Genomic DNA, 57,671 nt, shown 5'->3' with positions numbered 1-57,671 from the left:
AAGGGTGGGTCTCCGTAATCTGACGGCTCGGGGGTAGTATGACGGCATGCGGGGAGGGCAGACCCCGCCTCCGACTCGGGTCACGCATTCTATGTCATTTTTCGTCGGGTGAAAGCCCTGGATCTCACTTTTGATCGCGACGCGAGCGGCCATGAACCCAGCCCGTTCGACAGGCGTATAGGGAGGGCTCTCCTTGGGACAGGCGTGGCAGACGGCACGGGCTTTATGTGACCTGAGGCGGGGGCCTCCGGTGCGGACCGGAGGCGCGGGGCATCCTGTTAGCTGCGGCCCGTCCCGTCATCGCTCTCGCTGGCGGCACCGCCGAGTTTGGGCGATTTGCCTTCCGGCCCGTTGGCCGATAGCGAGCGGGCGCGCTTTTCGATCGCACTGGGGATGCGCGGCGGTTGCGGCGTTGCAGGGCCGGCTTCGGCTTTTGGCAATGTCGCATTAGCGGCTCTGGCGGGCGCGGTCGGCGCAGGCGCAGAGGGCGCTGGTGCAGGGGCAGGCGCCGCATATGTAGCGGCCGGTTCTGCCCGAAGCGGGGCCTTCGGCACCGGTGCCGGATGGTCCTCGGCAACAGGACGCGGGGCAAGCGCGGATTTCGGGCGGCGGAAGACCAGAAGATTGTGATAGGTGGTGGTCTTGCTGCGCAAGCCGCTGCGCTCTTCGGCAGGGAGGGTCTCGGCGCGCAGATAGTGCCAGCCATCTACGGCCATAGCGTTCAGCGTGGCCGTAAGAGTATTGGCAAAACGGTCCTCGGCGGTTTTCAGGCCGCGATCGCGTTCGCCACGCACGGGGGCGGGAATGACTTTATACTCATACTCTTGCATCGGAAGCCTCGCGCGTTCTGGTTCGGGCGGAACTTGTCGGTCATGTGAGGCCCGGGGTCAAGTGACGGATGGGTGAACGCTCTGCAAAGCGGGCATGGAAAAGGGGCGCCAAAGCGCCCCTTCGCAATCTGTTCCGAGCGTTTCAGGACCGGCCGCGTTCAGGATCGGCCGCGTTCAGGACTGGCCGCGTTACTGCCCGAGCTTCTTGACCACCAGCTCGTTGACCGCTGCCGGATTGGCCTTGCCACCCGTCGATTTCATCACCTGGCCCACAAACCAGCCCGCCAGTTTCGGGTTGGCCTTGGCCTTTTCGACCTGCGCGGGGTTGGCGGCGATCACCTCGTCCACGGCGGCCTCGATGGCGCCCATATCGGTGACCTGCTTCATACCGCGCTCTTCGACCAGAACCTCGGGGTCGCCGCCTTCGCTATAGACGATCTCGAAGAGATCCTTACCGATCTTGCCCGAGATATCGCCCGATTTGATCAGCTTGACGATCTTGCCCAGCTGTTCGGGCGACACGGGCGAGGTGGTCACATCATGGTCGTCTTTCTTCAGACGACCGAAGAGTTCGTTGATCACCCAGTTGGCCGAAAGCTTGCCATCGCCGCCGACGGCCAGAACGGCCTCGAAGTAATCGGCATTCTCGACCTCGGCGGTCAGCACCGAGGCGTCATATTCCGACAGGCCGAGTTCTTTCACGAAACGCGCTTTCTTGGCGTCGGGAAGTTCGGGCATGGAGGCTGCGATGTCATCGACCCAAGCCTGTTCGATTTCCAGCGGCAGCAGGTCGGGGCAGGGGAAATAACGGTAGTCATGCGCTTCTTCTTTCGAGCGCATGGAACGGGTCTCGTTCTTGTCGGGATCATAGAGGCGGGTTTCCTGCACCACCTCGCCGCCATCCTCGACGATGGCGATCTGGCGGCGGGCCTCATATTCGATGGCTGCCTGAATGAAGCGCATGGAGTTCATGTTCTTGATCTCGCAGCGCGTGCCCAAGACCGAGAAATCGCCGGTTTCGCGGAATTTCTCGTAATCGCCCGGTTTGCAGATCGAGACGTTCACATCGGCGCGCAGGTTGCCGTTTTGCATATTGCCGTCACAGGTGCCCAAGTAGCGCAGGATCTGGCGCAGCTTGCCAACATAGGCGGCCGCCTCTTCGGGGCCACGGATATCGGGGCGCGAGACGATTTCCATCAGCGCCACGCCCGTGCGGTTGAGGTCGACGAAGGACATGTTCGGGTCCATGTCGTGGATCGATTTGCCCGCATCCTGTTCGAGGTGGATCCGCTCGATACGGACCATGCGCCCGACGCCCGGCCCCATATCGACAAGCATTTCGCCTTCCCCCACGATGGGGTGGTAGAGCTGGCTGATCTGATAGCCCTGCGGCAGGTCGGGGTAGAAGTAGTTCTTGCGGTCAAAAGCCGAGAAGAGGTTGATGTCGGCTTTCAGCCCCAGCCCCGTGCGCACGGCCTGTGCCACGCAATATTCATTGATGACCGGCAGCATGCCCGGCATGGCGGCGTCCACGAAGGCGACATTCGAGTTGGGCTCGGCGCCGAAAGTGGTGGAAGCGCCCGAGAACAGCTTGGCATTGGAATGGACTTGCGCGTGGACCTCGAGACCGATCACCAGTTCCCAATCCGATTTGGCCCCGGCGATGACTTTCGGTTTGGGCGCTTCATAAGCGAGATGGTCGAGCATATCCGCATTCCTCGTGTCTTTGGCAGGCCTCTGGCCCCAACGTGCTTGAGTGTCTTCTAGGACAGGGGCAGATCGGGGGCAAGAGGGGGAATGGGCAGAGGGGGCTCTGCCCCCGCGCCCTTGCGGGCGCCCCCCGGGATATTTGGGGCAGCTGGAACGGGGGCGGCGGATCTTTATTGACGGGGGCTGGCCGGATTTGGGGGATAGGGGGCTGCGTGTGCGTGAACGGGAAAGGCCCGCGCGGGGCGGGCCTTTGGGGTTATCCGAGCAGGCGTTGCGACATTTCGCTAAGGTCGCGCGAGAGGCCGCGGGTTTGGGTGATGCGGGTCAGTTCCTCGCGGATCATCTGCTGGCGGGGTGCGTCATAGCGGCGCCATGTCTCGAAGCTGGTGGACATGCGGGCGGCTGTTTGCGGGTTCATCGGGTCCAGCTTGATCAGCCAGTCGGCCAGGAAGGCATAGCCAGAGCCGTCCTTCGCGTGGAAGCCCGCGTGATTGGCGGTGAGCCCGCCCACCAGCGCGCGGAAGCGGTTGGGGTTTTTCCAGTCGAAGGCGGAGTCTTGCGCCAGTTCGCGCGCGCGGGACACGGCACTTTCGGGCGGGCAGGCGGCGACTTCGACCATGAACCATTTGTCCATCACGAGGCGGTTGTCCTGCCAGCGGTTGCGGAAGGCCTGTGAGGCCTCTTGGCCTATTCCTGCGCGGATCAGGATTGAAAGCGCGCCGAAGCTTTCGGTCATATTATTCGCCTGATCGAAGAGGGCTTTGGCGCGGGTGCCGCCGTCGAGTTTGGTCAGGAGGCTCAGGCAGGCAAGGCGCAGGCCCCTTTTGCCTGCGGGCTCGGCATCGGGGGAATAGGGGCCTTTGACCTCCAGCGCGTCGTAAAGCGCCGCGAGACGGGCCTCATGCGTGGTGGCGATGGCTTTCGACAGCGTATTGCGGGCCCTATGGATCGCATCGGGGTCGGGCGTGCCACCTGCGGCGAAGATCGCCTGTGCCAATTCGTCCTCGCCCGGAAGCGCGAGACAATGGGCGATGAAGGCGGGCTCCAGCGTGTCGTCGGCCAGCAGGTTGCCGATGGCCTCCAGATAGGCGGGGGCCGGTTCCGCGCCCTTGGTCATGTCGATCAGCGTGCGTTGGGCAAGGCTGCGACCAGCTTCCCAGCGGTTGAACCCATCGGTGTCATGGGCCAGCAGGAAGGCCTGTTCTTCGGGGCTCTGCTCGCGCTGCAGCACGACGGGTGCCGAGAAATCGCGCAGGATCGAGGGCACGGGTTTTTCGGCCACATCGAAGCTGAAGCTCTGTTCTTCTTCGGTCATTTCCAGAAGCTGGGTGGACAGGACCTCGCGGCCTTGCAGGTCCAGCAGTCCCACGGCAATCGGGATATGGCGCGGGGCTTTCTCGGCCTCGCCCGGGGTGGGGGGCGTGGACTGGCGGAAGGTCAGCGTGTAGCGGCCATCGGCATAGGTGTCGGTGACCTTCAGATGCGGCGTGCCCGCCGAGGTATACCACAGCGCGAATTGCGACAGATCGCGCCCCGTCACATCCTCGAAGACCTTCAGCCAGTCCTCGATCGTGCAGGCCTGCCCGTCATGGCGGTCGAAGTAGAGATCAAGCGCACGGCGATAGCCCTCATCGCCCGCAAGCCGTTTGAGCATGCCGACGATCTCGGCGCCTTTTTCATAGACGGTGACGGTGTAGAAGTTGTTGATCTCGCGGTAGTGGTTGGGGCGCGGGGGGTGCGCCAGCGGGCCTTGGTCTTCGCGGAACTGGCGGGTGCGCAGCGTGGCGGCATCCTCGATCCGCTTGACCGGACCAAGGCGCACGTCGCGGGTAAAGCTCTGGTCGCGGAAGACGGTCAGGCCTTCCTTCAGGCACAGCTGGAACCAGTCGCGGCAGGTGATGCGGTCGCCTGTCCAATTGTGGAAATACTCATGCCCGATGACGGCCTCGATACGCATATAATCGGTATCGGTTGCGGTTTCGGGAGAGGCCAGAACCAGTTTGGAGTTGAAGATATTCAGCCCCTTATTCTCCATCGCCCCCATGTTGAAATCATCAACCGCCACAAGATTGAAAACCGAGAGGTCATATTCGCGCCCATAAGCCTCTTCATCCCAAACCATCGAGCGCACAAGGCTTTCGAGGGCGAAATCGCAGCGGTCCTCATCGCCCGGACGGACCCAGATGTTCAGATCGACCTCGAGGCCGGATTTCGTGGTGAATTTGCCCGAAGTCGCCACCAGATCGCCCGCCACCAGCGCGAAAAGATAGGCGGGTTTGGGCCAAGGGTCATCCCATTCGGCCCAACCCTGACCGGAGGCGCCCGCATTGCCATTCGACAGAAGCACCGGCAGGTCGCCTTCGATGCGCACATGGAAGCGCGCCATCACATCGGGACGGTCGGGGTAGAAGGTGATCTTGCGGAAGCCCTCGGCCTCGCATTGGGTGCAATACATGCCGTTCGACATATAAAGCCCCTCTAGCGCGGTATTGGCATTGGGCGCGATCTCGACCTCGGTCTCCAGCGTAAAGGCGCCTTCGGGCAGGGCGGCGGCATGCACCGTCAGACCCGTCTCGGTCATCAGGTAATCGGCAGGTTGCAAGGCGGTGCCGTCAATGCCCAGCGAGATCAGCTTGAGGTCTTCGCCATCCAGATGCAGCGAGGCGCCCTCGCCCTTGGGGGTCAGATGCAGCCGCGCAAGCACGCGGGTGGCGGAAGGGGCCAGCCGGAAGGTCAGATGTACCTGATCCAGATCGAACGGGTAGGGCGTATAGTCTGACAGGTAGATCGTGCCGTCCATCGGGGTGGCTCCTTTGCTTCGTCTTGTGACGTCTTTATAGGCGGCTCAGGGTAGGCCTGCGCGCGGGGAGGTTCAAGACGGGGTCATGTCTTTGTGTCACTGGACACTCCGGTGATCTCGGGTCAGGTTGTAAGCCAAATCACGAATGACGGGAGGGTGCGATGGTTGATCGGGTCGAGCGCGCAGGATTACAGGTCGCGGCAGAGCTTGCCGCCTTTATCGAAGAGCAGGCGCTTGCGGGCACGGATGTGACGCCCAAGCGGTTCTGGGCAGGTCTTGCGGTGCTGATGAGCGATTTCGCTCCGAAAAACCGCGACCTGCTGGAGGTGCGCGAGAAGATGCAGGCGCAGATCGACGCATGGCATCTGGAGCGGCGCGGCCAGCCGCATGATGGCGCGTCCTATAAGGCCTTCCTGCAAGAGATCGGCTATCTGCTGCCCGAGGGCGCGGATTTCACCGTCGAGACCCCCGCGACAGATCCGGAATTCGCGCAGATCTGCGGGCCGCAGCTGGTGGTGCCAATTATGAACGCGCGCTATGCCCTGAATGCCGCCAATGCGCGTTGGGGATCTTTGTATGATGCGTTTTACGGCACCGATGCTTTGGGCGATCTGCCCGAGGGCAAGGGTTTTGATGCTGCCCGCGGGGCGAAGGTAGTCGCCGCCGCCAAGGCGTTTCTGGATAGGACCTTCCCGCTTGTGTCGGGCAAATGGGCGGATGTCAGCAGCCTGCGGGTTGATCATGGCGGGCTGTTTGTCACCACCGATGATCTGACCGGCCTGATGAATCCTGCGCAATTTGCGGGCTATCAGGGCGCGGCAGAGGCGCCCTCGGCCATTGTGCTGAAGAATAACGGGCTGCATGTGATCGTGAAGATCGATGCCTCCCATCCCATCGGCAAAACCGATCCGGCGCATATCAGCGATGTGGTGATGGAGGCGGCTGTTTCCGCGATCATGGATTGCGAGGATTCGGTCGCCGCTGTGGATGCCGAGGATAAGGTGCTGGCCTATTCCAACTGGCTGGGGCTGATGCGCGGTGATCTGACCGAAAGCGTCGAGAAGGGGGGCAAGGCCTTCACCCGCGCGCTGAACCCCGATCTGGCCATCACCCTGCCTGAAGGGGGCGAGGCGCAGCTGAAGGGCCGCTCGATGATGCTGGTGCGCAATGTCGGCCATCTGATGACCAACCCTGCGGTGCTGGATGCTGAGGGCCGCGAGATCCCCGAGGGGCTGATGGATGCGCTGGTCACGACGCTTTGCGCCATGCCCGATCTGGCCAAGACGGAGGGGCCGCGTAACTCCGAGACGGGCTCGGTCTATGTGGTCAAGCCGAAGATGCATGGGCCTGCCGAGGTCGCTTTTGCCTGTGCGGTCTTTGACTATGTCGAAGAGGTGCTGGGCCTGCCGCGCTATACGGTGAAACTGGGGATCATGGATGAGGAACGCCGCACCTCGGTGAACCTCAAGGAATGTATCCGCGCGGCCAAACATCGCGTGGCCTTTATCAACACGGGCTTCCTTGACCGGACGGGCGACGAGATCCACACTTCGATGGAGGCCGGCCCCCTGCTGCCCAAGGGCGAGATGAAATCCCAGCCGTGGATTGCCGCCTATGAGGACCGCAATGTGGATATCGGCCTGCGCTGCGGGCTGTCGGGGCGGGCGCAGATTGGCAAGGGCATGTGGGCGATGCCCGATCTGATGGCAGCGATGCTTGAGCAGAAGGTGGGCCACCCCAAGGCGGGGGCGAATTGTGCATGGGTGCCATCGCCCACGGCGGCCACTTTGCATGCGATGCATTACCATGCGGTGGATGTTCTGGCCCGTCAGCGCGAGATTGCGGCGGAGGGGCGCCCCGAGCGGCTGGACGATCTGCTGTCGATCCCTCTGGCTGCGGGGCGCAATTTCTCGGAAGAGGAAACCACCCGCGAGATCCGTAATAACGCTCAGGGCATTCTGGGCTATGTGGTGCGCTGGGTCGATCAGGGGGTGGGCTGTTCCAAAGTGCCCGATATCCATGACGTGGGGCTGATGGAAGACCGCGCGACCTGCCGGATTTCGGCGCAGGCGCTGGCCAACTGGCTGCATCACGGGGTGGTTTCGGAAGAGGCCGTGATGCATGGGCTGCGCGAGATGGCTGTGGTGGTGGATCGCCAGAACGCCGGCGATCCGGCCTATCAGCCGATGGCGCCCGATTATAATGGCGTGGCCTTTCAGGCGGCCTGCGATCTGGTGTTTCAGGGGCGCAACCAGCCTTCGGGCTATACCGAGCCGGTCCTGCATCACCGTCGCCTGCAATATAAGGCGACCCGCTAGGTAACCGAACCGGATCTGCTTGCGGTGCGGGCAGATCCGCTTTGTCGCGCTGCATTCGCGGGCAGAATGTTACGCGACGGGCAGGCTGTGCGTATCTTTGGCAGGCTCTTCGCCGTGGCGCACATTTGTTGCGCATATGAAGCCTTTTCTTGCGAAACCTTCCCGCTTAGCTTGACCGCAAAGGAGAGCAGGCATGACCAGACCCATCGTAGGCATTATCGGCAACACCGCGCTGATCAATGATCGTTTTCCGGTGCACGAGACCGGCACCATGGTGTCCGAGGCGATTGCGGAAGTGTCTGGCTGTATCCCGATGATCATTCCGCCCGACCCTGGCTGGATGACGGTGGCCGAACTGATGGAAAGCTGTGACGGTTTCCTTCTGCCCGGCGGGCGCCCGAATGTGCACCCGTCCGAATATGGCGATGAGGAAACCGAGGCGCATGGCACTTTTGACCGCAAGCGCGATGCCATTGCACTGGAGCTTGTGCGGGCCTGTGTGGCGACGGGGCAGCCGATTTTCGGGATCTGCCGCGGCTTTCAGGAAATCGCCGTGGCGATGGGGTCCACCCTGCATCCCGAGATCCGCGAATTGCCGGGGCGGCGCAACCACCGGATGCCTGTGGATGTGTCGCTGGAGGAAGGGTTTTCCAACCGGCACAAGGTCTCGCTTGCTGCGGGGGGGCGATTTGCGCGGCTCTTCGGGGCGGAAGAGGTGGAAACCAATTCGCTGCACGGTCAGGGCATTCTGGAAGCGGGCCCGCGCATCGTGATCGAGGGGCGGGCCGATGATGGCACTGCCGAGGCGATCTATGTGAAAGACGCGCCCGGGTTTACCATGTCGGTGCAATGGCACCCCGAGCATCGGGCGGCGCAGGACCCAGTGTCGCGGCCCCTGTTCGAGGCCTTTGGTCATTCGGTGAGGTCATGGGCGATTGCGCGGCGTGGTGCGGTGAAAGTGGCCTGATCTTGGTGGCAGATGTGGAAAAGGGGGCGATCTCGCCCCCTTCTTTCATATTCGGGGAATATGAAATTCATCCCCCGAGGATATTTTCGGCAGCTGGACTCAGAGGCCGTTCTGGGCTTCGCGGCGCAGGGTGCGCGGCAGATGTTCCTGTGTGGCAAGGAAATGTTCGACGCGGGCGCGTTCGAATTTTGCCAGATCTGCCAGCCAGCGGCCGATGGCGCGCGACAGATCGACCGGCGCGCCCGGTGCCAGACGTGCGGCCAGTGTCAGCAGGTGGTCTTGTACGCGGTGGTCTTCGGGTTTGGGGTTGCGCAGCTTGGTATAGGGGCGCGTCATCAGGAAGATGGCGAGCTTCGGGCCGATCGGGCCTTGGGGCTGTTCGACCGCTTCGTCGAGGTCTTCGGAGAGGGGCTGGCCCTCATTCGCCCATGCGTCAAGCTGGCTGAGGCGCGCGAGATTGGCCTGCAGGCGTTTGGCCGCCGGCTTGCTGAGCGCGTCGATCAGGGCGAAGCAATCGGCCTCTTCGATCCAGCGGGTCAGCAGTTGCCACGCCATATCGTCGGGGCGCATGCGGGCTTGGGTCAGCAGCTTGGTGGCGGCGATGCGGGCCTCATAGATGCCCGATTGCCAAAGCTCATTGGCGAGGCTGACACGGCCTTCATTGTCCAGCGCCTCGCGCCACATGGCGGCCATATCGGTGAGGCCGGTGGCGGTTACGCCGATGACGCGGCAGCTGGTGCCGGTTTGCGCTTGCAGTTGGGCGGCGCGTTCCGCATCGGCCCATGCCTCGAGGGCATAGAGCGCATCTTCGATGCTGGGCGGTGCGAGGGTGTCTTCCGGCTCGGCCTCTTCCTCGAAGAACTCGTAATCGGCATCCGAGGCGGCATAGGCTTCGGCCTCGGCGCTGAGTTTTGCGGTTTCTTCGGGCGAGAGGCGGGTACCATCGTCCTGCAGGATTTCGGGTTTGGGGCCTTTGCGGCCCCCACGTTTGCGGCTCATTCGACGGTCACCGATTTAGCTAGGTTGCGGGGCTGGTCCACATCGGTGCCTTTAGCGATGGCGGTGTGATAGGCCAGAAGTTGCGCGGGCAGCGCATAGAGGATCGGGGCCCAGGGTTCAAGCACTTCCGGCAGCTGCAGCGTGGCCCATGTGCCCTCGGAGGCCTCGGAGAGGCCTTGGGCATCGGAGACCAGAAGCACCTTGCCGTGGCGGGCCATGACCTCTTGCATATTGGAGACGGTCTTGTCGAAAAGCCCGTCATGGGGGGCGAAGACGATCACCGGCACCGTGCGTTCGATCAGCGCGATGGGGCCGTGTTTCAGCTCGCCGCTGGCATAGCCTTCGGCGTGGATATAGCTGATTTCCTTCAGCTTCAGCGCGCCTTCCATGGCCAGCGGATACAGCGGGCCGCGCCCGAGGAAGAGGATATCCTGCGCCTCGGCCAGCTGGCCCGACAGCTCGGCAATCTTCTCGCCGATGCCGAGGCCTGCATTCATCAGGCCGGGCAGGGCGCGCAGGGCCTGCATATGGTTTCGGGCGTCTTCGGGGCTGAGATGGCCACGATCCAGACCCGCCTTCAGTGCCAGAATGCCGAGTGTCAGCAGCTGGCAGGTGAAGGCTTTGGTCGAGGCCACGCCCACTTCGACGCCCGCATGGATCGGCAGGGCGATGCCCGCCTCGCGCGCCATAGTGGAGGTGGGGACATTGACCACGGCGATGGTTTTATCGACCTTCTCGTTGCAATAGCGCAGCGCGGCCAGCGTATCGGCGGTTTCGCCCGACTGGCTGACAAACAGCGCCGTGGAGCGCGCGGGCATCGGCGGCTCGCGGTAGCGGAACTCGGAGGCGACATCAATCTCGCAGGGGATGCCCGCGAGCTTTTCAAACCAGTATTTTGCGGTCTGGCAGGCATAGAAGGCCGTGCCACAGGCCACCAGCGTCAGCCGCTCGGTGCCGGAAAAATCCACGCTTTCCGGCAGGTTGAGGCTGTCGCCCCGCAGATAATGGGCCAGCGCATCGGCCAGAACCACCGGCTGCTCGGCGATTTCCTTGGCCATGAAATGCTTGTATCCGCCCTTTTCGACGCGGGTCTGGCCCAGATCGATACGGGCCTCATCGCGATTGGCGCGGCGGCCCGCGTGGTCGAAGATCTCCGCGCCCTGACGAGTGATGAAGGCATAATCGCCCTCTTCCAGATAGGTGATGCGGTCGGTCATCGGCGACAGCGCGATGGCATCCGAGCCCACGAACATCTCGCCCTCGCCATGCCCGATCGCCAGAGGCGAGCCTTTACGCGCGGCGATCATCAGATCGTCCTCGCCGTCAAACAGCCACAGAAGGGCGAAGGCGCCCTCAAGCTTGGCCAGCGTGGCCACGGCTGCCTCGCGCGGGGGCATGCCGCGGTCCATCATCAGGCGGGTCAGCTGGGCCACGGTTTCGGTGTCGGTCTCGGTTTCGGGGGTGATGCCGGCTTGGGCCAGCTCGGCGCGCAGCTCGCGGAAATTCTCGATGATGCCGTTATGGACCACCGCCACCGGCCCCGAGCGATGGGGGTGCGCATTGGTCACCGTCGCCGCGCCGTGGGTCGCCCAGCGGGTATGGCCGATGCCGGCTTTGCCCGGCAGCGGTTCATGCACCAGAAGATCCGAGAGGTTGACCAGCTTGCCCACCGCGCGGCGGCGGTCAAGGCGGCCTTCGTTGATGGTGGCGATGCCCGCGCTGTCATAGCCGCGATATTCCAGCCGCTTGAGGCTTTCGACCAGAAGGGGGGAGACTTCATGCGTGCCAAGCACGCCGATGATTCCGCACATGGGCTCAGCCTTTCTTTTCGGATTTCACGGCGGCGCGGCGGGCTTTTTCCTCGCGCAGCATGGTCATCAGTTTGCGGGCCAGACCGGGTTTGTTGACCTGTTGGCCGCGCGCCACGGAAAGGGCGTCATCGGGCACATTCTTGGTGATCACCGACCCCGATCCGGTGAGCGCGCGCGCGCCGATGGTCACGGGGGCCACCAGCATGGTCGAGGAGCCGATAAACGCGTCTTCCCCGATCACCGTGCGATGTTTGAAGACGCCATCATAGTTGCAGGTGATGGTGCCCGCGCCGATATTGGTGCGCGCGCCGATCTCGGCATCGCCCAGATAGGTCAGATGGCCGACCTTCACCCCCTCGGCCAGCGTCGCATTCTTGACCTCGACGAAATTGCCCACATGGACATCCTCGGCCAGTTCCGCGCCGGGGCGCAGGCGGGCAAAGGGCCCGATAGTGGCCCCGCGCGAGATATGGCAGCCTTCAAGATGGCAGAAGGCTTCGATAGAGGCGCCGGATTCAACGGTGACCCCCGTGCCGAACACCACATTCGGGCCCACGGTCACATCGCGGCCCAGATAGGTGTCGAGTGCGAAATAGACGCTGTCGGGATCGGCCATGCTGACGCCGTTTTCCAGAGCGTCGTTGCGCTGGCGGGTCTGGAACAGGGCCTCGGCACGGGCCAGTTCGGCGCGGGTGTTGATGCCCAGCGTCTCGGCCTCGTCGCAGGTGACCACTTCGGCGCTCAGGCCGCGGGCACGCGCCGCGCCCACGATATCGGTCAGGTAATATTCGCCCGCCGCATTATCATTGCCCAAACCCTGCACCAGCTCGGTCAGCAGCACCGCATCACAGGCGATGACGCCGGAATTGCACAGCCGGATCGCCCGCTCGCTTTCGGAGGCGTCCTTGTATTCCACGATCCGCTCCAGCGCGGGACCCTGCGCGATCAGGCGTCCGTAACGGCCCGGATCGGCGGCCACAAAGCCCAGCACCGCAACCGCCGCATCCGAGGCGGCAAGCGCGTCCAGCGTTTCGGGGCGGATGAAGGGTGTGTCGCCATAGAGCACGATCACGCGCCCGTCGAAGCCCTCCAGCAGCGGCAGCGCCTGTGCCACAGCATGGCCGGTGCCAAGCTGCTCGGCCTGCCGGACATATTGTGCATCGGGTGCCCATTGGGCGACCGCCTTCTCCACCAGATCGGCCCCGTGGCCGGTTACGGCGATAATCCGCTCGGGCTCCAGCGCGCGTCCTGCGGCCAAAGCATGCGCGACCAGAGGCGCGCGGCCCACCTGATGCAGCACCTTCGGCAGGTCGGAATTCATGCGGGTGCCTTGCCCGGCAGCAAGGATAATCAGCGCGTTTGCCATAGCTCTGCCTTTTCTTCTGGCCTTTTCTTCTGCTCATCCCCGTTTTACCCATAGTGCAACGGGCCGCAAGGTGCCTGATCATCACGTCGTCTTTCGGCGTGTTTCAACATCGCCCCGGCTTCGGGGCAGGAAGGACTGCATGCAGACGGTTGTCTTCGATCTGGACGGCACATTGGCCGATACCTCGGCGGATCTTATCGCGGCGGCCAATGCCTGTTTCGTGGCGCGCGGCTATGCGCCGGTGCTGCATCCGCTGGACGATGCGGTGATCGCTTTTCATGGCGGGCGGGCGATGCTGCGCGAGGGGTTCGGGCGGCTGGGCCATGAGGATGTGGAGGCGGCCATCGATGCCGATTTCGACCGCCTTCTGGCCCATTACGACGCCCATATCTGCGTCCACACCACGCTGTATCCCGGTGTGGTGGCGGCGATAGAGGCGCTGCGCGAGGCGGGGTACAAAACCGCCATCTGCACCAATAAGCCCGAAGGCCTTGCTGTGAAGCTGGTGGATCAGCTTGGCATTGCGCCTCTGTTCGATGCGCTGATCGGGGCCGATACCCTGCCCACCCGCAAACCCGACCCCGCCCCCTATCTTGCGGCAGTCGAGCGGGCAGGGGGGGCTGTGGCGCAATCGGTCCTGATCGGTGATACCGAAACGGACCGGAAGACCGCTGCCGCCGTGGGGGTGCCTTGTGTGCTGGTCACTTTCGGACCCGAGGGCGAGGCTATCTTGCGTCTGGAACCCGAGGCGGCGATGGCCAGCTATACGATCCTGCCCGCCTTGGTCGCGCAGCTTCTGCCCGCGCGGCCACAGGGCTGAGGGGCGGGGCGGCGGCTGCGCGTTGTGCCGCCCGCCGATTGGTGCCGATTTTCCGCCGAACTCTGGAGCATGGCCGATGCCTGACGAGATCTTTACCAAGCCCTTCACCCAGCAGGAGCCTCTCCCCGAGGCGGCCATCGCCCGCGCCGTCGAGGTGATGCGCCACGGGCGGCTGCATCGCTATAACACCCTTCCGGGCGAATATGGCGAAGTGGCCGATCTCGAGATCGAGTTTGCCGATTTCACCGGCGCGCGCTTTGCGCTGGCGGTGGCATCGGGGGGCTATGCTCTGGGCTGCGCTTTGCGGGCGATTGGTGTGCGGCAGGGCGAGCACGTGCTGACCAATGCTTTTACGCTGGCGCCTGTGCCCGGCGCGATTGCGGCGGTGGGGGGCGTGCCGGTGCTGGTCGAGGTGACGGAAGATCTGGTGATCGATCTGGACGATCTGGAGACCAAGGCCGATCGGGCGCGGGTGCTGCTGCTGAGCCATATGCGCGGCCATATCTGCGACATGGACCGACTGATGGAGATTGCCCGCCGCCATGACCTGACGGTGATCGAGGATTGCGCCCATACGATGGGGGCGGCGTGGAAGGGGGTGCCTTCGGGGCGGCATGGGGTGATCGGCTGCTATTCGACCCAGACCTACAAGCATATGAATTCGGGCGAGGGCGGATTGCTGGTCAGTGACGATCCGCAGGTGATGGCGCGGGCGATCCTGCTGTCGGGCAGCTATATGCTTTATCCGCGCCACCGCGCTGCCCCCGCCAGCGATTATTTCGAGCAGTCGAAATATGACACGCCCAATGTCTCGGGGCGGATGGATAACCTGCGCGCGGCGATCCTGCGCCCGCAACTGGCCGATCTGCCGCAGCAGATCGCACGATGGAATCGCCTTTACCAGAGATTGGAAGCCGAGCTTGCAGGCGGGCAGGGGCTGGCCTTGGTGTCGCGTGCCGAGGGCGAATCCTATGTGGGATCGTCATTCCAGTTCCGCCTGCCCGCCTTTAGCGCCCCTATGGTTGTGGATTTTGTGACGCGCTGTCTGGCGCGCGGGGTCGAGCTGAAATGGTTCGGCGCGAAGGAGCCGATGGGTTTTACGTCACGTCATGAGAGCTGGCACTATGTTCCGCCCCAATCCCTGCCACGTAGCAATGCCATTCTGGCCGGATTGCTCGATCTGCGGCTGCCTTTGAGCTTCGATCTGGACGATGTCGCGCTGATCGCCCGTATTCTGCGCGAAGAGCTGCAAAAAACACGGGCGATATAAACCGCAAGTTGTGCATCCTTTGCCGTCTCGGGGCGGGTGATCCGGAAATGAAACACCTGCGACAAAGAATTTCGCGGGATTTCAACATGGAATTTTCCCTGTGAAACAAGCCATTTGCGGAAAATAGGGTTAATAAATGCATATTTTAGAGGAAAACATTTCGCCGTAAACGGTCGATTCACGCTTGCTCGTTAGCTCTCATGCCATATCCTGAGCGGTGAGTTGGACTGATCGGTTTGCTTCGGATCTTATTGTCGATATTCGCTTTTTCAGGGTTTCTTATCTAAAATGACTGCCCTGAAATATACGAAATAGACCCGACATCTGTTGACCCCGGAGCGACACGAGTCTATTGCTCACCGCAGCTTGAACCGGCGCGACGAAACGTCGCGAGTCTAGGGAGCCAGACAGTGCACGAATACCTGCGCGAATATCTTCCCATCCTCATCTTTCTGTGCGTTGCCATTGCCTTGGCACTATTGCTTCTGGGGGCAGCCGCGATCATTGCGATCCGCAATCCTGACCCGGAAAAGGTCTCGGCCTATGAATGTGGTTTCAACGCATTCGATGACGCGCGGATGAAATTCGACGTGCGCTTCTATCTCGTGTCGATCCTTTTCATCATCTTCGACCTCGAAGTGGCCTTCCTGTTCCCGTGGGCGGTGGCGTTCCAGGATATCTCTATGACCAGTTTCTGGGCCATGATGGTGTTCCTTGGCGTGCTGACCGTGGGCTTTGCCTATGAATGGAAGAAAGGGGCGTTGGAATGGGCGTGATGACCTCTGCCAATACCGCTGCTGTGGACAAAGAGTTCGCGACGCAGGCCATCAACAAAGAGTTGCAGGACAAAGGCTTCCTGCTGACCTCGACCGAGGATGTGATCAACTGGGCGCGCAATGGCTCGCTGCACTGGATGACCTTCGGTCTTGCCTGCTGCGCCGTGGAGATGATGCAGGCTTCCATGCCGCGCTATGACGTCGAACGGTTCGGCATGGCGCCGCGGGCCTCGCCGCGCCAGTCGGACCTGATGATCGTGGCCGGCACGCTGACCAACAAGATGGCCCCCGCGCTGCGCAAGGTCTATGACCAGATGCCCGAGCCGCGCTATGTGATTTCGATGGGGTCCTGCGCCAATGGCGGTGGCTATTACCACTACAGCTATTCGGTTGTGCGTGGCTGCGACCGCATCGTTCCGGTCGATATCTATGTGCCGGGCTGCCCGCCCACCGCAGAGGCGCTGCTTTACGGTCTGCTGCAGCTGCAACGCAAAATCCGCCGTACCGGCACGCTGGTTCGCTAAGGAGGGCAGGCTATGACCGATGATCTGCAAACCGACGCCCGTCAGGACGCCCGCCTTGATGCGCTGGCCGAGCTGGCCGCCCATATCGAGGCCCGTCGCCCCGATGACGTGATTTCCACCGAGATCGCCTTTGGCGAGCTGACGGTGAACGTGACCCTTTCGGGGATCGAGGATTTCGTGGCCTTCCTCAAGGAAGACCCGAACTGCATGTTCTCCTCGCTGACCGATATCACGGCGGTCGACCACCCCGAGCGCGCGAAGCGCTTCGATATGGTCTGGCAATTCCTGTCGATGTATCGCAACCAGCGCATCCGCGTGAAGGCCGAGGTCCGCATCGACGAGATGGTGCCCTCGATCACCGAGGTGCATAAATGCGCCAACTGGTTCGAGCGCGAGGTCTTCGACATGTTCGGCGTGCTGTTCTCGGGCCATCCCGACCTGCGCCGTCTGCTGACCGATTACGGCTTCCGTGGCCACCCGCTGCGCAAGGACTTCCCGACCACCGGCTATGTCGAGGTGCGTTGGGACGAGGTGCAGAAACGCGTGGTCTACGAGCCCGTCAAACTGGTGCAGGAATTCCGCCAGTTCGACTTCCTCAGCCCGTGGGAAGGGGCGAAATACATCCTTCCGGGCGACGAGAAGGCGGGGGCGAAGTGATGCACATCAAGACTTTTGCGATGGAGATGGGCGCATGATGGACGGCGATATCCGGCAGAACCATTATGACGACGGCACGCAGGACGCCCTGACCGGCGAACAGCGCATCCGCAACTTCAACCTCAACTTCGGGCCCCAGCACCCCGCAGCGCACGGCGTTTTGCGGATGGTGGTCGAGCTTGACGGCGAGATCGTGGAACGCGTTGACCCGCATATCGGCCTCTTGCATCGCGGCACCGAGAAGCTGATGGAAAGCCGCACCTATCTGCAGAACCTGCCCTATTTCGACCGGCTCGATTATGTCGCGCCGATGAATCAGGAACACGCATGGTGTCTGGCGATCGAAAAACTGACGGGGACCGAGGTGCCGCGTCGCGCCTCGCTGATCCGCGTTTTGTTCTGCGAGATCGGGCGTGTGCTGAACCACCTGCTGAACGTGACGACCCAAGCTATGGACGTGGGCGCGCTGACGCCGCCGCTCTGGGGCTTCGAGGAACGCGAGAAGCTGATGATCTTCTACGAGCGGGCCTGTGGCGCGCGTCTGCACTCGGCCTATTTCCGTCCGGGTGGGGTGCATCAGGACCTGCCGCCCGAGCTGATCGAGGATATCGACATCTGGGCCAAGGAATTTCCGGCCAAGCTCGACGATATCGACACGCTGATCACCGAAAACCGCGTGTTCAAGCAGCGTAACGTGGATATCGCCATCATCACCGAACAGGACATCCTCGACTGGAGCTATTCCGGCGTGATGGTCCGTGGCTCGGGGCTTGCATGGGATCTGCGTCGCAGCCAGCCCTATGAATGCTATGACGAATTCGATTTCGACGTGGCCGTGGGCAAGAATGGCGACTGCTATGACCGCTATCTGGTTCGTATGGCCGAGATGCGCGAATCGGTGAAGATCATCCGTCAGGCGCTGGACAAACTGCGCGTGGAAAAGGGTGATGTTCTGGCCCGTGGCAAGATCACGCCCCCCAAACGCGGCGATATGAAAACCTCGATGGAGAGCCTGATCCACCATTTCAAGCTTTACACCGAAGGGTTCAAGGTTCCGGCAGGCGAGGTCTATGCCGCCGTCGAGGCGCCCAAGGGCGAATTCGGCGTGTTCCTCAAATCCGATGGCACCAATAAACCCTACCGCGCTAAGATCCGCGCGCCGGGGTATCTGCACCTGCAATCCATGGACTATGTCGGCAAGGGCCATATGCTCGCCGATCTGGCCGCAATCATCGGCACGATGGATATCGTGTTCGGGGAGGTCGACCGCTAATGCTTCGCCGTCTACATCACGAACAGCCCGAGAGCTTCGAGTTCACGCCCGCCAACCATGAATGGGCGCTGGCGCAGATGACCAAATATCCGGTCGGGCGTCAGGCCTCGGCCATTATTCCGCTTCTGTTCCGCGCGCAGGAACAGGAGGGCTGGCTGAGCCGTCCGGCGATCGAATATGTCGCGGATATGCTGGAAATGCCCTATATGCGGGCGCTTGAGGTTGCGACCTTCTACTTCATGTTCCATCTGGCCCCTGTTGGGTCGGTGGCGCATATCCAGATCTGTGGCACCACGTCCTGCATGATCTGCGGGTCGGAAGACCTGATGAAGGTCTGCAAGGAAAAGATCGCGCCCAACCCGCATGAGCTGTCGGCAGATGGCACCCTATCTTGGGAAGAGGTCGAATGCCTTGGTGCTTGTGCCAATGCGCCGATGGCCCAGATTGGCCGCGACTACTATGAAGACCTCTCGGAAGAGAGCATGTCGACCCTGATCGACCAGCTGAAAGCGGGCGAGCGTCCGGCTCCGGGGTCGCGCATCGGGCGCTTCTCGTCGGAACCGAAGACCGGCCCAAATGCCTGTGTCGATGTGCCGGGCGATAAGGAAGCCCATAACGCGACCACTTCGATCGCGCTGCAATATGGCACCTATATCAAGAAAATCGATGGCACCGAAGTGCCGCTGACCGCGCCGTGGCAGGCGACGGGCCAGATTGGCCCTGTGGGCCTGATGGGCACCCAGCCGCGTCCGAAAACCGCCGCTCAGCAGGCGGCTGCCCGTGCTCCGCGCCCCGCACAGGGCGTGCCTGCAAGCACCCACGGCATCACCGAGCAGGACGCCGAGGCCGATTCCAAAGGGAAGCCGACCGAAGAGTCCAAGCCGCTTTAATTCACGCCCCGTGCCCCGTTAGGGGCATGGACCTCTCCGCAGCCCGAAAGGCCTGACCCGCATGATGAACGAAATGAAGAGCCAAGCGCAGAAAACAGTGACCCTCTGGGGTGCTGTTCTGGGTGTTATCGTCTTCTTGTTCACTCTTAGCTCGGGTTTTCTTGCGGCACTGTTTTTGGGGATCGTGGCAGGGGCGCTGTTTCGCGGGGTTCTGAAATGGGCCTTCATGGACGGGACACTGGATCTGCAGGAGGCCGAAATCGAGGTGGGCAAAGCGGCGCGTGCCGTCCCGCCGATGCATTCGGTCAATCATGACGCTGTGGTGGCCTATACGCATAAAAGCGAGCCTGCCGCCGAGTTGAGCGAAAAGCTGGCCGACGGTCTGGACGCGGCAGAATCGCAGGCCAAGGTGCATATGGACAAGGTCGATATCATCGCGGCCACGGCGGAAAGCCGGATCCGTCACCAGAAGGACCAGCCCGGCTGGGTCGATCCGGACGAGGAGGATGCCGAAGAGGCGGATCCCGCCGAGGGGGCCGCAGATCCGGGCGAGGCGCCGCAAGGGATTGCCGCACCGCGGAACGGGCAGGGCGACGACCTCAAACTGATCGAGGGGATCGGCCCGAAACTGGAAGAGCGCTTGAACAGCTGGGGTATCTGGCATTACGACCAGATCGCGGCTTGGGGGCCTGCACAGGTGGCTTATGCCGATGCCAATGTGCCGCGCTTCAAGGGACGCTGCACGCGGGATAAATGGGTCGCACAGGCTAAGCTGATTGTGGAGGAAGGCAAAGAGGCCTTTCTTGCACGCGCGAAGACGAATGATTACTGAGCGTTAGCTCGATTACAATACCGCGCTGGTCGGAACGGCGCATCTGCCGCCGGAACTCCGGTAACAGCCGGCCAAAGGGCCAGGGAAGTGAGGAAAGTGACATGCTGAAAGATCAGGATCGGATCTTTACCAACCTCTACGGGATGTATGACCAGTCGCTGGCTGGCGCGATGAAACGCGGGCATTGGGATAATACCGCCGGTCTTCTGGCCAATGGGCGCGACTGGATCGTGGACCAGATCAAGGCGTCGGGGCTGCGTGGCCGTGGCGGTGCAGGTTTCCCGACCGGTCTGAAATGGTCCTTCATGCCGAAGGAAACCGATGGCCGTCCGTCCTTCCTTGTGATCAATGCCGATGAATCCGAGCCCGCGACCTGTAAGGACCGCGAGATCATGCGCCACGACCCGCATTGTCTGGTCGAAGGGGCGCTGGTTGCCGGTTATGCGATGGGCGCGCGCGCGGCCTATATCTACCAGCGCGGCGAATATACCCGCGAGAAAGAGGCGCTGCAGCGCGCGATCGACGAGGCCTATGACGCGGGCTTCCTTGGCCCGAATGCCTGCGGCTCGGGCTATCAGTTCGATGTCTTCCTGCATCACGGGGCCGGTGCCTATATCTGCGGCGAGGAAACCGCGCTTCTGGAAAGCCTCGAAGGCAAGAAGGGCATGCCCCGCATGAAGCCGCCATTCCCCGCAGGCGCGGGCCTTTATGGCTGCCCGACCACGGTGAATAACGTTGAATCCATCTCGGTGACGCCCACGATCCTGCGTCGCGGGCCGGAGTGGTTTGCAAGCTTTGGCCGCCCCAACAACGTGGGCGTGAAGCTGTTCGGCTTCTCGGGCCATGTGAACACGCCCTGCGTTGTCGAAGAGACGTTGGGCCTGTCGATGCGCGAGATGATCGAGAAACATGGCGGCGGTGTCCGTGGTGGCTGGAAAAACCTCAAAGCGGTTATTCCGGGCGGCGCATCCTGCCCGATCCTGCCCGCCTCGATGTGCGAAGACGCGATCATGGATTTTGACGGGATGCGCGACAAGAAATCGGTCTTCGGCACGGGCTGCATGATCGTGATGGACCAGAACACCGATGTCATCAAAGCGGTGGCGCGCCTGTCGAAATTCTTCCATCACGAAAGCTGCGGCCAATGCACGCCCTGCCGTGAAGGCACGGGCTGGATGAGCCGCCTGATGGACCGTCTGGTGACCGGCGATGCCGAGATCGAAGAGATCGACATGCTGCAATCGGTCACCAAACAGGTCGAAGGCCACACCATCTGCGCCCTTGGCGACGCGGCGGCTTGGCCGATCCAGGGCCTAATCCGTAACTTCCGTGAAGAGATCGAAGACCGGATCAAGGCCCGTAAGACCGGTCGCATGGGGGCGTTTGCGGCAGAATGACCCTGAGCTTCCCTCATATCGCCCGCGGGGCTGTCCTTGCCGGTGCGCTTCTGGCGCTTGCGGCATGTGGCGACAAGCCTCTTGACGGTCCGGATGCACTGGTGGATGGCGCGGCGCGTGCGGTGCCTGCGGGGTACCAGATCGCGCAATCGCCTTCGGGGCTGATCGTCATGCGCGACGGGACGCCCTTCGCCGCCGATGAGGGGGCCGAGGCCAAGAAAGTCCTCAGCCGCTGGTGTGGCGCGCAGGGGGTCAATTCGGGGCTGGATGACAGTTTCAGCAACGGAACCTGGGTCTTTCCGGGGGGCTGTAAATGATGGCCCTTCGCACAGATATCACCGCGCGGATTGCCGCGCCCGAGCATACTGACGGATTGTGACATGGCAGACCTCAGAAAAATCAATATTGATGGCACCGATTACGAGGTGGATGGCAGCCTGACGCTTCTGCAGGCCTGCGAGGAAGCCGGTATCGAGGTTCCGCGTTTCTGCTATCACGAGCGTCTGTCGATTGCGGGCAACTGCCGGATGTGTCTGGTGGAAGTCGTGGGCGGCCCGCCCAAACCCACGGCCTCCTGCGCGATGCAGGTCAAGGATCTGCGCCCCGGGCCGGAAGGCCAGCCGCCGGTCATGAAGACCAAATCGCCGATGGTGAAGAAGGCGCGCGAGGGTGTGATGGAGTTCCTCCTGATCAACCACCCGCTCGACTGCCCGATCTGTGACCAGGGCGGCGAATGCGACCTTCAGGATCAGGCTGTGGCTTACGGCGTCGATTTCTCGCGCTATCGCGAGCCCAAGCGTTCGGCCACCGAGCTGAACCTCGGCCCGCTGGTCGAAACCCATATGACGCGCTGCATCTCCTGCACCCGCTGCGTGCGCTTCACGACGGAAGTCGCGGGCATCACCCAGATGGGGCAGACCGGACGCGGTGAGGATAGCGAGATTTCCTCCTATCTGGACCAGACGCTCGACAGCAATCTTCAGGGCAATATCGTCGATCTTTGCCCCGTTGGCGCGCTGGTGTCGAAGCCCTATGCCTTTACCGCCCGCCCGTGGGAGCTGACCAAGACCGAATCCATCGACGTGATGGATGCGCTTGGGTCGAACATCCGCGTGGATACCAAAGGCCGTCAGGTCATGCGGATCCTGCCGCGCAATAATGACGCGGTGAACGAGGAGTGGCTGGGCGACAAGTCGCGCTATATCTGGGACGGGCTGAAACGCCAGCGTCTGGACAAGCCCTATATCCGCAAGGATGGCAAGCTGACCCCCGTCAGCTGGCCCGAGGCTCTGGAAGCGGCCGCAGCGGCGATCAAGGGCAAGAAGGTTGCGGGCCTCGTTGGCGATCTGGCCTCGACCGAAGCGGCCTTCGCGTTGAAACAGTTGATCGAGGCGCAGGGTGGTAAGGTGGAATGCCGCACCGATGGCGCGCGTCTGCCGGTTGGCAATCGCTCGGCCTATGTGGGCAATGCGACCATCGCCGATATCGACAATGCCAAGATGATCCAGCTGATCGGGACCAATCCGCGCGTCGAAGCGCCGGTGCTGAATGCGCGTCTGCGCAAGGCATGGCTGAATGGGGCGAAGATCGGTCTGGTCGGTGAGGCTGTCGATCTGACCTATGACTATGCCCATGTCGGCACCGATCGCGCGGCGCTGGAAAGCCTGTCCTCGCGCGAGATCTCGGACGAGACCAAAGAGAAACCCAGCCTTGTGATCGTGGGGCAGGGGGCGCTTTCCGAGGCGGATGGCGAGGCAGTTCTGGCCCATGCGATGAAGCTTGCGGAAAACAGCAATTCGAAGCTTCTGGTTCTGCATACGGCGGCTGGCCGTGTGGGGGCGATGGATGTGGGCGCTGTCACTATGGGCGGTCTGCCGGTGGCGATCGAGGGTGCAGAGGTGATCTATAACCTCGGTGCCGATGAGGTCGAGATCGCGCCGCGTTCTGAAGGTGGCCCGCTGGTCATCTATCAGGGCAGCCACGGCGATCGCGGTGCGAACCGCGCCGATATCATCCTGCCAAGCGCCTGCTACACCGAGGAAAACGGTCTGTTCGTCAATACCGAGGGCCGTCCGCAGCTTGCCTTCCGCGCCGCTTACCCGCCGGGTGAGGCGAAGGAAAACTGGGCGATCCTGCGTGCGCTTTCCGCCGAGCTGGGCGCGAAACAGGGCTGGGATACGCTGGCCGGTCTGCGCCGTGCGATGGTGGCTGCCGTGCCGCATCTCGCACGCGTGGACGAGGTTGTCGAAAGCGACTGGACACCGGTCGAGATCCGCGACATGGGCAAGGCGACCTTCCGTGCCCCCTTCCGCGACTATTATCTGACCAACCCCATTGCACGGGCTTCGGTGCTGATGGCGGAGCTTTCCGCCGGTGCCAAGGAACGTGCGAAATCCCAACTGGCCGCTGAATAAGGACCCCGCCCGATGCGCCCCAGCCTTTGCCAGATCGCGCTTGCCACAACCGGCCTTTTGGTCGGTCTGTCGGCCTGTGCCTCGGCAAAAGGGACGTATCGGGACGTGACCTACCAGCCGGTTGAAACCCGCCTGCTACAGGATGATCTGGTCGAATTCAGGGCATCCGTGGGCGGTAAGGGGGCAACCGCCGAGGCGGCAACCGATTTCGCGGCCTGCGCTGCGGCACAATATTCCCTGATCAGGGGCTTCGGGTTCGCGCGGCATATCCGCACGACCCTTGACGACAAGGACGGTCTCTGGCGGGCAGATGCCGTTTACACAATTTCACCCGCATTGCCGCGGGGTCTGCGCACCATCGATGCCGAAGTGACGGTATCCGATTGCGCTGATCGTGGCATCCCGACGGTTTAAGAGAAGGCGATCTGAGGAACATCATGGCCGAGTTTATCGCTACACCCTTTGGCACATTCGTGATCATCCTCCTGCAGGCGGTCGCATTGATTGCCTTCGTGATGGTTGCATTGATCTTTCTGGTCTATGGCGACCGCAAGATCTGGGCGGCGGTGCAAATGCGCCGCGGTCCCAACGTTGTCGGTCCGTGGGGTCTGTTCCAGACCTTCGCCGATGCGGGGAAATACGTTCTCAAAGAGATCGTGGTTCCCGCCGGTGCCGATAAATTCGTGTTCTTCCTCGCACCTGTGATGTCGATGGTGCTCGCGGTCCTCGCTTGGGCCGTGATCCCGATGGCCGATGGCTGGGTGCTGGCCGATATCAACGTGGCGATCCTGTTCGTCTTCGCGATCTCCTCGCTCGAGGTTTACGGCGTGATCATGGGCGGCTGGGCGTCAAACTCGAAATACCCCTTCCTCGGCTCGCTGCGCTCGGCGGCACAGATGATCTCCTACGAGGTCTCTCTCGGTCTGATCATTATCGGGATCATCATCTCGACCGGGTCGATGAACCTGAGCGATATCGTGCGCGCGCAGGATGGCTCCTTCGGTCTGTTCAACTGGTACTGGCTTCCGCATCTGCCGATGGTAGCACTGTTCTTCATCTCGGCGCTGGCCGAGACGAACCGCCCGCCTTTCGACCTTCCCGAAGCCGAATCCGAACTGGTTGCGGGCTTCATGGTGGAATATAGCTCCACCCCCTATCTGCTCTTCATGGCGGGCGAATATATCGCGATCTGGCTGATGTGTGCGCTGATCTCGATCCTGTTCTTCGGTGGCTGGCTGTCGCCGATCCCCGGTCTGCCCGATGGCGTGCTGTGGATGTTCCTGAAGATGGTCTTCTGGTTCTTCATGTTCGCCATGGTGAAAGCCATCACGCCGCGCTATCGCTACGACCAGCTGATGCGCATCGGTTGGAAGGTCTTCCTGCCGCTGTCGCTGGGTTGGGTCGTGATCATCGCGTTCCTGGCGAAATTCGAAATCCTTGGTGCCTTCTGGGCCCGCTTCGCGATTGGAGGCTAATATGGCATTCGATTATGCCCGCGCCGCGAAATACTTCCTGCTTGTCGATTTCATCAAAGGCTTCGGCATCGGTATGCGGTATTTCTTCAGCCCGAAGCCCACGCTGAACTACCCGCATGAGAAGGGGCCGCTATCGCCCCGTTTCCGTGGCGAACACGCGCTGCGCCGCTATCCCAACGGGGAAGAGCGCTGCATCGCCTGCAAGCTCTGCGAGGCCGTCTGCCCCGCGCAGGCGATCACCATCGATGCGGAGCCCCGCGCCGATGGCTCGCGCCGCACCACGCGCTACGATATCGACATGACGAAATGCATCTATTGCGGCTTCTGTCAGGAAGCCTGCCCTGTGGATGCCATCGTCGAAGGCCCGAACTTCGAGTTTTCCACCGAGACCCGTGAAGAGCTGTTCTACAACAAGGAAAAGCTTCTGGATAACGGCGCGCGCTGGGAAGCCGAGATCGCCCGTAACATCGAAATCGACGCCCCTTATAGGTAACGTGCCATGACGCAGGATTTCACCAAACTTTTCCAGACGATGATGGAGCAGGGGGCCGAGATGGCCCGCCGCTTCAATCCCGCATTGGAGAGCTTCAATCCTGCGGCATTCGATAGCTACTTCCCCACCATGTCGCGCGACATGATGGAGATGTGGTTCGGCAATACATTCAATCGCGATGGTCTGGATGCGAAGACACGTCTTCTGCTGACCCTCGCGGCACTGACCGCCATGGGCGCGCAGGCCGACGGCCAGATCCGGCTGACGATCCGCCACGCGATGGAGGCCGGTGCAACACAGCGGGAGGTCGCCGAGACGATCTTCCAGATGAGCATGTTTGGCGGGGTGCCCGCCATGAGCCGTGCCTTCGAGATCGCCAAAGCGGTCTTTGCAGAGCAGGCAGAAGAATCTGCGGGAGATGACGCATGATGGTATTTTCGTTTTATCTCTTCGCCATCCTCGTGGTGGTGTCGGGGCTGATGGTTGTGCTGGCGCGCAACCCCGTGCACTCGGTGCTGTGGCTGATTTTGGCCTTCTTCTCGGCGGCGGGGCTGTTCATTCTGATGGGCGCGGAATTCGTCGCCATGCTGATGGTCATCGTCTATGTGGGCGCGGTCGCGGTGCTGTTCCTCTTTGTGGTGATGATGCTGGATGTCGACTTCTCGGCGCTTAAAAGCGGGATGGTCAAATATCTGCCCATCGCCGTGCTGATCGGCATCGTGATCCTCGTTCAGCTTGGCTGGGCGATTGGCACATGGAAGATTTCGGATCAGGCGACCTCGCTGCGGGCGGCTGTCGCGCCGGAAGGTGTGGATAACACCCGCGCGCTGGGGATGATCATCTACGACCAGTATCTGTATCTCTTCGAGGCCTCGAGCCTTGTGCTTCTGGTCGCGATGATCGGTGCGATCATGCTGACCATGCGCCATCGTGTGGATGTGAAGCGGCAGGACCCGATGATGCAGATGCAGCGCGACCCCAAAGCACAGCTGAAGCTTGTTGATGTGAAGCCGGGGCAGGGGCTTTAAGCCTGCCGCGATAAAGATCGGGCGCGGGAACCTGCGCCCCCAAACGCCTGAGCGCGCAAGAATTCGGCAGGCAGGACCTGTCAAAGACGGATGGAGTACGGGACGATGACCCGGAGGGACAACGATGATCGGACTTGAGCATTACCTGGGGGTGGCGGCGATCCTGTTCGTCATCGGCATTTTCGGAATTTTCGTGAACCGGAAGAACGTCATCGTCATTCTGATGTCGATCGAACTGATGCTTCTTTCGGTCAATATCAACCTCGTCGCCTTCTCGACCCATATGGGCGATCTGGTGGGGCAGGTGTTTACCATGTTCGTGTTGACCGTGGCTGCCGCAGAGGCCGCGATCGGCCTTGCCATTCTGGTGGTCTTCTTCCGTAACCGTGGCTCTATCGACGTGTCCGACGTCAATATGATGAAGGGATAAGCGATGCCGACGATCATTCTGTTTGCGCCGCTTCTGGGCGCGCTTATCGCAGGCTTCGGCTGGCGGCTGATCACCGAGAAGGGCGCGATGTATGTCTCGACCGCCCTGCTGATCCTGTCTGCCGTGCTGAGCTGGGTCGTGTTTCTGGGCTTTGACGGTCCGACGCAGCATATCGAACTGTTCCGCTTTATTGAATCGGGCGATATCGACAGCTCCTGGGCGATCCGCCTTGACCGTCTGACCGCGATCATGCTGATCGTGATCAACACCGTCTCGGCGCTCGTGCATGTCTATTCCATCGGCTACATGGCGCATGACGAGAATTTCGGGGAGGGCGAGCATTACAAGGCCCGCTTCTTCGCCTATCTGTCGCTCTTCACCTTCATGATGCTGTCGCTGGTCACTGCCGACAACCTGATCCAGATCTTCTTCGGCTGGGAAGGCGTGGGCTTGGCCTCCTATCTGCTGATCGGGTTCTACTACAAGAAACCCTCGGCAGGGGCCGCTGCGATCAAGGCGTTCATCGTCAACCGTGTGGGCGATTTCGGTTTCCTGATCGGGATTTTCGCGCTGTTCTTCCTGACCTCCTCGGTCGATTTCGACACGATCTTCCAGATGGTGCCGCAACTGGCAGAGCGCCGTCTCGATTTCTGGGGCGTGCAGGTGAATGCAGTCGAGCTGGCCGCGATCTTCCTCTTCATCGGTGCGATGGGCAAATCCGCGCAGCTTCTGCTGCACACCTGGCTGCCCGACGCAATGGAAGGCCCGACGCCCGTTTCGGCGCTGATCCACGCGGCCACGATGGTCACCGCAGGCGTGTTCCTGCTGTGCCGCATGTCGCCGCTTTACGAATTCGCGCCGGAAACCAAATCCTTCATCGTCTTCCTTGGTGCAACCACCGCCTTCTTCGCCGCGACCGTTGGTCTTGTGCAGAACGACATCAAGCGCGTGATCGCCTATTCGACCTGTTCGCAGCTGGGCTATATGTTCGTGGCCGCGGGCGTGGGTGTCTATCCGGTTGCCATGTTCCACCTGCTGACGCATGCCTTCTTCAAGGCGATGCTGTTCCTCAGCGCCGGTTCGGTCATCACCGCGATGCATCACGAGCAGGATATGCGCAACTATGGCGGTCTGCGTAAGAAACTGCCGCTGACCTTCTGGGCGATGATGGTGGGCACGCTGGCGATCACCGGCGTCGGCATTCCGCTGACCCATATCGGTTTTGCGGGTTTCCTGTCGAAAGACGCGATCGTGGAAAGCGCATGGGCAGGTACTGCGGGCGGTTATGCCTTCTGGATGCTGGTCATCGCCGCGCTCTTCACCTCGTTCTACTCGTGGCGTCTGATGTTCATGACGTTCTTCGGCACCGCACGCGGTGACAAGCACAAGCATGAGCACGCGCATGAAAGCAAAGCCGTCATGACCGTGCCGCTGGGCATCCTTGGTCTGGGGGCCATTCTGGCGGGGATGGTCTGGTATGGTCCGTTCTTCGGAAACGAAGAGAAAATGGCCAAATTCTTCAATATGCCCAGCCATGAAGTGGCCGCTGTCGAGGCGCCTGCCGCCGAGGCCGTGGCAACCGGCACCGAGACGACCGAGGCAGGTCAGGCCGCCGATGGCGCGCATGAGATGCCTGTTGCGGGTCCGACTGGCGAAGCGGCTGTGTATATCTCTCCCGCGAACCATGTGATCCACGAAGCGCATGAGGCCCCCGCATGGGTCAAGGTCTCGCCGTTCATCGCAATGCTGATCGGCTTCGTTGTGGCGTGGGTGATGTATATCGCTCAACCCAAACTGCCCGCCAAACTGGCCGCGTCGATGTATCCGCTTTATAAGTTCCTGCTCAACAAGTGGTATTTCGACGAGCTTTATGACTTCCTCTTCCGCCGTCCCGCATTGGGCCTCGCACGTTTCTTCTGGAAGAAAATCGACGAAGCCACGATTGACGGTGCCATCAACGGGCTTGCGTTCAAGGTTATTCCTGCGCTGACCCGCCTCGCTGGCCGGATGCAGTCCGGCTACCTCTTCCACTACGCATTCACCATGGTCATCGGCATCGTGGTGCTCATGTTCTGGGTCGTTCTGGCCGGAGGGTCGCAGTAATGCAGAACCTGCTTTCCATCGTCACCTTTATCCCCGCGCTGTCGGCGATCATCCTTGCGGTGGTCATGCGCGGGGGCACCGAGGCGGCAGACCGTAACGCAAAATGGTTTGCACTGACCGCCACGCTGGTGACGCTTCTTGCGTCCTTCTTCCTGCTGGCAGGCTATGATCCGAAAAACACCGAATTCCAATTTGTCGAGCAGGCAAGCTGGATTCTGGGTATGAACTACAAAGTCGGTATCGACGGGATCTCGCTGATTTTCGTGATGCTGATCACCATCATGATGCCGATCACCATTCTGTCGGCATGGGTCAATGACCGCCGTGTGAAGGAATACATGATTGCCTTCCTCGTGCTGGAAACCTTCATGCTGGGCGTGTTCACCGCGCTCGATATCGTGCTGTTCTACCTCTTCTTCGAGGCGTCGCTGATCCCGATGTTCCTGATCATCGGTGTCTGGGGCGGGCGTCGCCGCGTCTATGCGACCTTCAAGTTCTTCCTCTACACCTTCACGGGCTCGGTGCTCATGCTGGTGGGGATTGCATGGATGTTCGCGATTACCGGCACCACCGATATCCCGAGCCTGATGAGCTACGACTTCTCGTCGGAGGCCTTCAGTGTGCTGGGCATCAATATTCCGGGTGGTGTGCAGACGCTGCTGTTCCTTGCCTTCTTTGCCTCTTTCGCGGTGAAAATCCCGATGTGGCCGGTGCATACATGGTTGCCTGACGCCCACGTGCAGGCCCCGACGGCGGGCTCGGTCGACCTTGCGGCGATCCTGCTGAAAATGGGCGGCTACGGCTTCCTGCGCTTCTCGCTGCCGATGTTCCCTGTCGCCTCCAACCTGATGTCGGATTTCATCCTGTGGATGTCGGTCATCGCGATCATCTATGCCTCGCTGGTGGCGCTGGCGCAGACCGATATGAAAAAGGTCATCGCCTATTCGTCCATCGCGCATATGGGCTTTGTGACGATGGGGATCTTCTCGTTCAACAAGCAGGGCATCGACGGGGCCGTCTATATCATGCTGAGCCACGGCTTCGTTTCGGGCGCGCTGTTCCTTGGTGTGGGGATCATCTATGAACGCCTGCACACCCGCGAGCTGGCCGCTTTCGGCGGGCTGGTCAAGCGGATGCCGACCTACGCGCTGTTCTTCATGTTCTTCACGATGGCCAATCTGGGCCTTCCGGGGACGGGCAGCTTTGTGGGGGAATTCCTCGCGCTGACCGGTGCCTTCAAGGCGCATACGGTTGTTGCCACGCTGGCGACGGTCGGGGTGATCCTTTCGGCGGCCTACGGGTTGTGGATGTATCGCCGGATCTTCTTCGGCGATCTGATCAAGGAGAGCCTGAAAGCGGTGCGTGATCTGGATGCGCGCGAATACGCAATGGTCGTGCCGCTGGTCTTCATCGTGCTGCTTCTCGGGATCTATCCCAGCTTCCTGACCGATATCATCGGACCGACCGTGGCCAAACTGGTCGCTAACTACCATGCCGAACTCGCCGCTGCCGGCGTGCTCGTGCAGTAAGGAGAGCCAACAATGACTTCTACGGATTTCACCACGGTGATACCGGAATTTATGCTGTCGCTTTACGCGATGGCGGCACTTCTGGGTGGCGTCTGGCTTGGCAAGGACAAGGTCGCGGGGTTCATCCTGTGGCTGACGGTGGCGATCCTTGTGCTGTTCGCACTGCTGATCGGCCTTTCCAACGTGAACAATGTGGCCTTTAACGGGCTGTTCATCGAAGACGGGTTCTCGCGCTTTGCCAAAGTGCTTATCCTGCTGTCGGCGGCAGGGGTGCTGGCGATGGGGGCGGATTATCAGGAGCGTCGCGGCCTGATGCGCTTCGAATATCCGGTGCTGATCACGCTGGCGGTCATCGGGATGATGATGATGGTCTCGGCGGGCAACCTGATGTCGCTCTATATCGGGCTGGAGCTGCAGTCGCTGGCGCTTTATGTGGTTGCCGCGCTGCGCCGTGACAGCACACGGTCCTCGGAAGCCGGTCTGAAATATTTCGTGCTGGGCGCGCTCAGCTCGGGGATCCTGCTTTACGGTGCGTCGCTGACCTATGGCTTCGCCGGTACAACCGATTTCGCAGGGATCCTGTCGGTGGTCCATGCCGGCGAGATCGCCGTCGGCGTGCTCTTCGGGCTGGTCTTCATGATGATCGGTCTGGCCTTCAAAGTGTCGGCCGTGCCGTTCCATATGTGGACGCCGGATGTCTATGAGGGCTCGCCCTCTTCGATCACCGCCTTCTTCGCAACCGCACCGAAAGTGGCGGCGATGGCGCTCTTCGCGCGTCTGCTGTTTGACGCATTCGGCGGCGTTACGGCGCAATGGGGTCAGGTTGTGGCGCTGTTGTCGGTGGCCTCGATCATGCTGGGCTCCATCGGGGCGATCGGTCAGACCAATATCAAACGTCTGATGGCCTATTCCTCGATCACCCATATGGGCTTTGCGCTTCTGGGGCTGATGGCAGGCACGGAGCAGGGCGTCGCGGCGATGCTGCTCTATATGGCGGTGTATGTGACGATGAATATCGGCATGTTCTCCTTTATCCTGTCGATGGAACGCGATGGCCAGCCGGTGACCGATATCAAAGCGCTCAGCATGCTGGCGCGCCGTGGTCCGATGCGGGCATGGGCGCTGTTGATCCTGCTCTTCGCGCTGGCCGGTGTGCCGCCGATGATGGGCTTCTGGGCCAAGTTCTCGGTGCTCGTGGCCGCTGTCGAGGCAGGCTATGTCTGGCCTGCGGTCTTTGCGGTGGTCGGCTCTGCCATTGCGGCCTTCTATTACCTGCGCATCGTCTACTACATGTATTTCGGTGACGAGGAAGAGCTGGGCATCGACAAGCGTATCGCCACGCCGCAGCGCGTGTTGCTGATCGGTTCGGGGATCCTCATGGTGGCCGGTTCGATCAATCTCTTCGGCATCGAGGGCGTCGCGCAAGCGGCAGCGGCAGCACTTGTCCACTGACCTACCGCACTGGCCCGAGGCAGTGGCCCGCAAGACCCTGCCTCGGGTGGACAGCACGATGAGTGAGGCGTCCCGCATGGCTCCGCATCAAGCGGGGCCTGTGTGGATTCTGGCCCATGAACAAACCGCAGGTCACGGGCGGCGTGGTCGCCCGTGGATCGCGCCAGCGGGCAATTTCTCGGCCAGCTACCTGTTCCGTCCGGGCGTCGAACCGGCGCAGGCGGCCCTGTATTCCTTTGTGACGGCCTTGGCGCTGGACGAGGCGCTGTGTCAGGTTGCCGGTCCGCAAGCGCATCTGGCGATCAAATGGCCCAATGACGTGTTGCTGAATGGTGGCAAGGTCTCGGGGATCTTGCTCGAAACCATCGGGCAGGGACCGGAGGCATGGTTGTGCATCGGGGTGGGCGTCAATCTGGCAGGGGCACCGCCCGTCACAAGTGTCGAGCCAGGGGCCATTGCCCCCGTCAGCCTGCGTGAAACGCTGGGATTTGCCCCCACGCCCGACGAGTTCCTCGCCTATCTTGCCCCCGCGTTCGAACGCTTCGCGACCCAGTTCCGCACCTATGGCTTTGCGCCCATCCGCACGGCATGGCTGGCGCGCGCGGCACGGATCGGCACGCAGATCCGCGCCAGAACGGGCACCGAGACCCATGAGGGCATTTTTGAAACGATCGACGAAAGCGGCGCGATGATTCTGGCCGGTGCCGACGGGCGCATGGCCATCTCCGCCGCCGATATCTTTTTCTGAAAGGGGGGCGCGATGCTTCTCTGTATTGATTGCGGGAACACCAATACGGTTTTCTCGATCTGGAACGGCACCGAGTTTCTGAGCACTTGGCGCATCGAGACCAATCACAAGCGCACGGCGGACGAATACTATGTCTGGCTGACCTCGCTGATGATGCTGCATGATATGAAAGTGCGGATCGGGGCAGTGGTGATTTCTTCGACCGTGCCACGGGTGGTCTTCAACCTGCGGGTTCTGGCCAGCCGCTATTTCGATTGTCGCCCGCTGGTGGTGGGCAAGCCCGAATGCCTGTTGCCGGTTGCGCCGCGCGTGGATATCGGCACCACGGTCGGGCCGGACCGGCTGGTGAATACCGTGGCGGGGTTCGACCGGCATGGGGGTGACCTGATTGTTGTCGATTTCGGCACGGCAACCACCTTCGATGTGGTGGCCCCCGATGGGGCCTATATCGGCGGGGTGATCGCGCCCGGCGTGAACCTGTCGCTTGAGGCGTTGCATGCCTCTGCGGCGGCGCTGCCGCATGTCGATGTGACCATGCCGGAAAAGGCCGTAGGCACGAATACGGTCGCCTGTATCCAATCCGGTGTTTTTTGGGGCTATATCGGCCTTGTCGAAGGCATCGTGCGGCAGATCCGGCTGGAACGTGCCCGCCCGATGAAAGTGATCGCCACGGGTGGTCTTGCAGAACTTTTCGAGCAAGGGTTTGATCTCTTTGACAGTGTCGAGTACGACCTAACTATTCACGGGCTGCGACTGATACACGATTATAACAAGGGGCTGGCAACCGCATGAGCGACAGGCTGATCTATCTCCCGCTGGGCGGGGCAGGCGAAATCGGGATGAATGCCTATGTCTATGGCTATGGTCCCGAAGGGGCGGAACGGCTGATCGTTGTCGATCTGGGCGTGACTTTCCCTGATATGGACGGTTCGCCCGGGGTCGACCTGATCATGGCCGATGCAGGCTGGTTGGAAGACAATGCCGACCGGATCGAGGCGATTTTCATCACCCATGCCCATGAGGACCATATCGGCGCGCTGCCCTTCCTCTGGCCGAAACTGCGCAAGCCGGTCTATGCCCGTGCCTTCACCGCAAGCCTGGGCCAGCAGAAGCTGAACGAGAACGGGGTGAACACGCAGGTGACCGTGGTCGAGCCGCGCCCCGAGGTGATCGAGGCAGGCCCCTTCAAGGTGCAATTCGTGCCGATCTCGCATTCGATCCCCGAAAGCTCGGCGCTGATCATCGACACGCCTGCGGGCCGTGTGGTGCATTCGGGCGATTTCAAGCTGGATGCCAATCCCATCGTGGGCGAACCCTTCGATGTGAATATGTGGCACGAGATCGCGCAGGAAGGCGAGGGCATCAAGGTGCTCACCTGTGATTCCACCAATATTTTCAGCCATCTTCCGGGCAAATCCGAAGCCACCCTGATCGAGCCTTTGACCAAGCTGATCCAGATGCAGGAAGGCATGATTGTTGCCACGACCTTTGCATCCAACGTTGCGCGTCTGAAAACGCTGGCGGATGCCGGCGTGGCGGCAGGGCGTTCGGTCTGCCTGCTGGGGCGTTCGATGAAACGCATGGTGCAGACGGCGAAAGAGACCGGCGTGCTGAAAGGGTTCCCTTCGGTGATCCAGCCGGAAGAAGCCGCCGAGATCCCGCGCGAGAACCTGATGCTGATCGTCACCGGCTCGCAGGGCGAGCGGCGCGCGGCTTCGGCGGCGCTGTCGCGCGGCAAATATCTGGGGCTGGAGATGAAAGAGGGCGATGCGTTCCTCTTCTCTTCGAAAACCATCCCCGGCAACGAGATCGGCGTTATCAAGATCATGAACGCGTTTTCGGAGATGGGGGTCGAGGTGATCGGTGATCGCGGCGGCCTCTATCACGTCTCCGGCCATGCCAACCGCCCCGATCTGGAAGCGGTGCATGACTTGCTGCGCCCGAAGATGCTGATCCCGATGCATGGCGAACACCGCCATCTGCGCGAGCATATGAAACTGGCGCAGTCGAAGGGGATTGCCTCGGAAATTGCGACCAACGGCACCATGCTGGATCTGGCGGGCGACACTCCGAAGGTGGTGGAATATATTGAGACGGGCCGCCTGTATCTGGACGGCACCGTGTTGATTGGCGCGCTGGACGGGGTCGTGCGCGAACGGATTCGGATGGCGCTGAACGGCCATATCATGGTCAACGTGATCATCGACGAGGATGGCGGCCCGCTGGGCGATCCGTGGGTCGAAACGATGGGCCTGCCGCCGAAAGGCCGTTCCGGTATCGCGCTTGAGGAGGTGCTGGAGCAGGAGCTGACCGAGGCGCTGGACCGCGCGCCGGGTAAGGTGCTGGGCGATGACGACAAGATCGAGGATCTGCTGCGTCGTCAGGCCCGTACCTGCTCTTTGGAAGAGATCGGTAAGAAGCCCGAGGTGACGGTTGTGGTCTCGCGGCTGATGGACGAATAATCCCGTCTTTGTATCCCAAAGATGCCCCGCCCGTGCATGGCACGCGGCGGGGTTTCTTATGTCCGCGTGCCGCGCCTCTTTTACCGTTTTCGCAGGGCGGGCATGATGTGGCCTGGCCCGAGAGGGCAGGTGCCTTTCCGCCATGAAAAAAGCGCCCCCGAAGGGCCGCTTTCTCGTCGTTTCATATTGGGTCGGGCCTCAGGCCTCGCCCCCCGGCACTGTGGTTTCAGCGGCGGGAGCCTCTGCGCCTGTGTCCGTGGCAGGCTCCCCTGCCGCCGCCTCGTCCACTTTTTTCTTGCGCGTGCGCGTGCGCGTCGTGGTCGTTTTGGCCTTGGTGGTCTTCGGCTTTGCGGTTTTGGCGCGGGCACGGGTGGCACGTTTGGGCTTTTCGGGCGCCTCTGCCGCGGCTTCGTCTTCGGCAGCCGAGACGGCCGGAGCGTCGACAGGCGCGGGCTCCTGCGCTGTCGGCGCGTCGTCAGCGGGCACAGACGCCGTTTCGGCCGCAGCGTCCGCGACACCCGCGGGGGCAGGCGCAGCCGACGGCTCGGCTGCGGGCGCCTTGTCGTCCCCTGTGGCGTCAGCCGACACCTCTTCTGCGGGGGGCGCAGCGGTCGCGGCTGCCTCGGTCGAGGCGTCCTCGGCCTTCTTCGCCGGAGATTTGCGACGGCGCGAACGGGCGGGCTTTTCCGCCGGTGCCTCTTTGACCGTTTCGACGGTGTCGGTCGCAGTCTGTGCCACAACCTCGGTCTCGTCCTCGGTATCCTCGGGCGTCGGGCGCGAAATCACGAATTCCCGCAACAGGAATTCCGGCACATGATCGCCCATGCCCACCACATCGGGACCGTCATCCCGACGGTTGCGGCGATAGCGGTCCGAGCCATTGCGATCCGTGTTGGGACGGTCCTGCTCGCGGGGGTGTGCGCGGGGATGTTCGTGGCGCGGGGCGCGGGCCTGCGTATCCTCGATGCGCGGGGCCTCTTCCTTGCGCTCGGCCTTGGCGCGCTCCGGCTTGGCAGAGGCGTCGCCGGATTGCTTGATCGGCTCTTTCGAGGCTTCCTGACCGTGGTCAGGCACCGGACGCTTGCGGTCGCGATCACGTTCGCGGCGCGTGCCGGTGCGGCCCCCGCGGTCATTGCGCGGACGCGGGGCCTGACTTGCGGCTTCCGAAAGCTCGAACCCTTCGGGGATGTCTGCACGGGGCAGGGTCATCTTGACCAGTTCCTCGATCTGGCTGAGGAATTTCTCGTCATAGGGCGTTGCCAGCGACACAGCGGTGCCATGACGGCCCGCGCGGCCCGTGCGCCCGATGCGGTGCACATAGTCTTCGGCATGCATCGGCAGGTCATAGTTGAACACATGGCTGACGCTGGGCACATCCAGACCGCGGGCGGCCACATCCGACGCCACAAGGATCTTCAGCTTGCCATCGCGGAAATTCTCCAGCGTGCGCGTGCGCTGCGACTGGTCCAGATCGCCGTGGATCGGCTGTGCGTCAAACCCGTATTTCTGCAACGATTTCGACACGATATCCACATCTGTCTTGCGGTTGCAGAAGACGATGCCGTTATCCAGCTTATCGCCTTCAGCCGTGATCAGCGCACGCAGCAGCTCGCGTTTGGTCTTGGCGGATTGGTCCTTACGCGGCGGGGTGATTTCCACCAGCTTCTGGGTGATGTTCTGCGAGGTGGTGGCCTGACGGGCCACTTCCACGCGCACCGGCGCCTGCAGGAAGGTATTGGTGATCCGCTCGATCTCGGGGGCCATCGTTGCCGAGAAGAACAGCGTCTGGCGGGTGAAGGGGGTCAGCTGGAAGATGCGCTCGATATCGGGAATGAAGCCCATATCCAGCATGCGGTCGGCCTCGTCGACGACCATCACCTTCACATCGGTCAGAATCAGCTTGCCGCGTTCGAAATGGTCCAGCAGGCGGCCCGGGGTGGCAATCAGCACGTCCACGCCCTTGTCGATCAGCTTGTCCTGTTCGCCAAAGGCCACGCCACCGATCAGCAGGGCGCGGGTCAGTTTGGTGTGCTTGGCGTAAAGGTCGAAATTCTCCGCGACCTGAGCGGCCAGTTCGCGCGTCGGTGCCAGCACCAGCGAACGCGGCATCCGCGCGCGGGCACGGCCACGGCGCAGGCGGGTCAGCATCGGCAGGGTGAAGGACGCGGTCTTGCCGGTACCGGTCTGTGCAATTCCCAGAACATCCTTGCCTTCAAGGGCAGGGGGAATCGCTTTTTCCTGAATCGGGGTGGGCGAGGTATAGCCCGCCTCTTCGATGGCAAGAAGAACCTTGGGGTCGAGTTTCAGCTCGGAAAACTTGGTCATACGCGTCCTGATCACAGCAGAGGAGGTCTGCAGAAAAAAGGGACGCGGTTGTTCAGGCGCCCCGGCTACTGTCCCGCCGGATTGCGGGATGGCGCTGCACTAGCCGAATTTCTGCAAAAGGTCAATGTAAACGGGGTTTGGCATGGCAAATGCCCGCATTTTACCGCAAACGGGCGGCGCGACAGCCCCGAAACGGCTTTCTTGCCGCGCGGATCGGGGCCGATATTGACCTTTGGCGGGGCGGGTTCAAATGTCGGGAACAGGGCGCGGGGCGGGGTTTACGGCTTTGACAGGGCGCGGCGGTTCTGTCAGCTGTGCCGGTTCTTCGGTTCAGGATGCTTCAGTTTGTAAAGGGCCTAGGAATGGCGCAAGAGATCGCAACGCAGGCAGCGCATCAGGCCGCCGGTCTGGGGCCTGTCATGGCCTTCGCCCTTGTGGGGATCGTTGGAGTGGGGGCGCAATGGCTGGCGTGGCGTCTGCGCCTGCCCGCCATCGTGTTCATGCTGATTGCAGGGGTTCTGGTCGGGCCGGTGACAGGTCTGGTGGACCCGATGCGCGATTTCGGAGACCTGACCGGCCCGCTGATCAGTCTTGCGGTGGCGGTGATCCTCTTCGAGGGGGGCATGTCGCTGGATCTGCACCGGCTGGGCGATGCCCGTGCGGGGGTGATGCGGCTGGTGCTGATCGGCGCGCCTCTGGGCTGGCTGATGTCGACGCTAGCGCTGCGCTTGGCGGCGGATCTGTCATGGGAAAGTGCAGCCGTGTTTGGGGGCATCATGATCGTGACGGGCCCCACGGTGATCGCGCCGCTCTTACGCTCGGCACGGCTGGCGCGGCGACCGGCGCAGCTTCTGCAATGGGAAGCCATCGTGAACGACCCGATCGGGGCGCTGGCGGCGGTGCTGGCCTATGGCGTGGTGCTGGTGTTCCATGCCGATCTGGCATTGTCGAAAGCCGCGCTGGAGACCGGTTTCGGCATTCTGTTCGCTCTGGTGCTGGGGCTTGCGGCGGGGCGCGCGACGGTCTGGGCGTTTCAGGGCGGGAGGGTGCCCGAATTCATGAAGGTGCCGGTGCTGTTTGTGGGGTTGCTGATGACCTTCGCGCTGGCCGATACCATCTTGCATGAAAGCGGGCTTCTGGCGGTGACGGCGATGGGGCTGGTGATCGGCAATGCCGATCTGCCCGCCTATACAGAGCTGCGCCGTTTCAAGGAACATGCCACCGTGCTGCTGGTGTCGGGGGTGTTCATCCTGCTGGCGGCCAGTCTGGACCTGTCACAGCTGGCGATGCTCGACTGGCGCGCGGCGGGCTTTATCATCGCGGTTGTGGGGATTGCGCGTCCAGCCACGGTGCTTCTGTCGCTCATGGGGACGACAATCGCGTGGAAAGAGCGGCTGTTCATCGCGCTGACCGGTCCGCGCGGGGTGGTTCTGGTGGCGGTGGCGGGGCTGTTTGGCCAGCGCTTGGCCGATGCAGGAGTGGAGGATGGGGCCCTGATCGCGCCTCTGGCTTTCCTGCTGGTGACGGTCACGGTGGTGCTGCATGGCTTTACGCTGGCCCCGCTGGCGCGGTTTCTGGGGCTTGCGGACACCGATAAACCGGGGGTGCTGATCGTGGGCGGCTCGCGGTTTTCCACCCGTCTGGGTGAGGCGTTGCAAAAAGCCGATGTGCCGGTGCTGATTGCCGACCCGAACCACCAGCATCTGATCCGTGCCCGTGCGGCGGGGCTGAAGACCTTCTATGGCGATATTCTGGGCGAGGCGGCGGAAGACACGATTGAACGTCTGGCCTATTCCAACGTTCTGGCGGTCACCGATAACGATGCCTATAACACGCTGGTCTGCACCGACCTTGGCGCCGAGCTTGGCCGCGCCCATGTCTGGCAGGTGGCGCGGCAGAAAGAAGACCAGCGCCGTCATGCGCTGCCCACGCAACTGGGCGGGCAGCCCTTTGGCGGCGGGCGCAGTTTTGAAACCTTCCGCGATATGGAGCGCGAGGGCTGGAGCTTCCGTGTGACCCGCCTGACCGAGGAGTTCACGCTGGCGCAATGGCGCGAACGGCGTCCGATGGCGGTGCCCATCCTGCGGATTTCGCCGCGCGGCGAGATCGGGTTTGTCGATAATGGCGAGGAGATGAAAGCCGATGCGGGGATGCGCATTCTGGCGCTTCTGCCGCCCGATGCAGGATCGCCTGATGCCGGATCGCCCGATGCGGGATCGGAGGACCCCGCGCGCCAGTCTGTACCCGAGGGGGGCGACCGGCCCGATGCCCCGCCCGGACCGGTGGCACCGTTGCCCTGAGGGCTGTGACGGCCTAAAGATCGCCGCAAAAGCCGCGCGGCCCAGCCGCAGCAGTTGACCTTATGCCCCGCCTCTGGCAGTGGAGAGGCAACCAGAGGAAGACCCAGATGAACCTGTTTGCCAATATCCGCGCGGTCGTGATCAACGCGCTGAACGAGATGTCGAAGGAAGGCACGCTCCCCGAGGGGCTGGACCTGAGCAATGTCACTGTCGAGCCGCCGCGTGATCCGCTGCATGGCGATATGGCGACCAATGCCGCGATGGTGCTGGCCAAGCCCGCAGGCGCCAAGCCCCGCGATCTGGCCGAGGCGCTGGCGGCCAAGCTGCGCGACGAGCCGCGTGTGAGTTCTGCCGAAGTGGCGGGTCCGGGCTTTTTGAACCTGCGTCTTGAGGCGTCTGTCTGGGGCGATGTGGCGCGTGCGGCGTTGAAAGCCGGTGCCGATTTCGGGCGTGCCGATCTGGGCAAAGGTCTGAAGGTCAATGTCGAATATGTTTCGGCCAATCCGACCGGCCCGATGCATGTGGGCCATACCCGTGGCGCGATCTTCGGCGATGCGCTTTGCAGCCTGCTGGATTTCGCAGGCTATGATGTGACGCGCGAATATTACATCAATGATGGCGGCGCTCAGGTCGATGTTCTAGCGCGTTCCGCCTATGAGCGTTACCGCGAGGCCTGCGGTCAGGAACCCGAGATCCGCGAGGGGCTGTATCCCGGTGATTACCTGATCCCCGTGGGTCAGGCGCTGAAGGACAAATACGGCGACAGCCTGCTGGATAAAGGCGAGCAATACTGGCTTGAGGATATCCGCGAATTCGCGACCGAAGCGATGATGGAGATGATCCGCGGCGATCTGGCGTCGCTGGGTGTGAAGATGGATGTCTTCTATTCGGAAAAATCGCTTTATGGCACGGGGCAGATTGAAGGCGCGTTGAAGCGTCTGGAAGATCTGGGCCTGATCTATGAAGGCGTGCTGGAGCCGCCGAAAGGCAAGCTGCCCGAGGATTGGGAAGAGCGCGAGCAGACGCTGTTCAAATCGACCCTATTCGGGGATGATGTTGACCGTCCGGTGAAGAAATCCGATGGCAGCTGGACCTATTTCGCCCCCGATATCGCCTATCACTGGACCAAGGTCGAGCGTGGCTATGACATGCTGATCGACGTCTTCGGCGCTGATCATGGCGGCTATGTCAAGCGGATGAAAGCGGCTGTGGCGGCCTTGTCCGACCGCCGCGTGCCCCTTGATATCAAGCTGATCCAGCTGGTGAAGCTGTTCAAGAACGGCGAGCCCTTCAAGATGTCCAAACGTGCGGGCACCTTTGTCACCCTGCGCGATGTGGTCGAGCAGGCGGGTGCCGATGTGACCCGCTTCCATATGCTGACCCGCAAGAATGACGCAGCCCTTGATTTCGACTTCGACAAGGTGCTGGAGCAGTCGAAAGACAACCCCGTGTTCTACGTGCAATATGCCCATGCACGGGTGTGCTCGGTGCTGCGTAAGGCGCGTGATGCCGGTTGGGATCTCAATGATGCCAAGCTGGCCGAGGTGGATATCATGCTGGACGATGCCGCCCAGCAAGTGCTGGCGCGCAAGATCGCGGAATGGCCGCGTCTGGTGGAAATCGCGGCGCGTGCCAATGAGCCGCACCGCGTGGCCTTCTTCCTCTACGAGCTGGCCTCCGATCTGCACAGCCTGTGGAACCGTGGCAATGACAAGCCCGAGCTGCGTTTCTTCCAGGAGGGGGACGAGGCCGCAACCGCTGCACGAATCGCATTGGCACGCGCCACGGCGGTTGTGATTTCTGCCGGACTTGGTATCCTTGGCGTCACTCCGGCTGAAGAGATGCGCTAAAGCGCACGCCGCCGGAATAGAAGGTAGTGGACCGGGAAACCGGCGGCGAGGCGGATAATGGCAGTCTTTCACAGACCCTTCGAAGGGGAGGATGCGTCCTTTGAAGAGGAGGCATCCGGCAATGAGGGGGGGCGCCCACGGCGGCGCTCGTCCAGCTATCTTGCGCCTTCGGTTGGCAAGAAGCGGCGCGATTCCTCCGACCCTTCGGGCGAGTCGAGCTTTTTCATGCCCAGTCAGGCCTTTGTGCCGCGCGGTGATTATGACGTGGAGGACGAGGCACTGGAATTCGGGGCCTATCGCCCGCACCGCCAGCCTGACGATCACGATTTCATCGCGGAAGAAGATCCCGAGGCATGGGCCGAACCCGCACCGGCCTACACGCCAGAAGCCCCTGCCGCAGCGGCTGTTGCCTCCGGCGCATCGGTGGTGGCCGGTTCCGCACGGGGCTTTACCCCGAATTACGCCAATCAGCCTCATCCCTCGACCGCAGGCGGGTTTGATCCGCGTTACGGGGCGGAGGTCTTTGACGATGACGAACCCGCCTTACGCCCCAATCCGTTCCAGCGCTGGGTCAATCTGGCGGGGGCGGCAACATCTGTCGCGCTGATTCTGGGCGTCGTCGTCTGGGGCTACAAGCTGGCGATGCGCGATATTCAGGGCGTGCCGGTCATCAAGGCGATGGAGGGTCCGTCGCGCGTGGCCCCCGAAGATCCGGGTGGCGAACTGGCCGAACATGTGGGGCTTTCGGTCAATGGTGTGGCGGGAACCGGCGTGGCCGCGCCTGCCCCCGAACGGGTGACATTGGCCCCCGCCGAGGCCGGTCTGAGCGATGATGACAAGGCGATGTCCGACCTCAAGCCCATTGATGCCGCGACCGCGCCGATGGAAACCGACGAGACGCCCGAGACCATTGTGGTGCCGGTGCCCGATAGCAATGCCCGGCCCACCCCCGAGATGCAGGGCGCGACTCAATCGCTTGCCGCCCCGGGGGCGGTGGACGAGGCCACTGCCGATAGCCTGACCAATTCCGACAGTAACGCTTTGGTCGTCGATGATGCCGATGGAACGGGCGACGATGGTGCGGTGGCACCGCCTTCGCCAGAGGCGATTTCCCAGACGATTCCGGGCGTGATCCGCTCGCCGCGTCCGATGTTGCGCCCTGCGCGTGATCTGGTGGCGGAGGCGGTGGCAGCTTCGTTTGGTGGCGGGGCCGATGCCTCGACCCCCAGCGAAAGCGAGGGGCCGGTGGAAATCGATGCGGCGAGCCTGCCGGCGGGGACGCGTCTTGTGCAGTTGAACACCTATCAAAGTGCCGATGAGGCGCGGAAGGACTGGGACCGCGTGGTGACCAAATTCGGGCCCCTAATGGATGGCAAGAAACGTGTGATACAGGAAGCGACGGCGGGGGGGCGTACTTTCTACCGCCTGCGTGTGCAGGGCTTCGAGGATCTGGCACAGGCCCGTCAGTTCTGTGCGGCCCTTGTGGCCGAGGGGGCATCCTGCATTCCGGCGACGGTGCGCTGATGAGCTCGGCAACGATTCTCGGTCTGTCGGGGCTGACCCTGACCGCGCGGGAGCGCGCTTTTTTCCGCGCCGTCCAGCCTTGGGGATTTATCCTGTTCGCGCGCAATATCGACACACCCGAACAGCTGCGCCGTCTGACGGCGGATCTGCGCGAGGCCGTGGGGCGGGACGCGCCGGTGCTGATCGACCAGGAGGGCGGGCGGGTGCAACGTCTGCGTGCCCCGCATTGGCGCGAATGGCTGCCGCCTCTGGAACAGGCGCAGCGGCCCGACCCCGAGCGCGGCTTCTGGCTGCGGGCGCGGATCATGGCCGATGAATTGCGCGCCGTGGGGATTGATGCGAATTGCGCGCCCTGCTGCGATATTGCGGGGCCGCAGACCCATCCTTTCCTGCGCAACCGCTGTCTGGGCGAGGATGCCGCAACCGTGGCCCGCAATGCCCGCGCGACCGCTTTGGGGTTTCTGGCGGGGGGCGTGTTGCCGATTATCAAGCATATTCCGGGGCATGGTCGGGCAATGGCGGACAGTCACAAGGATCTGCCGCTGGTCGAGGCCTGCGCCGAGGATCTGCTGACCCATGATTTCGCCGCTTTCCAGCCGCTGCGCGATATGCCGATGGCGATGACCGCCCATATCCGTTTTGCCGCCTTCGATGATGCGCCCGCGACCCAGTCGCCGGTGATGGTGGACCTGATCCGGCAGGTGATCGGCTTTGACGGGCTGCTGATGTCGGATGACCTGTCGATGCAGGCGCTGTCGGGCGGCATCCGCCAGCGGGCCGAGGCCACGATGGCGGCAGGCTGTGATGTGGCGCTGCATTGCAACGGGGATATGGCCGAGATGGAAGACGCCGTTCTCGGGGCGGGGGCAATGTCCGAAGCCGCCTCTGCACGGGCGGCAGCGGCGCTTGCGCGGCGGGGGCCGCCCGAGCCTGCCGATATCGCAGCCCTTGAACGGGAACTGGAAGGCGTATTGCAGGCAAGCGAGGTCTGATGGCCGATCGTCCGAAATCGCAAGATGGCCGCGTGGCTGACCGTCTGGCTGCCGAGGCGCTGATCATTGATGTCAACGGGTTCGAAGGCCCGCTTGATCTGTTGCTGACATTGTCCCGCAGCCAGAAAGTGGATCTGCGCAAGATCTCCGTGCTGGCGCTGGCCGAGCAATATCTGGCTTTTGTCGACCATGCACGCGCGTTACGGATCGAACTGGCCGCCGATTATCTGGTGATGGCGGCGTGGCTGGCCTATCTGAAATCGCGCCTTTTGCTGCCGCCCGAACCCGATGCCGAGGGCCCCTCTGCCGAGGATATGGCCGCGCATCTGGCCTTCCAGCTGGAACGGCTGGAAGCGATGCGCGATGCCGCAGCGCAGTTGATGGCGCGTGACCAACTGGGCCGGGACGTCTTTGCCCGCGGGATTTCCGAAGAGGTGGTGCGGGTGAAAAAGATCACCTATTCCGCCACGCTGATGGATCTGATGCGCGCCTATTCGCGCGTGCGCACCCGCGACGAATTCCGCCCCTATGCCTTTGACCGGCGCAATATCTTTACGATGGAACAGGCGCTTGAACAGCTCCGCGACCTGCTGGGCTATGCGGGCGAGTGGATGGATCTGTCAAGCTACCTGCCCGAAAGCTGGCGGGTGGACCCTGCGCGCAGGCGCTCGGCCACGGCGGCCACCTTTGCGGCGTCGCTGGAACTTGCCAAACAGGGCGTGGTCGAGCTGCGGCAATCCGAAACCTTTTCCCCCATCTCTATCCGGAAAACATCATGAGTGATCCTGTAGAAACCGTTTCCGCCGAAGAGCGCGAGCCGCAGCTGTTTTCCGCCCCCGCGATGGAGGCACAGGAGCGCATGGTGGAGGCGATGCTGTTTGCCACCCCCGAGCCGATCACCACGCGCGAGATGCAATCGCGCATGCCCGTAGGGTCCGACCCGCGCGAGGCGCTGGAAAACGTGCGCGCCCGTTATGAGGGGCGTGGCGTGCAGGTCGTGCGGGTGGGGGAAGGCTGGGCGATGCGCACCGCCCCCGATATGTCCTTCCTGCTGCACAAGGAAACGGTGGAGCAGCGCAAACTCTCGCGGGCCGCTACCGAGACCCTGGCGATTATCGCCTATCACCAGCCGGTCACCCGCGCCGAAATCGAGGAGATCAGGGGGGTGGCTGTCTCGCGCGGGACCCTTGATCTGCTGCTGGAGCTCGACTGGATCCGTTTCGGGCGACGGCGGATGACGCCGGGCCGTCCGGTGACATTTGTGGTGACGCAAAGCTTCCTTGACCATTTCAGCCTCGAATCCGCCCGTGATCTGCCCGCTCTTGCGGAACTTCGCAGCGCCGGATTGCTTGATAGCAGACGGATGCCGGGCGAGGAGGTCGAGGATGACGAGGAAGATATCGCCACCGGACAGGCCGGACAAAGCGAGATGTTCGAGGAATAGGAGCCAGAGCGATGCAGCAGATCCTGCGGATGATCTTCAACCAGCTTTTGCGGCGTGGCATAAACTACGGGATCAACAAAGGCATCGAAAGGGCGTCGCGCAAGGGCCGCAACGACGATACGCCGTTGACCCCCGAAGAGCGCAGGAAACAGCAACAACTGCGCAAAATGGCCGGAAATGCACGCCGTTTGGCACGCATGACCAAGCTGGGCCGCAGGTTTTAGGATGTTTCACCGCTAGGGGGCACCGCTAAGGGCGGCACCCTCTGTGTGTCATATCCGGTGTGGCACATCCTGCGTCGTTACAAGCGGGCTGCGTCGTTACAAGCGGGGTCGCCAGAGGCGCGCCGCGTGGGGCAAAGAACGCGGCACACGCGATATGAAACGCGTCTTCTGGGGCGTGCGTGCTTAGGCCACGGGCCGGACTTATGACTTGAAATGCTTGGCGAGCTTCAGCCCTTGGCCTTGGTAGTTCGATTTCAGATCCGCGCCGTAAAGGCGTTTGGGGCGCTCGGCCATATGTTCATAGACCAGACGGCCCACGATCTGCCCGTGTTCCAGAACAAAGGGGGCCTCGTGGCAACGGACTTCCAGCACCCCGCGCGAGCCGATGCCCCCTGCCGCCCCATGTCCGAACCCCGGGTCGAAGAAGCCCGCGTAATGCACACGGAACTCGCCCACCATCGCCAGATAGGGCGCCATCTCGGCAGCAAAATCGGGAGGAATCGTCACAGATTCGCGCGAGACGAGGATGTAGAACGCACCGGGGTCGAGGATGATACGGCCTTCGCTGGTGTGTAGCTCTTCCCAGAACTCGGTCGGATTATAGGCCCCGATCCGGTCCAGATCGATGACGCCGGTATGGGGCTTGGCGCGGTAGCCTACCAGATCGCCCGTCTCGGGACGCAGATCGACCGAGAAGCCCAGGCCGTGGTCGATGACCGCCTGACCGCTGACCAGTGGCTCGACCATATGCAGCGCGCGCAGCTCGTCATCCGAAAGCGCCGCCTGACCGCCCGAGAAGCGGATCTGGTTGAGCCGCATTCCGGGCCGTACCAGCACCGAAAAACTGCGCGGGCAGATTTCGGCAAAAAGAGGCCCCTGATAGCCATCGGGGATACGGTCGAATTCGGTGCCATGATCGGTGATGACGCGGGTCAGCAGGTCCAGCCGTCCGGTCGAGGATTTCGCATTGGCCACCGCGCTGATGCCTTCGGGCAGGCTGAGCGATTCCATCAAGGGCACCAGATAGACGCAGCCCTTTTCAAGGACCGCTCCGTTGGACAGGTCCATCCGGTGCATCTCGAAATCCGCCAGCTTGTCGGTCACGCAGGTGCCGCGCCCCGCAAGGAAAGAGGCGCGCACGCGATAGGCGACATGGCCCAGTCGCAGGTCAAGGCTGGCGGGCTGGATCTGTTCGGGGATCACCGGCGTTGCGGCACGGATTTCCTGCTTGGAGATCATCGCCTCGATGGCGGTATCGGACAAAACACCAAGGGTCATGGGCGGCTCTCCATCGTCATGCTCGGGCAGGGGGTGGGCCCGTTCGGCAGATCCGGATAAGCGAACACCCACCCCGAAGGGTGGGTGTTTCGGTGGTCGGGCCAGCGAGATTCGAACTCACGGCCTTCCGTCCCCCAGACGGACGCGCTAACCAGGCTGCGCCATGGCCCGACATGAGGCGCATATAGAGGGAAAGCGGCGCGGGGCGCAAGACCGAAATCGAAGATTTTTTCGTCTTTTTTCATCTGCTTTCCCGAAAACGGCGAAAAACCCTTCAGGGCCGGATTTCGCGCGACAATTCACGCCGCAATGCATGCAGTTTATCGACCGCCCGCGACAGGGCAACCTGCTCTGTGCGGGTCATCCGGTCGGGCTTGATGGTCGAGATACGGGCCACCAGCACCGAGATTCGCGTGGGCGGCAAAGCTGTGACCCCGGCACCATCGCTTTGGGGCAGGGTGACCGTGGCAAGGGCTGCGGCGCTTTGCTCGGCACTGGGCCGCGGGGGGGCGGGGGGCTGTGCGATTTGCGGCTCTACCAGCTCCGGTTCTGCCAGCTCCGGTTCTGCCAGTTCGGGGGCTGCCTGTTCCGGTGCGTCGTGATCCTCGGCCTCCCCCTCCGGTTCCGAGGGGGCAGTTTCCATCGCCTCGGGAAGAACCGCGGGGGAAGAGATGTCTTCTTCGTCCTCGATCAGAGCCGAGATGTCGTCATCGTCATCCGCGTCGGTCTCGTCGGCGAAAAGCGGTGTCTGTTCCCAGACATCGGCAAAGCTTGGCCCGTCCGGCACCTCTGGCTCGGGGACGAGCGAGGCGGCGTGCGCGGGCTGGGCAGGGGCGTCGGGAAGCGTGTCCATGACCTCTTCGCCCTCTGCCGGTTCCAGCTCGGGCAGAAAGTCATGCGGCTGCAGCGCGCCTTCGGACGCCGCTTGCGGCTCCGTCTGGCGGGGAGTGTCTGTAGCCGCGTTGAGGTCGGACGCGATAACCTCCGTCTCGGGGGGAGATATGGGGGCGTCCGGAGCCTCTTCTGCCTGCGGCTCCGGTGTGGACGGCGCGTCGTGATCCGGCTCTGCGGTCTTCTCGACAGAAACCGTATGTGCGGGCACCGCGAAGTCCGGGTCCGTCATCGCGTCCGGCAGGCTCCATGCGGGGGCTGCCAGAGGCGGATGCGTGGTGGGCGGAGCCTCGGGGGCAGAAAGCGGCTGCGTCCCGTGCACGGCGCTTTCATCCCACGGCAAGGGTGCATCTGAAGGCAGGGGGGGCGCCGCGCGCGGCATGTCGGAAAGGGGGGGCGCAGGCTGCGCAAAGGGCGCGTCTGGGGCGTCGTCCGGCGGAAGATGGAGCCGCCCGAGATCGCAGACATGGCGCACGCCCTGCTCCTTGAGCACTTTCTGCACGCCACGTATGGTCAGCCCGTCTTCGTGCAGAAGCTGGCGGATACCTGACAAAAGCGCGATATCATCGGGGCGGTAATAGCGGCGGTTGCCAGCCCGCTTGGTTGGCTTGACCTGTGGGAATTTCCCCTCCCAAAACCGCAGGACATGCGATGGGACGCCAACGATCTCGGAAGTTTCAGAGATCGTCCGGAAGGCATCGGCAGCTTTTGCCATGACTCGTCAATTCCTTTCCCGGACGCTGCTGGGGCCGGGCTTGTCTAAAGGCACCCCATTCGGGGGTGCAGGTCACCTGATTGGATCAGTTCGAGTTGCCGTCGGCCACACGGTCTTTCATCAGATGGGAGGGGCGGAAGCTCAGCACCCGACGCGGGCTGATCGGAACCTCTTCGCCAGTCTTGGGATTGCGACCCATGCGCGAGGCTTTGTCGCGGATGGAGAATGTGCCGAAGGACGAGATCTTTACCGTCTCGCCTGCGACAAGCGCGTCGGAGATATGTTGTAGCACATCCTCGACCAGTTGGGCCGATTCATTGCGCGACAGGCCGACTTCGCGGAAGACAGCCTCGCTTAGATCCATACGGGTCAGTGTTTTGGACATATCGCCCCCTGAGAAGAATTTTCACTCAAGGATGGGGCTGTCGGTCAGCAAAGTCAATATCGCCAGTGCCTTGGCCGGTCTTTCCCCGGAGATAATGTCGGGTTTTGCCGGATTTTGGGCGCGGCTTACCAGCGCAGAACCACCGAACCCCATGCCAGACCACCGCCAATCGCCTCGACCACGACGATCTCGCCGGTCTTCAGCTTGCCCTCGGAGGCACCGACCGACAGGGCCAGCGGGATGGAGGCAGCCGAGGTGTTGCCATGATCTTGCACGGTGACGACCACGCGCTCCATCGGAACGCCCATTTTTTCCGCCGTAGCGGAAATGATGCGCAGATTGGCCTGATGCGGCACGATCCAGTCCACATCATTGCCCGACAGGCCAAGCTTGTCCAAGGCCGTATGCGCGGTCTGGGCAAGTTTGGTGACCGCATGGCGGAAGACCTGATTGCCCTGCATCCGCAGATGGCCGGTGGTGCCGGTGCTGGACACGCCACCATCGACATAAAGAAGCTCGCGATAGCGCCCATCCGAATGCAGATCCGAGGCCAGAATGCCACGGTCATTGACCGTGCCGGTGCCTTCGGCCGCTTCCAGAATCAGCGCGCCCGCACCATCCCCGAACAGCACGCAGGTCGAGCGGTCTTCCCAGTCCATAATGCGCGAGAAGGTCTCGGCCCCGATTACCAGCACGCGCTCTGCCTGACCCGAGACGATCAGCCCGTTGGCATTGGTCAGCGCGAAGATGAAACCCGCACAGACCGCCTGCACGTCATAGGCAAAACCGCGGGTCGAGCCGAGCCCCGCCTGCACCATTGTCGCCACGGAGGGGAAGGTGAAATCGGGGGTGGAGGTCGCCACGACAATCGCGTCGATATCCTCGACGCTCATGCCCGCATGTTTCAATGCGGCTTCGGCGGCCTTGATTGCCAGTTGCGAGGTGGTCTCGCCTTCGGCGGCGAAATGGCGCCGCTCGATGCCGGTGCGCGAGCGGATCCATTCATCCGACGTTTCAAGCTTGGTCTCGAATTCGGCATTTTCGACAATGCGCTCGGGCAGGTAATGCCCGACACCACGGACCACAGCTCTGATAGTCATTCGATTACTCGTTGTTAGAATTGGCAGCGTCGCCTTGCGCGGCATCCTGCCCAATGGGCATGTCACTTGCAACCCGCGCCGCGAGCCTTTCGGCAAAACCGGACGCCGCAAGACGGGCCGCCAGATCAATCGCTGCGGCAACCCCGAGCGCATCGGCAGAGCCATGCGATTTCACGACCGTGCCGTTCAGGCCAAGGAATACCCCGCCATTGGCGCGGCGCGGATCGATCTTTTCAGACAGGCGTTTGAGCGACTTCATCGCCAGCATCGCCCCCAGCTTCGACAGAACCGAAGAGGTCAGCGCCTCTTTCAGCAGGCGACCGGCCAGTTTGGCCGTGCCTTCGCCGGTTTTCAGGGCGATATTGCCGGTAAATCCGTCAGTCACAATGACGTCAGCTTTGTTGGAGGACAGGTCACTACCCTCGACGAAGCCGACAAATTCGAAATCACCGCGCTCCTGCGCATCACGGCACAGGCCGTAAGCTTCTTTCAGCTCGGCGCGGCCCTTATGTTCTTCGGTGCCGACATTCAGCAGCCCCACACGCGGGCGCTCGATATTGAGTGCATTGCGGCAATAGGAACTGCCCATCAGCGCATAAGTCAGCAGGTCGGGCGCATCGGCTTTGATATCGGCGCCCATATCCAGCATGACGCACCAGCCCGCAGAATTCTGCGAGGGCCAGAAGCTGGCAATGGCGGGGCGGTTCACGCCCGGCAGCTTGCGCAGGCGCAGCATCGACAGCGCCATCAGCGCGCCGGTATTGCCGCAGCTCACCGCCACCTGCGCCGATTTCTCGCGCACGGCATCGACGGAGGCCCACATGGAGCTGTCCTTGCCATTGCGCATGACCTGAGAGGGCTTGTCCTCCATCCGCACCACATCACTGGCGTGGCGAATGGTGACAACCTTGCCCAGACCACGTGCATCGACGAGGCTTTTAAGCTCCGCTTCGGGGCCGTTGAGCAGGAAGCGCAGTTCAGGAGACTTCTTGGACGCGCGCGCAACCCCGTCGACCACGACGGAAGGGCCATGATCGCCCCCCATCGCATCGACAGAAATGACGATAGCGCCGGATTGCTCCGGCGCTGCGGTCGCATCGCGACCCTGCGTCACAGCAGTCGTATCCTGCCCTGCGTCCAGCGATTGGTCTTGCCGATTAAGCATGCCGATAGCTGTGTCGTCGGGCAACGCGGCTTATGCCGCGTCGTCGTCCAGATCGACTTCGTCAGCAGCTGCGACGACTTCGCGGTCGTCGTAGTGGCCGCAAGCGCCACAAACGTGGTGCGGGCGCTTCAGTTCGCCGCAGTTCGGGCATTCAGCCGGATTTGCAGCAACAAGTGCGTCATGCGCGCGGCGCATGTTGCGGCGGGAGCGCGTGACTTTATTCTGAGGGACAGCCATGTCTCAACCTCGGATGTTAGGGGGCGCATCGCCCGCGTTGGTGGCCGTAAAGCCGTGATTTTCCTGGTGTTTCACCCGATAGACGCTTGCGGCGACTCTGGTGTGAACCCAAAACTCGAATGAGGCCGGGAACATACTGCGATTTTCCAAAGGTGCAAGCCCTTTCTTGGGGCTTGGGCCTAGATTTTTCGCGGCAAGGTCCGGCCTGCCCGATACGGGGCAAATTGATCGTACGAGATGCCTTCCAAGACGGAGGGTCCCCAAGGGATCTGGCCTTTTGGAAGGGCCGGGATTCGTGCGTTCCCCGCCCGCTTACGCGTTTCCGTCCTTCTTGTCCATCAAAGCCTTCAGATTGGCGAAAGGTTTGAGGTCCTCATCGCGCAGCGGCGTTTCACCGGGTTTGGTGATGACCGTCTCGCCCAGCTCTGCGCCGTCCTTGCGCGGATAGAGCGGCAGGCCGAGTTCGAAGGCTTCGAGCGCCACATGGGCAAGGTCGATCACCGCGGGCAGGGCCTCGGCGCTGTCATCCTCGGGGATCTCCGATTCTTCGGCGGTAGGTTCCACCCAGTCGCGCAGGAAGCGACGGCTGACCGATTCTTTCACCTCTCCCGCGACCGGCTCCAGCGTGATGACGCAAGATTGCGTGATGCGTGCGTGGAGCTTGCCGTTGAGAACGAAGTCATGTTTGCCGGCGGGCGTCAGTTCGCCTTTGAAGCTCAGCGCCTCCACCGAGACGATATCGGCCCATTGGGCGATCTCCTTGCGCAGGGCGGGTTCGGGCGAGATGTCGAAGCGCAGAGGCTTGCGTCCGTTGAGGTCTTTCACCGCGACGGGGTGGGACCAGGGCATTTCAAGGGGGGTGCCGTCTGTCATGACGCGTGTCCTTCTGTCTGGGGCTGTCCGGCAGGGGCCGGGCGGGCCTTTGGCTGTGTCAGTGCCCGCAAGATGCGGGCGAAGAGGGGGGCCGCCGCGATGGCGGGTTGTTTTTTCCGGCAATATCCGGCACCAAGCGGGCCAGAACCTACCGGTTCCGGTCTTGAGGGCCGTGTGCAGGTATTGTAATCGGGATAAAAGGCCAGTGGCCGCGAGGCAAGGGGGATACAGTGAGCATTGGTTTCGCACCGCGCCGCCTGATGCAGGGGGTTGCCCTTTGCGCAGTGATCGGGCTTGGCGCTTGTTCGCCTATCTATCGCAATCATGGCTATGTGCCGACGGAAGAAGACCTGTCGCAAGTTCAGGTCGGAAAAACCACCAAAGACGATCTTGACCGGCTGATCGGGCGACCCAGCTCTTCGGGCGTTCTGGAAGGCTCGGACTGGTATTACGTCGGCTCGCGCTGGAAACGTGTGGGCTGGGGGGCCTCGCATGAGATCGACCGTCAGGTTCTGGCTGTCAGCTTCAACAAGGCTGGCGTGGTGTCGGGGGTCGAGCGCTATACCCTCAAGGATGGCCATGTGGTGCCGCTGACCCATCGCGTGACCGAGGCCAATGTGAAGGGCATCGGTCTGATCCGCCAGTTGTTGGGCTCGGTGGGGCGTATGGACGCCGGCACACTTCTGGGGTCGAGCAGCCCCGACAATTAACGGGGGGCCGCCCGTCTGGGCCATATGCATGCCAAGATCGAACGCGCCGTCTTGCGGCGCGTTTTTCATTGGCCGCCCGTTTGCCGCAGGAAAGCTGCCGAAAATTCATGCGCAGGCACGGTGTCGGGCAGGCGGGAGCGGGCGCTGACTTCTTTTTTTCATGAACTGCGCATAGTCTTTCGGCAGGCGGGCTGTCGGGCGGGCTGTCGGGTGGGCCGTCGGGCAGGTCATGGAAGTCGGGCGGGTCGTGAGAGTGGACCATAGGGCCGGAGGCGACAGATGAGTTTTTCGTTGATACGGGGTCGATATGTGGCTCGCTTTGCCCAGACGGTGCAGGATCTTGAGGCGGTGCAGGTGATTCGGGGACTGTGTTTCCGTGGCGAGGGCTGTGTGGACCGCGATGCGTTTGACGCGCAGTGTCAGCATGTGATGGTGGAAGAATGTGGGAGCGGGCGGCTGGTCTGCTGTTTCCGCCTGCTACCGCTGGCCTCGGGGGAGGAGATCGGGCGCAGCTATGCAGCGCAGTTCTATGCGCTGGAGGCGCTGGCGGATTATCCCGCACCGATGGTGGAGATGGGGCGGTTCTGTATCCATCCTGCCTATCACGACGCGGATATCCTGCGGGTGGCATGGGGGGCGATGACGCGTTTTGTCGATGAGGCAGGGGTGGAAATGTTGTTTGGCTGCTCGTCCTTCAGGGGCACGGACTGGCGCGATTATGCGGATAGTTTCACGCTTTTGTCGCAACGCCATCTGGGGCCGGAGCGCTGGTTGCCACGGGTCAAGGCGCCTGATGTGGTGCGCTATGCGCGTGCGTTGATGGGGTCGCAGGGGAACCCGAAACAAGCGATATTGCGGATGCCGCCCTTGCTGCGCAGCTATCTGGCAATGGGGGGCTGGGTTTCCGATCATGCGGTGGTGGATCCGGATCTGGGAACGTTGCATGTGTTCACGGGGCTTGAAATCGGCCGCATTCCGGCGGCACGGCGGCGGGCCTTGCGTCTGGTGGCGGGGTAGGGGCGCTGCCCCTCTTGGGGCGTTGCCCCAATTCACCCCGGGATATTTCGGGCAGCTGGAAGCGGGGGCCTGTGTGAAGGGTGATTGACCTTTGGGCTGGGCGTGATTAGCTGCGCGTCATGGCACGTGCACCTATTTTACAGCTTTCCGATATTTCGCTGTCCCATGGCGGCGATCCCGTGTTCGACGGTCTCGATCTTGTTGTCCAGCAGGGCGACCGTGTGGCCTTGGTGGGCCGCAACGGCACCGGCAAATCCACCTTGATGAAGGTGATGGCGAAGCTGGTGGAGGCCGATCATGGCGAGGTGGTGATTCCGCCCGGCATTTCGGTGGGCTATATGGAGCAGGAGCCTGATCTGTCGGGTTTTGCGACGTTGGGGGAGTATGCCGCTTCGGGGCTGGATCCTTCTGAGGGCTATAAGGTCGAGATGGTGGCCGAGGGGTTGAAGCTGAATATGGAGGCCTCGCCCGAGACGGCATCAGGCGGCGAGCGGCGGCGTGCGGCTTTGGCCAAGCTTCTGGCGGAGGCGCCGGAGTTGATGCTGCTCGACGAGCCGACCAACCATCTGGACATCGAGGCGATTGGCTGGCTTGAGGCCGAGCTGAAGGCGACGAAGGCGGCCTTTGTGGTGATTTCGCACGACCGGGCGTTTTTGAAGGCTTTGACGCGGGCCACTTTGTGGATTGACCGTGGGAAGGTGCGCCGTCTTGAGCGCGGCTTCGAGCATTTCGAGGAATGGCGCGAGGAGGTTTGGGCCGCCGAGGACGAGGCGCGGGCCAAGCTGGACAAGAAGATCAAGGTCGAGGCGAAATGGGCCGTGGAGGGCATTTCCGCGCGGCGCAAGCGCAATCAGGGGCGGTTGCGGGCGCTTCAGGATATGCGCGCGGAACGATCAAACCAGATCAAGCGTCAGGGCGTGGCCGCGATGGAGATCGAAACGGGCAAGGCGTCGGGCAAGCGGGTGATCGAGGCGAAGGGGCTGTGCAAGGAGTTCGGCGGCAAGACCATCGTGCGGGATTTCGATCTGCGGGTGCTGCGCGGTGACCGGATTGCGTTTGTGGGCCCCAATGGTGTGGGTAAGACCACGCTTCTGAAGATGTTGATGGGGCAGATGGAGCCGGATGCGGGGACCGTGACCCTTGGCACCAATCTGGAGGTTGCGATTTTCGACCAGACCCGTGCGGCGCTTGATCCCGAGCAGACGCTATGGGAGGGGTTGGTGAATGACCCCGATATGGCGGTGCGCGGGGCCTCGGATCAGGTGATGGTGCGCGGCACGCCCAAGCATGTTGTGGCCTATCTGAAGGATTTCCTTTTTGATGAGGCACAGGCGCGGGCGCCGATCAAGTCGCTGTCGGGCGGCGAGCGGGCGCGGCTTTTGTTGGCGCGGATCATGGCCAAGCCGTCAAACCTTTTGGTGCTGGACGAGCCGACCAACGATCTGGATGTCGAGACGCTGGATCTTCTGCAGGATATCCTGGGCGACTATGATGGCACCGTTTTGCTGGTCAGCCACGATCGGGACTTTATCGACCGTGTGGCCTCGACCACCATTGCGATGGAAGGCAACGGGCGGGCTGTGGTCTATGCCGGTGGCTGGAGCGATTACCGCCATCAGCGGTCCTTGACCGAACCCGAGGACCGGCCTGTGATCAAGCCCGCGGGGGAGGCGGTCCGGCCTGCGGCTTCGCCGGTTGTCGCGGCCAAAACCGAGACAAAGCTGAGCTTTACGGAAAAGCATCGGCTTGAGGCGCTACCTGCGGTGATCGAGCGGCTGGAGGCCGAGATTGCCAAGCTGGAAGAGTTTCTATCGGTCCCCGATCTCTTCGCCAAGGAACCGGTGAAGTTCCAGAAAGCCACGGAGGCTTTGGTCGAGCGGCAGCAGGCGCTGTCGGAGGCTGAAGAAGAGTGGCTGGAGCTGGAAGAAAAGGCGCAGGGATAAAAAGTGAAGCGGGGAGGCTTACTCCCTGCTTGCCTTGCGGCGGAGGCGCTTCTAGATTTCACAAAACGTTGAAATTTCTGAGGGACCTGCGCTTGCGCATGTTCCGGATTGTGTGAACGAGATCCCTATGCAAGCCCCGCTGCATCCCTGCGAAGCCGACCGCCTTCAGGCCCTCCGGTCTTACGATATTGTCGATACCGAATTCGAAGCGGAATTCGATGAGGTCGTCGATTTCGTGCGCGCGGTCTGTGACGTGCCGATCGTGCTGATTTCGCTGGTGGCGGAAGAGCGGCAGTGGTTCAAGGCGCGCCGAGGTCTGGATGTGGACGAGACGCCGCGCGATGTCGCCATATGTGCCTATACGGTCTTGCAGGACGATATTCTGGAAATCGGCGATACCCTGCTTGATCCGCGCACGCGCGACAATCGCCTGTGCACGCAGGACCCCGATCTGCGTTTCTATGCGGGGATGCCGCTGGTGACCAAGGAGGGTTTTGCGATTGGCAGCCTGTGCGCGCTGGATCACCGCCCGCGTGTTCTGACCGATCTGCAACGTCAGACCCTGCGGGTGATGGCGCATCAGGTCATGGCGCGGCTGGAGCTGCGCCGGACCCTGCGTCTGGCGCGCGAGTTGCGCGGCGAGGTGGATCACCGCGTAAAGAACTCCTTGCAATCGCTGGCGGCGCTGGCCTCGATCAAGGCGCGCAATGTGGCTTCCGATGAGGGGCGCGAGGCCTTGCAGGCCATTCAGCGGCGCATCCAGACCGTGGCCATGCTGCACGAACAGCTCTATCGTTCCGATAGCGGTTCTGCGGTCAATCTGGGAGGCTATCTGACGGATGTAGCGCGCTATCTCGAGGGGCAGACGCCGGATCGGGTCAGTATCCTGTGCGAGGCCTGCGATCTGGCCGTCGTGGCCGAGCAATCTGCCGCTATCGGGACGCTGGTGAACGAATTCGTCGCCAATTCGATCAAACATGGCTATCCCGACGGGCGACGTGGCAATATCCGTGTGGGGCTGCGCCAGATCGCGCCCGACGAGGCCTGTCTGGAGCTTTCCGATGACGGAATCGGTCTTCCCGAAGGCGGTGTGACGCGCAAAGGGTTGGGATTGCAGATCATGGAGGCCTCGGCAGCGCAGGCGGCAGGGCAGTATGAGCAGGTGCCCGTCGAGCGGGGATTTGCCGTTGCCGTGCGGTTCCAGCCGCGCGCCAGTCGGGCGATCTTGTGAGCGGGACATCTGGAGATTGACTTTTGTTCTGTGATCACGCATACAGCGCCAACCCGGCATGATTCTGTCTGCCGGGTTTATCATTGTCACCGC

General features: G+C 62.3%; 49 protein-coding genes, 1 tRNA gene and 1 pseudogene. 36 read left to right on the top strand and 15 right to left on the bottom strand.

What is annotated here, in order from left to right:
• Positions 1-278: 278 nt before the first annotated feature.
• The 3 genes from RPE78_RS01330 to pepN form a co-directional block, all read right to left on the bottom strand.
• Positions 279-830: a DUF4177 domain-containing protein gene (locus tag RPE78_RS01330; RefSeq protein ID WP_339107726.1), complete on the bottom strand. Its 552-nt coding sequence runs from the start codon at positions 828-830 to the stop codon at positions 279-281.
• A 189-nt stretch (positions 831-1,019) separates the two neighbouring features.
• Positions 1,020-2,537, bottom strand: coding sequence for an Asp-tRNA(Asn)/Glu-tRNA(Gln) amidotransferase subunit GatB (gene gatB, locus RPE78_RS01325; RefSeq protein WP_339107725.1), 1,518 nt, complete (start codon positions 2,535-2,537; stop codon positions 1,020-1,022).
• A gap of 259 nt (positions 2,538-2,796) precedes the next feature.
• On the bottom strand, positions 2,797-5,340 hold the full coding sequence (pepN, locus tag RPE78_RS01320; RefSeq protein WP_406721015.1) for an aminopeptidase N: 2,544 nt from the start codon (positions 5,338-5,340) through the stop codon (positions 2,797-2,799).
• A 161-nt stretch (positions 5,341-5,501) separates the two neighbouring features.
• On the opposite strand from pepN, the gene RPE78_RS01315 reads away from it, so the two are divergent.
• A complete protein-coding gene (locus RPE78_RS01315; protein ID WP_406721014.1) occupies positions 5,502-7,658 on the top strand; it encodes a malate synthase G in 2,157 nt (718 codons plus the stop codon).
• Between the two features lie 193 nt (positions 7,659-7,851).
• On the top strand, positions 7,852-8,625 hold the full coding sequence (locus RPE78_RS01310; RefSeq protein WP_339107722.1) for a gamma-glutamyl-gamma-aminobutyrate hydrolase family protein: 774 nt from the start codon (positions 7,852-7,854) through the stop codon (positions 8,623-8,625).
• A gap of 99 nt (positions 8,626-8,724) precedes the next feature.
• Here the strand turns inward: RPE78_RS01310 and RPE78_RS01305 are convergent, their stop codons facing one another.
• The 3 genes from RPE78_RS01305 to glmU are packed head-to-tail and all read right to left on the bottom strand — an operon-like array spanning position 8,725 to position 12,801.
• Entirely contained in the window at positions 8,725-9,624 is a 900-nt protein-coding gene (locus RPE78_RS01305; protein WP_406721013.1) for a DNA alkylation repair protein, read from the bottom strand.
• Entirely contained in the window at positions 9,621-11,435 is a 1,815-nt protein-coding gene (gene glmS / locus RPE78_RS01300) for a glutamine--fructose-6-phosphate transaminase (isomerizing) (RefSeq protein ID WP_406721012.1), read from the bottom strand. Before glmS ends, RPE78_RS01305 begins: the two co-directional genes overlap by 4 nt.
• A 4-nt stretch (positions 11,436-11,439) precedes the next feature.
• Positions 11,440-12,801: a bifunctional UDP-N-acetylglucosamine diphosphorylase/glucosamine-1-phosphate N-acetyltransferase GlmU gene (gene glmU, locus RPE78_RS01295; RefSeq protein ID WP_406721011.1), complete on the bottom strand. Its 1,362-nt coding sequence runs from the start codon at positions 12,799-12,801 to the stop codon at positions 11,440-11,442.
• A 139-nt stretch (positions 12,802-12,940) separates the two neighbouring features.
• Here glmU and RPE78_RS01290 point away from each other — a divergent pair, with 139 nt between their 5' ends.
• From RPE78_RS01290 to RPE78_RS01180, 23 genes and pseudogenes are all read left to right on the top strand, one after another.
• Complete coding sequence (locus RPE78_RS01290; RefSeq protein WP_339107718.1) at positions 12,941-13,621, top strand: HAD-IA family hydrolase; 681 nt, start codon at positions 12,941-12,943, stop codon at positions 13,619-13,621.
• Positions 13,622-13,697: 76 nt separating this feature from the next.
• The gene (locus RPE78_RS01285) at positions 13,698-14,891 is read left to right on the top strand and encodes a DegT/DnrJ/EryC1/StrS family aminotransferase (protein WP_406721010.1); all 1,194 of its coding nucleotides are present in this window, start codon (positions 13,698-13,700) and stop codon (positions 14,889-14,891) included.
• Positions 14,892-15,301: 410 nt separating this feature from the next.
• On the top strand, positions 15,302-15,667 hold the full coding sequence (locus RPE78_RS01280) for an NADH-quinone oxidoreductase subunit A (RefSeq protein ID WP_339107716.1): 366 nt from the start codon (positions 15,302-15,304) through the stop codon (positions 15,665-15,667).
• Positions 15,658-16,191, top strand: a complete 534-nt coding sequence (locus RPE78_RS01275) for an NADH-quinone oxidoreductase subunit B family protein (RefSeq protein WP_339107715.1) — start codon at positions 15,658-15,660, stop codon at positions 16,189-16,191. The genes RPE78_RS01280 and RPE78_RS01275 overlap by 10 nt, the downstream gene beginning before the upstream one ends.
• 12 nt (positions 16,192-16,203) lie before the next feature.
• Positions 16,204-16,848, top strand: a complete 645-nt coding sequence (locus RPE78_RS01270) for an NADH-quinone oxidoreductase subunit C (RefSeq protein ID WP_339107714.1) — start codon at positions 16,204-16,206, stop codon at positions 16,846-16,848.
• Positions 16,849-16,882: 34 nt separating this feature from the next.
• Positions 16,883-18,121 (top strand): NADH-quinone oxidoreductase subunit D, encoded by a 1,239-nt coding sequence (locus RPE78_RS01265; RefSeq protein WP_406721009.1) that lies wholly within the window; start codon positions 16,883-16,885, stop codon positions 18,119-18,121.
• A pseudogene (gene nuoE, locus RPE78_RS01260) lies at positions 18,121-18,987 on the top strand (NADH-quinone oxidoreductase subunit NuoE); the annotation flags it as partial. The gene RPE78_RS01265 and the pseudogene nuoE, both read left to right, overlap by 1 nt.
• 85 nt (positions 18,988-19,072) lie before the next feature.
• The gene (locus tag RPE78_RS01255; protein ID WP_339107711.1) at positions 19,073-19,843 is read left to right on the top strand and encodes a hypothetical protein; all 771 of its coding nucleotides are present in this window, start codon (positions 19,073-19,075) and stop codon (positions 19,841-19,843) included.
• Between the two features lie 101 nt (positions 19,844-19,944).
• Positions 19,945-21,240 carry an NADH-quinone oxidoreductase subunit NuoF gene (gene nuoF / locus RPE78_RS01250; protein WP_339107710.1) on the top strand — a complete coding sequence of 432 codons (1,296 nt, stop codon included), beginning with the start codon at positions 19,945-19,947 and terminating at the stop codon, positions 21,238-21,240.
• Positions 21,237-21,557, top strand: a complete 321-nt coding sequence (locus RPE78_RS01245) for a hypothetical protein (protein ID WP_406721008.1) — start codon at positions 21,237-21,239, stop codon at positions 21,555-21,557. The genes nuoF and RPE78_RS01245 overlap by 4 nt, the downstream gene beginning before the upstream one ends.
• 63 nt (positions 21,558-21,620) lie before the next feature.
• Complete coding sequence (nuoG, locus tag RPE78_RS01240) at positions 21,621-23,654, top strand: NADH-quinone oxidoreductase subunit NuoG (protein WP_339107708.1); 2,034 nt, start codon at positions 21,621-21,623, stop codon at positions 23,652-23,654.
• Positions 23,655-23,666: 12 nt separating this feature from the next.
• Positions 23,667-24,068 carry a hypothetical protein gene (locus RPE78_RS01235; protein WP_339107707.1) on the top strand — a complete coding sequence of 134 codons (402 nt, stop codon included), beginning with the start codon at positions 23,667-23,669 and terminating at the stop codon, positions 24,066-24,068.
• Positions 24,069-24,091: 23 nt separating this feature from the next.
• The gene (gene nuoH / locus RPE78_RS01230) at positions 24,092-25,129 is read left to right on the top strand and encodes an NADH-quinone oxidoreductase subunit NuoH (protein ID WP_339107706.1); all 1,038 of its coding nucleotides are present in this window, start codon (positions 24,092-24,094) and stop codon (positions 25,127-25,129) included.
• A gap of 1 nt (position 25,130) precedes the next feature.
• Positions 25,131-25,622: an NADH-quinone oxidoreductase subunit NuoI gene (gene nuoI, locus RPE78_RS01225; protein ID WP_339107705.1), complete on the top strand. Its 492-nt coding sequence runs from the start codon at positions 25,131-25,133 to the stop codon at positions 25,620-25,622.
• Positions 25,623-25,628: 6 nt separating this feature from the next.
• Positions 25,629-26,051 (top strand): carboxymuconolactone decarboxylase family protein, encoded by a 423-nt coding sequence (locus tag RPE78_RS01220; protein ID WP_339107704.1) that lies wholly within the window; start codon positions 25,629-25,631, stop codon positions 26,049-26,051.
• Positions 26,048-26,650: an NADH-quinone oxidoreductase subunit J gene (locus RPE78_RS01215; protein ID WP_339107703.1), complete on the top strand. Its 603-nt coding sequence runs from the start codon at positions 26,048-26,050 to the stop codon at positions 26,648-26,650. Before RPE78_RS01220 ends, RPE78_RS01215 begins: the two co-directional genes overlap by 4 nt.
• A 124-nt stretch (positions 26,651-26,774) precedes the next feature.
• Entirely contained in the window at positions 26,775-27,080 is a 306-nt protein-coding gene (nuoK, locus tag RPE78_RS01210; protein WP_339107702.1) for an NADH-quinone oxidoreductase subunit NuoK, read from the top strand.
• A gap of 3 nt (positions 27,081-27,083) precedes the next feature.
• Positions 27,084-29,183, top strand: coding sequence for an NADH-quinone oxidoreductase subunit L (nuoL, locus tag RPE78_RS01205; protein WP_406721007.1), 2,100 nt, complete (start codon positions 27,084-27,086; stop codon positions 29,181-29,183).
• Positions 29,183-30,712, top strand: a complete 1,530-nt coding sequence (locus tag RPE78_RS01200; protein WP_339107700.1) for an NADH-quinone oxidoreductase subunit M — start codon at positions 29,183-29,185, stop codon at positions 30,710-30,712. The genes nuoL and RPE78_RS01200 overlap by 1 nt, the downstream gene beginning before the upstream one ends.
• A gap of 12 nt (positions 30,713-30,724) precedes the next feature.
• Positions 30,725-32,164, top strand: a complete 1,440-nt coding sequence (gene nuoN, locus RPE78_RS01195; protein ID WP_406721006.1) for an NADH-quinone oxidoreductase subunit NuoN — start codon at positions 30,725-30,727, stop codon at positions 32,162-32,164.
• Positions 32,154-32,912, top strand: coding sequence for a biotin--[acetyl-CoA-carboxylase] ligase (locus tag RPE78_RS01190; protein WP_406721005.1), 759 nt, complete (start codon positions 32,154-32,156; stop codon positions 32,910-32,912). The genes nuoN and RPE78_RS01190 overlap by 11 nt, the downstream gene beginning before the upstream one ends.
• Before the next feature lie 12 nt (positions 32,913-32,924).
• Complete coding sequence (locus RPE78_RS01185; RefSeq protein ID WP_339107697.1) at positions 32,925-33,704, top strand: type III pantothenate kinase; 780 nt, start codon at positions 32,925-32,927, stop codon at positions 33,702-33,704.
• On the top strand, positions 33,701-35,374 hold the full coding sequence (locus tag RPE78_RS01180; RefSeq protein WP_406721004.1) for a ribonuclease J: 1,674 nt from the start codon (positions 33,701-33,703) through the stop codon (positions 35,372-35,374). Before RPE78_RS01185 ends, RPE78_RS01180 begins: the two co-directional genes overlap by 4 nt.
• Before the next feature lie 198 nt (positions 35,375-35,572).
• Here RPE78_RS01180 and RPE78_RS01175 read toward each other — a convergent pair whose 3' ends face one another.
• The gene (locus RPE78_RS01175; RefSeq protein WP_406721003.1) at positions 35,573-37,699 is read right to left on the bottom strand and encodes a DEAD/DEAH box helicase; all 2,127 of its coding nucleotides are present in this window, start codon (positions 37,697-37,699) and stop codon (positions 35,573-35,575) included.
• 362 nt (positions 37,700-38,061) lie between these two features.
• Here RPE78_RS01175 and RPE78_RS01170 point away from each other — a divergent pair, with 362 nt between their 5' ends.
• The 7 genes from RPE78_RS01170 (at position 38,062) to RPE78_RS01140 (ending at position 46,033) form a co-directional block, all read left to right on the top strand.
• Positions 38,062-39,999 carry a cation:proton antiporter gene (locus RPE78_RS01170; RefSeq protein WP_406721002.1) on the top strand — a complete coding sequence of 646 codons (1,938 nt, stop codon included), beginning with the start codon at positions 38,062-38,064 and terminating at the stop codon, positions 39,997-39,999.
• Between the two features lie 107 nt (positions 40,000-40,106).
• Positions 40,107-41,849 carry an arginine--tRNA ligase gene (gene argS / locus RPE78_RS01165; RefSeq protein ID WP_406721001.1) on the top strand — a complete coding sequence of 581 codons (1,743 nt, stop codon included), beginning with the start codon at positions 40,107-40,109 and terminating at the stop codon, positions 41,847-41,849.
• Positions 41,850-41,906: 57 nt separating this feature from the next.
• Entirely contained in the window at positions 41,907-43,373 is a 1,467-nt protein-coding gene (locus RPE78_RS01160) for an SPOR domain-containing protein (protein ID WP_406721000.1), read from the top strand.
• On the top strand, positions 43,373-44,365 hold the full coding sequence (locus tag RPE78_RS01155) for a glycoside hydrolase family 3 protein (protein WP_339107692.1): 993 nt from the start codon (positions 43,373-43,375) through the stop codon (positions 44,363-44,365). Before RPE78_RS01160 ends, RPE78_RS01155 begins: the two co-directional genes overlap by 1 nt.
• Positions 44,365-45,144 (top strand): ScpA family protein, encoded by a 780-nt coding sequence (locus RPE78_RS01150; RefSeq protein ID WP_339107691.1) that lies wholly within the window; start codon positions 44,365-44,367, stop codon positions 45,142-45,144. The genes RPE78_RS01155 and RPE78_RS01150 overlap by 1 nt, the downstream gene beginning before the upstream one ends.
• Positions 45,141-45,809 (top strand): SMC-Scp complex subunit ScpB, encoded by a 669-nt coding sequence (scpB, locus tag RPE78_RS01145; protein ID WP_339107690.1) that lies wholly within the window; start codon positions 45,141-45,143, stop codon positions 45,807-45,809. The genes RPE78_RS01150 and scpB overlap by 4 nt, the downstream gene beginning before the upstream one ends.
• Before the next feature lie 11 nt (positions 45,810-45,820).
• Positions 45,821-46,033 (top strand): hypothetical protein, encoded by a 213-nt coding sequence (locus RPE78_RS01140; RefSeq protein ID WP_339107689.1) that lies wholly within the window; start codon positions 45,821-45,823, stop codon positions 46,031-46,033.
• 201 nt (positions 46,034-46,234) lie between these two features.
• Here the strand turns inward: RPE78_RS01140 and RPE78_RS01135 are convergent, their stop codons facing one another.
• The 8 genes from RPE78_RS01135 to RPE78_RS01100 all read right to left on the bottom strand — a co-directional run bounded on the left by RPE78_RS01135 (position 46,235) and on the right by RPE78_RS01100 (position 52,677).
• Positions 46,235-47,311 (bottom strand): 2'-deoxycytidine 5'-triphosphate deaminase, encoded by a 1,077-nt coding sequence (locus RPE78_RS01135; protein WP_339107688.1) that lies wholly within the window; start codon positions 47,309-47,311, stop codon positions 46,235-46,237.
• A 93-nt stretch (positions 47,312-47,404) separates the two neighbouring features.
• Positions 47,405-47,482 (bottom strand) — tRNA-Pro (locus RPE78_RS01130).
• Between the two features lie 103 nt (positions 47,483-47,585).
• Entirely contained in the window at positions 47,586-48,917 is a 1,332-nt protein-coding gene (locus RPE78_RS01125) for a MerR family transcriptional regulator (protein ID WP_406720999.1), read from the bottom strand.
• A gap of 85 nt (positions 48,918-49,002) precedes the next feature.
• Positions 49,003-49,302: an integration host factor subunit alpha gene (gene ihfA / locus RPE78_RS01120; RefSeq protein WP_339107686.1), complete on the bottom strand. Its 300-nt coding sequence runs from the start codon at positions 49,300-49,302 to the stop codon at positions 49,003-49,005.
• Between the two features lie 125 nt (positions 49,303-49,427).
• Positions 49,428-50,402, bottom strand: coding sequence for a beta-ketoacyl-ACP synthase III (locus RPE78_RS01115; RefSeq protein WP_339107685.1), 975 nt, complete (start codon positions 50,400-50,402; stop codon positions 49,428-49,430).
• Between the two features lie 4 nt (positions 50,403-50,406).
• Positions 50,407-51,447, bottom strand: coding sequence for a phosphate acyltransferase PlsX (plsX, locus tag RPE78_RS01110; protein WP_406721675.1), 1,041 nt, complete (start codon positions 51,445-51,447; stop codon positions 50,407-50,409).
• Between the two features lie 150 nt (positions 51,448-51,597).
• Complete coding sequence (gene rpmF / locus RPE78_RS01105; RefSeq protein WP_339107683.1) at positions 51,598-51,804, bottom strand: 50S ribosomal protein L32; 207 nt, start codon at positions 51,802-51,804, stop codon at positions 51,598-51,600.
• A 312-nt stretch (positions 51,805-52,116) separates the two neighbouring features.
• Entirely contained in the window at positions 52,117-52,677 is a 561-nt protein-coding gene (locus RPE78_RS01100) for a DUF177 domain-containing protein (RefSeq protein WP_339107682.1), read from the bottom strand.
• A gap of 230 nt (positions 52,678-52,907) precedes the next feature.
• Here RPE78_RS01100 and RPE78_RS01095 point away from each other — a divergent pair, with 230 nt between their 5' ends.
• The 4 genes from RPE78_RS01095 (at position 52,908) to RPE78_RS01080 (ending at position 57,578) form a co-directional block, all read left to right on the top strand.
• Positions 52,908-53,387, top strand: a complete 480-nt coding sequence (locus RPE78_RS01095; RefSeq protein WP_339107681.1) for an outer membrane protein assembly factor BamE — start codon at positions 52,908-52,910, stop codon at positions 53,385-53,387.
• Between the two features lie 279 nt (positions 53,388-53,666).
• The gene (locus RPE78_RS01090) at positions 53,667-54,404 is read left to right on the top strand and encodes a GNAT family N-acetyltransferase (protein WP_406720998.1); all 738 of its coding nucleotides are present in this window, start codon (positions 53,667-53,669) and stop codon (positions 54,402-54,404) included.
• A 119-nt stretch (positions 54,405-54,523) separates the two neighbouring features.
• Positions 54,524-56,347 (top strand): ATP-binding cassette domain-containing protein, encoded by a 1,824-nt coding sequence (locus RPE78_RS01085; protein WP_406720997.1) that lies wholly within the window; start codon positions 54,524-54,526, stop codon positions 56,345-56,347.
• 127 nt (positions 56,348-56,474) lie between these two features.
• On the top strand, positions 56,475-57,578 hold the full coding sequence (locus tag RPE78_RS01080) for a histidine kinase dimerization/phosphoacceptor domain -containing protein (protein WP_339107678.1): 1,104 nt from the start codon (positions 56,475-56,477) through the stop codon (positions 57,576-57,578).
• The last annotated feature ends 93 nt before the right edge of the window (positions 57,579-57,671 follow it).

The sequence above is a fragment of the Thioclava litoralis genome, assembly GCF_045278885.1.
Taxonomy (GTDB): domain Bacteria; phylum Pseudomonadota; class Alphaproteobacteria; order Rhodobacterales; family Rhodobacteraceae; genus Thioclava; species Thioclava litoralis.
This window is presented reverse-complemented; position numbering and strand designations above follow the sequence as displayed.

Excerpts from the sequence above, each read along its gene's own strand:
- RPE78_RS01330 (WP_339107726.1), bottom strand. The coding sequence starts at position 830 with ATGCAAGAGTATGAGTATAAAGTCATTCCCGCCCCCGTGCGTGGCGAA.
- gatB (WP_339107725.1), bottom strand. The coding sequence starts at position 2,537 with ATGCTCGACCATCTCGCTTATGAAGCGCCCAAACCGAAAGTCATCGCC.
- pepN (WP_406721015.1), bottom strand. The coding sequence starts at position 5,340 with ATGGACGGCACGATCTACCTGTCAGACTATACGCCCTACCCGTTCGAT.
- RPE78_RS01315 (WP_406721014.1), top strand. The coding sequence starts at position 5,502 with ATGGTTGATCGGGTCGAGCGCGCAGGATTACAGGTCGCGGCAGAGCTT.
- RPE78_RS01310 (WP_339107722.1), top strand. The coding sequence starts at position 7,852 with ATGACCAGACCCATCGTAGGCATTATCGGCAACACCGCGCTGATCAAT.
- RPE78_RS01305 (WP_406721013.1), bottom strand. The coding sequence starts at position 9,624 with ATGAGCCGCAAACGTGGGGGCCGCAAAGGCCCCAAACCCGAAATCCTG.
- glmS (WP_406721012.1), bottom strand. The coding sequence starts at position 11,435 with ATGTGCGGAATCATCGGCGTGCTTGGCACGCATGAAGTCTCCCCCCTT.
- glmU (WP_406721011.1), bottom strand. The coding sequence starts at position 12,801 with ATGGCAAACGCGCTGATTATCCTTGCTGCCGGGCAAGGCACCCGCATG.
- RPE78_RS01290 (WP_339107718.1), top strand. The coding sequence starts at position 12,941 with ATGCAGACGGTTGTCTTCGATCTGGACGGCACATTGGCCGATACCTCG.
- RPE78_RS01285 (WP_406721010.1), top strand. The coding sequence starts at position 13,698 with ATGCCTGACGAGATCTTTACCAAGCCCTTCACCCAGCAGGAGCCTCTC.
- RPE78_RS01275 (WP_339107715.1), top strand. The coding sequence starts at position 15,658 with ATGGGCGTGATGACCTCTGCCAATACCGCTGCTGTGGACAAAGAGTTC.
- RPE78_RS01270 (WP_339107714.1), top strand. The coding sequence starts at position 16,204 with ATGACCGATGATCTGCAAACCGACGCCCGTCAGGACGCCCGCCTTGAT.
- RPE78_RS01265 (WP_406721009.1), top strand. The coding sequence starts at position 16,883 with ATGATGGACGGCGATATCCGGCAGAACCATTATGACGACGGCACGCAG.
- RPE78_RS01255 (WP_339107711.1), top strand. The coding sequence starts at position 19,073 with ATGATGAACGAAATGAAGAGCCAAGCGCAGAAAACAGTGACCCTCTGG.
- nuoF (WP_339107710.1), top strand. The coding sequence starts at position 19,945 with ATGCTGAAAGATCAGGATCGGATCTTTACCAACCTCTACGGGATGTAT.
- RPE78_RS01245 (WP_406721008.1), top strand. The coding sequence starts at position 21,237 with ATGACCCTGAGCTTCCCTCATATCGCCCGCGGGGCTGTCCTTGCCGGT.
- nuoG (WP_339107708.1), top strand. The coding sequence starts at position 21,621 with ATGGCAGACCTCAGAAAAATCAATATTGATGGCACCGATTACGAGGTG.
- RPE78_RS01235 (WP_339107707.1), top strand. The coding sequence starts at position 23,667 with ATGCGCCCCAGCCTTTGCCAGATCGCGCTTGCCACAACCGGCCTTTTG.
- nuoH (WP_339107706.1), top strand. The coding sequence starts at position 24,092 with ATGGCCGAGTTTATCGCTACACCCTTTGGCACATTCGTGATCATCCTC.
- nuoI (WP_339107705.1), top strand. The coding sequence starts at position 25,131 with ATGGCATTCGATTATGCCCGCGCCGCGAAATACTTCCTGCTTGTCGAT.
- RPE78_RS01220 (WP_339107704.1), top strand. The coding sequence starts at position 25,629 with ATGACGCAGGATTTCACCAAACTTTTCCAGACGATGATGGAGCAGGGG.
- RPE78_RS01215 (WP_339107703.1), top strand. The coding sequence starts at position 26,048 with ATGATGGTATTTTCGTTTTATCTCTTCGCCATCCTCGTGGTGGTGTCG.
- nuoK (WP_339107702.1), top strand. The coding sequence starts at position 26,775 with ATGATCGGACTTGAGCATTACCTGGGGGTGGCGGCGATCCTGTTCGTC.
- nuoL (WP_406721007.1), top strand. The coding sequence starts at position 27,084 with ATGCCGACGATCATTCTGTTTGCGCCGCTTCTGGGCGCGCTTATCGCA.
- RPE78_RS01200 (WP_339107700.1), top strand. The coding sequence starts at position 29,183 with ATGCAGAACCTGCTTTCCATCGTCACCTTTATCCCCGCGCTGTCGGCG.
- nuoN (WP_406721006.1), top strand. The coding sequence starts at position 30,725 with ATGACTTCTACGGATTTCACCACGGTGATACCGGAATTTATGCTGTCG.
- RPE78_RS01185 (WP_339107697.1), top strand. The coding sequence starts at position 32,925 with ATGCTTCTCTGTATTGATTGCGGGAACACCAATACGGTTTTCTCGATC.
- RPE78_RS01180 (WP_406721004.1), top strand. The coding sequence starts at position 33,701 with ATGAGCGACAGGCTGATCTATCTCCCGCTGGGCGGGGCAGGCGAAATC.
- RPE78_RS01175 (WP_406721003.1), bottom strand. The coding sequence starts at position 37,699 with ATGACCAAGTTTTCCGAGCTGAAACTCGACCCCAAGGTTCTTCTTGCC.
- RPE78_RS01170 (WP_406721002.1), top strand. The coding sequence starts at position 38,062 with ATGGCGCAAGAGATCGCAACGCAGGCAGCGCATCAGGCCGCCGGTCTG.
- argS (WP_406721001.1), top strand. The coding sequence starts at position 40,107 with ATGAACCTGTTTGCCAATATCCGCGCGGTCGTGATCAACGCGCTGAAC.
- RPE78_RS01160 (WP_406721000.1), top strand. The coding sequence starts at position 41,907 with ATGGCAGTCTTTCACAGACCCTTCGAAGGGGAGGATGCGTCCTTTGAA.
- RPE78_RS01155 (WP_339107692.1), top strand. The coding sequence starts at position 43,373 with ATGAGCTCGGCAACGATTCTCGGTCTGTCGGGGCTGACCCTGACCGCG.
- RPE78_RS01150 (WP_339107691.1), top strand. The coding sequence starts at position 44,365 with ATGGCCGATCGTCCGAAATCGCAAGATGGCCGCGTGGCTGACCGTCTG.
- scpB (WP_339107690.1), top strand. The coding sequence starts at position 45,141 with ATGAGTGATCCTGTAGAAACCGTTTCCGCCGAAGAGCGCGAGCCGCAG.
- RPE78_RS01140 (WP_339107689.1), top strand. The coding sequence starts at position 45,821 with ATGCAGCAGATCCTGCGGATGATCTTCAACCAGCTTTTGCGGCGTGGC.
- RPE78_RS01135 (WP_339107688.1), bottom strand. The coding sequence starts at position 47,311 with ATGACCCTTGGTGTTTTGTCCGATACCGCCATCGAGGCGATGATCTCC.
- RPE78_RS01125 (WP_406720999.1), bottom strand. The coding sequence starts at position 48,917 with ATGGCAAAAGCTGCCGATGCCTTCCGGACGATCTCTGAAACTTCCGAG.
- ihfA (WP_339107686.1), bottom strand. The coding sequence starts at position 49,302 with ATGTCCAAAACACTGACCCGTATGGATCTAAGCGAGGCTGTCTTCCGC.
- RPE78_RS01115 (WP_339107685.1), bottom strand. The coding sequence starts at position 50,402 with ATGACTATCAGAGCTGTGGTCCGTGGTGTCGGGCATTACCTGCCCGAG.
- plsX (WP_406721675.1), bottom strand. The coding sequence starts at position 51,447 with ATGGGGGGCGATCATGGCCCTTCCGTCGTGGTCGACGGGGTTGCGCGC.
- rpmF (WP_339107683.1), bottom strand. The coding sequence starts at position 51,804 with ATGGCTGTCCCTCAGAATAAAGTCACGCGCTCCCGCCGCAACATGCGC.
- RPE78_RS01100 (WP_339107682.1), bottom strand. The coding sequence starts at position 52,677 with ATGACAGACGGCACCCCCCTTGAAATGCCCTGGTCCCACCCCGTCGCG.
- RPE78_RS01090 (WP_406720998.1), top strand. The coding sequence starts at position 53,667 with ATGAGTTTTTCGTTGATACGGGGTCGATATGTGGCTCGCTTTGCCCAG.
- RPE78_RS01085 (WP_406720997.1), top strand. The coding sequence starts at position 54,524 with ATGGCACGTGCACCTATTTTACAGCTTTCCGATATTTCGCTGTCCCAT.
- RPE78_RS01080 (WP_339107678.1), top strand. The coding sequence starts at position 56,475 with ATGCAAGCCCCGCTGCATCCCTGCGAAGCCGACCGCCTTCAGGCCCTC.